The sequence below is a fragment of the Dyella nitratireducens genome (assembly GCF_014642835.1).
Lineage (GTDB): Bacteria > Pseudomonadota > Gammaproteobacteria > Xanthomonadales > Rhodanobacteraceae > Dyella_B > Dyella_B nitratireducens.
In genome coordinates this window covers 387,839-445,509 of the sequence record NZ_BMJA01000003.1, presented here as the reverse complement: position 1 = coordinate 445,509, position 57,671 = coordinate 387,839, and the positions used below count along the sequence as shown (strand labels likewise).

The following is a 57,671-nucleotide window of genomic DNA, read 5'->3' as shown; positions in this document are numbered from 1 at the left end:
GGTCAACAAGACCGATGGCCTCGACGTGCAGCATGCACTGGCCGAGTTTGCCGTGTTCGGTATCGCCCAGACGCTGCCGTTGTCCGCCGCGCATAATCGCGGCATGGAAGAGCTGGTTACCGCTGTGCTGCCGCTGCTTCCGGAAGATGCGCACGAAGAACTCGCACCAGAAGATGAAGGCAGCATCCGCGTCGCCATTGTAGGCCGTCCCAATGCCGGCAAATCCACGTTGATCAACCGTCTGCTCGGCGAAAACCGGCTGATCGTTTCCGATGTCGCCGGTACCACGCGCGATCCGATCCGTGTGCCGCTGGAACGTGATGGCAAGCGTTACACGCTGATCGACACGGCTGGTGTTCGACGCAAGTCGAAAGTCGACGAAGGCGTGGAGAAATTCAGCGTCATCAAGACGCTGCAATCGATGGCTGCGGCGCAAGTCGTCGTGGTGATGGTTGACGCCCGCGAAAATCTTGCCGATCAGGATCTGACCCTGATCGGCCATGCGATTGACGAGGGCAGGGCGCTGGTGATTGCCGTCAACAAGTGGGACGACATGGAGACCTATGCGCGTGAGCAATGCCAGCGCGCGCTTGAGCGCCGGCTCGTGTTTGCCGATTGGGCGAAGCAGGTCTTTATCTCGGCTCTACACGGTTCGGGTTTGCGCGAACTGATGCGTGCGATCGTGCGTGCTCACACATCCGCCACGCGCGAACTCACCTCATCGGATCTCACCCGTACGCTTGAACGCGCCTATCAGGGCTACCAGCCGCCGCTGGTGCGCGGGCACGCACCCAAGCTGCGCTTCGCGCATCCCGGCGGCAGCAATCCGCCAACTATCGTGATTCACGGCAGCCGCACCAAGCACATTGCGCCGGCCTATCGCCGTTACTTGGAAAACTTCTTCCGCCAGCGTTACAAGCTGGAGGGCACGCCGATTCGCATTGATTTTCGCGATGGCGAGAACCCTTTTGCGGGCAGGAAGAACGTGCTGACCGAGGGACAGCAGCGCAAGCGGCAGCGGATGATCCGCGAGATAAAGCGGCGCAAGAAGTAAGGCCAAAACTGCTGCGCTTGTAGGTTGGGGTGCAAACCCCAACGTCGCTGTTACGGGTGGCGTGATGTTGGGATTTGCACCCCAACCTACAGAGGGTGGCCGCCTGTGGCGAGCTAAACTAGCCGAATGAATACCCTCGACCGCGAATCCTGGCTCGCCGATCTACGCCAACGCGTACCCGAGCTTCTCCCTGCCGAAGCCCTGCGCAAGCAGGCCCAAGGTGCCTTGCTGATCGACGTGCGTGAGGACAACGAGCGCGCTACCGGTTCGCCCGTTGGTGCTTTGCCCTTGTCGCGTGGTTTTCTCGAACTACGTATAGAGAGCCAGGAACCCAACCGCGACCGGGAATTACTCACGCTGTGTGGCAGTGGTGTTCGCTCTTTGTTTGCCGCCGAAGCGCTACAGCGCATGGGTTATCGGAATGTTGCTTCCGTGGCCGGTGGCTTCGAGCGCTGGAAACGTGAAGGTCTGCCGATCAGCGCCATGCAGCTCGATATGGATTCCGCAGAACGGTATGCGCGTCAACTGCGTTTGCCACAGGTTGGCGAGGCCGGGCAGCACAAGCTAGGCCAGGCCAACGTCGTCTTGCTGGGGGCAGGTGGTCTCGGTGCGCCTGCCGCGCTCTATCTCGCTGCCGCAGGAGTCGGGCAGCTTACGTTGATCGACGACGATCGTGTCGAGCGCTCCAACCTGCATCGCCAGGTCATCCACGCCGATGCGCGTGTGGGCATGGCTAAGACCGAATCGGCGCGTATGACTTTGAATGCACTCAATCCGCGCGTGAAAGTCGAATTACGTAATGAGCGGCTGCGTGCCGACAACGTCGAGCAGTTGCTACGCGGCCATGATCTGGTGGTTGATGGCGCCGACAATTTCCCCGCGCGCTATCTGCTCGCCGCCGCGACACGGCGCATGAACATGCCCATGGTGTACGGCGCCGTCGAACGATTCACCGGACAGGTTGGTGTCTTTGATCCACGTCGCCATGATTCGCCGTGCTACCGCTGCCTGTTCCCCGAGCCGCCTGATGCAGCCGATGCACCCAATTGCGCCGAGGCCGGTGTGCTGGGCGTGCTGCCAGGCATCGTGGGGCTGCTGCAGGCCACCGAAGCGTTGAAGCTGATCCTTGGCATCGGTGAACCGCTGGTCGGGCGGCTGCTGTCCTTCGATGCCCTGGGCATGCGTTTTCGCGAAACGCGGTTGCCGCGCGATCCGGCTTGTCCGGGATGTGGATCGACAGCTCAGTTTCGCGGATACGAAGATATCGAGCGGTTCTGCTCAGCGGGCTGATGCCACGGCATGGGATAATGCGCGCTTTGCAAGCCAGGACCGACCATGAGCGCACGCATACTCGACGGCAAACGCATCGCGCAGGAACTGCTGGATCGCATCGCCAAGCGCGTTAGCGAACGCAAAGCACTGGGCAAAGTAGAGCCTGGCCTGGCCGTGGTGCTGGTCGGGACCGATGCGGCATCCTCCGTGTACGTGCGCAACAAGCGCAAAGCCTGCCACCAAGTGGGCTTCCGCTCCTTCGATTACGACCTGCCGGCCACCGCCACGCAGGACGAACTGTTTGCGCTGATCGACAAGCTCAACGCCGATCCGGCCATCCACGGCATCCTGGTGCAATCACCGTTGCCGGATCACATCGATGAAGACGCGCTGGTCGATCGCATCGATCCCAGCAAGGATGTCGATGGCTTTCAGGCCGTCAATGTCGGTCGCCTCGCTTTACGCCGTTTCGGCTTGCGCCCCTGTACGCCGCGAGGCGTGATGACCCTGCTTGGACACACCGATCGTCCAGTGCGCGGACAGCATGCGGTGGTCGTGGGCGTTTCCAATCATGTCGGTCGTCCATTGGCATTGGAGCTGTTGATCGCCGGTTGCACCACCACGTGCTGTCATCGTTTTACCCGTGATCTGGAAACCTACGTGCGCCAGGCCGACATCCTGGTGGTAGCAGTCGGCAAGCCGGGCCTGGTGAAAGGCGAATGGGTGAAGCCCGGTGCGGTGGTGGTTGACGTGGGCATCAATCGTCTGGATGACGGGCGTCTTGTCGGCGATGTGGAGTTCGGCCCTGCCACCGAACGCGCCAGTTGGATCACGCCGGTGCCCGGTGGCGTGGGGCCGATGACGGTGGCCACATTGATGGAAAACACTTTGGAAGCTGCTGAAGCGCGCGATGTGTAAGTGCTTTTCCCTCTTCCCGTAGAGGAGAGGGGGTGAAGAGCTAAAGCAAAACTCGCGCCGCGCCTGACTCCCGCGTATAATCCTCTCTTTGCAGCGGGACTTTTCCATGCGCATCCTCGCCGAGGCCCTTACTTACGACGACGTCTACCTCGTCCCGGCCCATTCCCAAGTCTTGCCGCGCGATGTGGATACCTCCACGCGACTCACGCGGAACCTCCGCCTGAACATTCCGATCGTGTCCGCTGCGATGGATACGGTTACCGAAGCCCGCCTCGCCATCACCATGGCTCAGAACGGCGGCATCGGCATCATCCACAAGAACATGACTGCCGAGCAGCAGGCCGCCGAAGTGCGTCTGGTGAAGAAGTTCGAAGCCGGCGTCATTCGCAGCCCGATTACCGTGACGCCGCACACCTCGATTCGCGATGTGCTCAAACTCACCAGTGCACACAACATTTCCGGTGTGCCGGTGGTGGAAGGGGAGCAACTGGTCGGCATCGTCACCAGCCGCGATCTGCGCTTCGAGCGCAAGCATGACGATCCGGTGCGCAACATCATGACGCGCCAGGACAAGCTGGTCACCGTGAAGGAAGGCGCAAGCCAGGACGAAGTACTGCAACTGCTGCACAAGAACCGCATCGAAAAAGTGCTGGTGGTGAACGACGCGTTCCAACTGCGCGGCCTGATCACCGTCAAGGACATCCAGAAAGCACGCGACAACCCCAACGCCGCCAAGGATGCGCATGAGCGCTTGCTCGTCGGTGCCGCTGTCGGTGTAGGTGGCGATACCGAGCAGCGCGTCGCAGCGCTGGTCGAAGCGGGCGTGGACGTGATCGTGGTGGATACCGCGCATGGCCATTCGCAAGGTGTGATCGAACGTGCTGCCTGGGTGAAGAAGAATTTCCCGCAAGTGCAGTTGATTGCCGGCAACATCGTCACCGGCGATGCCGCGCTGGCTCTGCGTGATGCCGGCGCCGATGCGGTGAAGGTTGGCGTAGGCCCGGGTTCGATTTGCACCACGCGCGTCGTCGCTGGCGTAGGTGTGCCGCAGATCACCGCCATCGACATGGTGGCTAGCGCGCTGAAGGACAGCATCCCGCTGATCGCCGACGGCGGCATTCGTTACTCGGGCGATATTCCGAAGGCCCTGGCGGCTGGCGCATCCACGGTGATGCTCGGCTCCATGTTTGCCGGCACCGAAGAATCGCCGGGTGAAGTGGAGCTGTTCCAGGGCCGCTCCTACAAGAGCTATCGCGGGATGGGCTCGCTCGGCGCGATGGCGCTGGGTTCCAAGGATCGCTACTTCCAGGAAGAAGCCGACGCCGACAAGCTGGTGCCGGAAGGCATCGAAGGCCGCGTGCCGTACCGTGGTCCGCTGCGCAACATCATTCACCAATTGATCGGTGGTCTGCGCGCGTCGATGGGTTATCTCGGTGCGGCGACGATCGAGGACGTGCGCAACAAAGCGCAGTTCGTCAAGGTCACCTCAGCTGGCGTTACCGAAGCACATCCGCACGATATCCAGATTACGAAGGAAGCGCCGAATTACCGGCTCAATTCGTGATCGACACGAGCGTTCTATCGCGCGTCATTCCGGCGAACGCCGGAATCCAGTTTGGTACGCGTGCGAAGCACCCAAAGTCGGTTTTGAGTGCTTCGCACGACGTGTTTCCACTGGGTTCCGGTCTGCGCCAGGATGACGGTGGGGCGTTTGCAACCTTCTTCCTTACACCTTAGATCTCGCTGCCATGACCAACATCCACAGCGACAAAATCCTCATTCTCGATTTCGGCGCGCAGTACACGCAGCTTATTGCGCGGCGTATTCGCGAAATCGGTGTCTACTGCGAAATCTGGGCATGGGACCATAACCCCGCTGAGATCGCCGCGTTCGGTGCCAAGGGCATCATTCTTTCCGGTGGTCCGGAATCGACCACCGTGCACGGTGCACCCAAAGCGCCGCAGGAAGTGTTCGATTCAGGTTTGCCGATTCTCGGCATCTGCTACGGCATGCAAACGCTCGCTGCACAGCTGGGCGGTGCTACCGAGGCCGCCGATGCACGTGAATTCGGTCATGCGTGCGTGAATGTGGTCTCGCCGGACAAGTTGCTAAGTGGAATTAGTGATCACGATTCCTTCCAGGCGCTGGACGTCTGGATGAGTCACGGCGATCACGTCGCCAAAGCGCCGCCTGGTTTCACCGTCACCGCTGTTACCGACCGCATTCCGGTTGCCGCGATGTCGAACGAAGCCAAGCGCTGGTATGGCGTGCAATTCCATCCGGAAGTGACGCACACCAAACAGGGCACTGCGCTCCTCAAGCGCTTCATCACCGACATCTGCGGCTGCCAGACGCTGTGGACCGCCGCGCACATCATCGAGGACCAGATCGCCCGCGTGCGTGAGCAGGTTGGCAAGGATCACGTGCTGCTCGGTCTTTCCGGTGGCGTGGACTCCTCGGTGGTTGCCGCGTTGCTGCATCGCGCGATCGGCGACCAGCTCACCTGCGTCTTCGTCGATACCGGCCTGCTGCGCTGGCAGGAAGGCGACCAGGTGATGGCCACCATGGCTGAGCACATGGGCGTCAAGGTGATCCGTGTCAACGCCGCAGAGCGCTACTTCAAGGCGCTGGAAGGCGTGGCTGATCCGGAAGCCAAGCGCAAGATCATCGGCCGCCTGTTCGTGGAGATCTTCGACGAGGAATCGGCCAAGGTCACCGCTGTGGGCAACGGTCAGGTGAAGTGGCTGGCCCAGGGCACCATCTATCCTGACGTGATCGAATCGGCCGGCAGCAAGACCGGCAAGGCTCATGTGATCAAGAGCCACCACAACGTCGGCGGCCTGCCGGACCACATGAAGCTCAAGCTGGTCGAACCACTGCGCGAGCTGTTCAAGGACGAGGTGCGACGCATCGGCGTCGAACTTGGCCTGCCCCGCGACATGGTCTACCGCCACCCGTTCCCCGGCCCGGGCCTTGGCGTACGCATCCTGGGCGAGGTAAAGCCCGAATATGCTGAGCTGCTGGCCCGCGCCGATGCCATCTTCATCGAGGAGCTGCGCAAGGCCGATCTCTACGACCAGGTCAGCCAGGCTTTTGCTGTGTTCCTCCCAGTAAAGTCGGTCGGCGTAGTAGGCGACGCTCGTGCTTACGAATGGGTGATCGCGCTGCGCGCCGTCGAAACCATCGATTTCATGACCGCGCACTGGGCCGAGTTGCCATACAGCTTCCTTGGCAACGTATCCAACCGGATCATCAACGAGATACGCGGTGTTTCTCGCGTGGTTTATGACATAAGCGGCAAGCCGCCGGCCACGATCGAGTGGGAGTGAGTTAAACAGTAAGGGCGCCGCAGGGCGCCCTTACTGCGTTTGCGAGACTTTGTGCCAGGGAGAGTATCGCAGCTCTATGGCTCGCGCGCCCGTGAGCTCAGGACAACAATCCCGCCACACTTGTCACTCCCATCCTTCGCGCGACCGCGAGCACTATCGTCTCCTGCACAGCACGCGGAGATGACCATGAGCACATCGTCGGAAAAGAAGGGGAACCTTGGCACCATGAAGACGCCACCGGTCGTCTCGCCTCAGGAGTGGGAGGCCGCGCGCCAAGCGATGCTGGTGAAGGAAAAGGCCTTCACTCACGCTCGCGACAAACTTGCGGCGGAGCGGCGGCGCATGCCGTGGACGGCCGTGGAGAAGACCTATTCCTTCGAAGGGCCTCACGGCAAAGTCAGCTTGCTCGATCTGTTCGAAGACCGTCGGCAGTTGATCGTCTATCGCGCTTTCTACGAGCCTGGCGTGCATGGCTGGCCTGATCAAGCCTGCCGTGGCTGCTCGTTGGGCGCTGATCAGGTTGCGCATCTCGCGCATTTGAACGCGCGCGACACCACGCTGGTTTATGCCTCCCGTGCGCCGCAGGCCGATATTGCCCGCTTAAAAGTGCGGATGGGCTGGGAGATGCCCTGGTACACGATCACCGACAGTTTCGATGCGGATTTCGGCGTGGACCAATGGCACGGCCACAACGTGTTCATTCGCGACGGCGACAAACTGTTTCGCACTTACTTCATCAACAACCGAGGCGACGAAGCGATGGGGACGACCTGGAGCTATCTCGATCTCACCCCGCTCGGCCGCCAGGAAACGTGGGAGGACTCACCCGAAGGCTACCCGCAGACCCCGCCCTACAAATGGTGGAATTGGCACGACAACTATGTCGCCAATGCGGAACCCGACAAGAAATGGGTCGAGGTTTCCGAGGCCGGCGAAGCCGCGTTCCGCAAACGCGACTGAATAGGGAACTATCCGATGAGACTTGTGAGGCTCAGTGCGCCAGCGGGCTTGGAAAATCTCAAGCTGGTCGAGGAAGACTCTCCCTCCAAGCCAAAGCGCGGGGAATTGCTGGTGAGGATCCGCGCGTGTTCGTTGAACTTCCACGACTACATGGTGGCACTAGGCAGAAAGCCCACCGCTGACGGACGTATCCCTTTGTCTGATGGTGCAGGAGAAGTCGTTGCGGTTGGCGACGATGTACATGAGTTCCATGTCGGCGACGCTGTCGTAAGCACTTACTGGCCCCATTGGCTGGGCGGCGAGCCGACACCTGCCACCAAGACAGGGGAATTGGGTGACGATATCGACGGCTATGCCCGCGAATACGCATGCATGCCATCGCACGCTTTCACCAAGGCACCAGCCGGATATACACATGTCGAGGCGGCGACCCTCACCTGCGCTGGCGTCACAGCTTGGCGAAGCCTGGTGGTATGCGGCCGGGTGAAGCCCGGTGACACAGTGCTTATCCTTGGAACAGGTGGCGTATCGCTGTTCGCACTGCAATTCGCTAAAGCGGCAGGTGCTCGAGTGATTGCTACGTCTTCCTCCGAGCAGAAGCTGGAAAAACTAAAACATCTCGGCGCGGACATGCTGATCAACTACAAGGCTGTGCCAGATTGGGGGCGGAAGGCCAAGGAACTCACCGACGGACGCGGTGTGGATCATGTGGTTGAGGTCGGTGGGCCTGGCACCTTGGCCCAGTCGATAGCCGCCTGCAGGATGGGTGGACATATCGCCCTGGTCGGTATCCTCACTGGCTTTGCTGGAGAGGTATCGATTCCAGCGCTATTTTCAAACCAGATCCGCATCAGCGGGATCTCCATCGGCAGCCGGACAGATCAAGAGGATATGGTTCGCGCATTGACGGCACATTCCTTGAAGCCTCTTGTCGACCGCAGCTTTCAGCTACCGGAAATCGCTGCTGCGTTTCAGCATTACAAATCGCAGAACCACTTTGGCAAGGTTTGCCTTGAGCTCTAAGTCGGTGCAGCGAACCTGTATCATTTGCCCATCTGCCGATTTTTAAGCATCACATAAACCACCGAAATGGCTGACGAATCTAGCCAAAACCAAGTCTTGCCTGAGTTCAGCGCGGAAGATGAAACCTACATGCGGCGTGCGCTGCAGCTCGCTGAGCATGCCCGTGATGCCGAGAACGAGGTGCCGGTAGGCGCCGTGCTGGTGCAGGATGGACAGATTGTAGGGCTGGGTTGGAACCGCAATATCACCTTGCACGATCCCACCGCCCACGCGGAGATCATGGCCTTGCGTGCAGCGGGGGAAAAACTGGCGAATTACCGCATCGTCGATGCCACTCTATACGTCACCTTGGAACCTTGCGCGATGTGTGCGATGGCGCTGGTGCATGCGCGGGTGGCGCGCGTGGTGTACGGCACGATGGATCCCAAGACCGGTGCAGCCGGCAGTGTGTTCGATACCTTGATTTCCGACCTGCACAACCACCGCATCGAGGTGCAGGGTGGTTTGTTCGCCAACGAATCGGCGGCACTGTTACGCGATTTCTTTCGTGCGCGCCGCTGAGCGTCCGTAGGTTGGGGTGTAAACCCCAACATTGGAATACATCTGGATGGTGATGTTGGGGTTTGCACCCCAACCTACAAAAAGGCCAAGGCCTCCGCGCAAGAGCGTTCCACTTTCAAGCTCAGCAGCGAATCGGCGCGTGTACGTCCCAGATTGATCGCGGCAATCGGCTTGCCGGCCTTGGCGGTAGCGTGCGCAAAACGGTAGCCGGAAAACACCATCAGTGAGGAACCCACCACCAGCATGGCATCGGCGGCCTCCAATGCCTGCATGGCCGTTGCCACGCGGTCGCGCGGCACGTTCTCGCCGAAGAACACCACATCCGGTTTGAGTAGGCCGCCGCAACGCGGGCAGGGCGCTATCGTGAAGTTGCTGAAATCATGGCCGTCGAGATCCGCGTCGCCATCCGGCGCGTCGGCGGCATCGAGCCTGGCCCAGGCCGGGTTGAGTTCCAGCAAGGTTTGTTGCAGCGCGTGGCGTGGCGACCGATGTTCGCAACCCATGCAGCGCACGGTATCCAATCGCCCGTGCAGGTCCACCACATTGCGGTTTCCCGCCTGCTGGTGCAGGCCATCCACGTTCTGCGTCAGCAGCAGTGCCAACTTGCCAAGCTGCTCCAGCCGAGCCAAGGCGTGATGCGTGGCGTTCGGCAAGGCCTTGCCGAAGCGCCGCCAGCCGACCAGGCTGCGCGCCCAATAGCGTTTGCGGGTGAGTTCTTCACCCATGAACGCCTGATAGGTCACTGGCTGGGAGCGTTTCCAGCCACCGTTGGTATCGCGGTAGTCCGGAATACCCGAATCCGTGCTGCAGCCGGCACCGGTCAGTACGAACAGGCGGCGATGCTTCTCGATGAAGCGCTGCAATTCGCCATCATTCACGGTTTGGGACACCGTTTCCGCCAGCGTCATGATTACCTCAGGGTGCAAAGATGGCTCAAAAATGGGGTGCGGGCAGTCTTAACACAAGCGAAAACTGCCAGGCACCGGTGACGCATGCTTCATGCTGTCCCATTGGCGGGGTGTAATATCCCAATCAAGTCGGGCCAGGTCGGCGATTTGCCAGTCGCAGCCATGGCCGACGCAGCCACGAATGAAAACAATGCGCTCGGTGGGGTTTCTTCCCAAAGGAGGCATCATGTTTTCGCATATCCTGGTTCCCACCGATGGCTCCGACCAAGCCATGCATGCTGCGGAAATCGGCATCGACCTGGCGCGTTCACTCGGTGCCCGTATCTACGCCTTTCATGTCCTGGCGCCGCTTGCTGCGGTGGCGTATTTCTCCGACGTCATCCGGCATCGGGAAGATTCGCATACGGAGCGTGCCGTGACACGCGCGCAGCAGCGGCTGGCCGAGATCGAAGCCATGGCGAACCAAGCCGGTGTGGCATGTCATGGCGGATATGCGTTCGATCATCGCCCCTACACGGCTATCGTTGGCGCAGCCAAAATGCAGCATTGCGACCTGATCGTGATGAGCATGCATGGTTATGCCACGCTCGATCGCATGCTGCTGGGTAGCGAAACGAACAGGGTATTGGGCTGCTGCGATATTCCTGTGCTGGTGTGCCACTGAGTGACATCAGGCATGAAGCTCGGCCTCCGACCAGCTTGCCGACTTCGACTTCAATTCCTGGCGTAGTGCCAGCACTTTGGCGGAATTTGGCAGCTGTTTGACGGCGTCCAGGAAAATCTGAAAGTCCTGGCGCCATCCGAGTTGGTCGGTCACCGCGGATAGGTGCTTGGCTTGCTCGCCATATTGCTGCGTGCGGTGTTTCTTCATGCCCGCCATGCGACGCGCCTTGCGCAGGAATTCGAGCTGATAGCGAAGCTTTCGCGCCCGCCGCCGCCAACGGTGCGAAGCGGCGGGCGTACGCAACGCAAGCGCTTTCCTGCGTGCTTTCTTCACGCGGCGCTTGCTGTGTTTCAACGTTTGTATGGCAAGGGAAGGGCGGATGTCATGCCATGACAGCGCATGGATAGCCGCGACGATACGTTGTGCCTCGACGCGCCGCTGGCGCCAATGCGGATCTTGTTTGAGTGCGTGATCGATCATCTGTTCACAGCGACGCTCGAGCGCCTGGAGCACCGGGCGAGTGATGGACGTTTCGTGCGCCGTGGCCAGCAGTTTCGCCGTGCGCACGGCCATATGCGCATCGCGCAGGGGAGCAAGACTGTGTGCCAGCTCCCGCAAGCCATGATCCACCGCATCAGTCGGTTGCTCGGGTGGCAGCAAGGGCAAGATGCTGCGCAGGCGGCGGCAGGATTTGCGTGCCTCGTGAATGCCTTCCTGCCGCTGCTTGCGCATGGCCAGCGCACGCAGCAAGCGGCGGCACTCGCGCGTTGCGAGCGTGCTCAAGGCTGAGCCTAAGCTTGGCAGGCTGTCGTGCTTGGTCTTATTGATCATCCCAGACAGTCTCCGGGAAAAGCCCGAGTTTTTCGCTCAGGTGACCATCATAACTGCCCGTTGACCTTTCCTGCAGATGTCGGCGGCGGCAGAGGGCTGCAGCCGGGATAGGTCGGATCAGGCCATACATCCCAGTTGGACTTGGTCACCGGTGCATCGCAGGTCAAACGATGCACGGCCAGGAAATCCTGGTGCACCGGCTCTTTCTTTTCCTTCGGGTTCCAGCGCTGGATGGCGAAAATATCCACCTGATACACAGGCTGTGTTGGGTTCGTATACGTGGTGAGGTATTGCACCACGATGCGATCGCCCAGCGTTGCAGCATTTTGCTTGTTCAACGGAACGTTTGGCGTTACCGGTGGCGCGACCTGTGTGCTGGGAGTGGCGGCTGGGATCGCGAGATAAACATAACCTCCCGGCACCTCTTCCCATCGCAGTTGTCGCGGCTGATAGTCGATGAATTGCTGCATCAGCACGCGCCGCGGCGCAATGCCTGGCTGGCGCGCGAGATCCAAGGCGATCTTCAGCGCAGATGTTTCATCAAGATCATGGATGCCCCAAGCCAGCAAGCTGCAACCGCCGGTATCGGCGTTGGCAGCACGCGATGCGAACAACGGCGGCAGCTCCGCTACGGGATGGCGCGCGGCCACTTCGGCAGGCATGTATGCGCGGATCGGCGTGCCGGCTGGCATGTAGTAGCCGAAGAAATCATTCGCAGCGAGTGCGCGGAAGTAGGGTGAGGCATGGCCGAAGCGATACGGGAGAATCGCCGGCACAAGCTGTCCTGCGCAGCCTGGCAATTGCGAAACGTACTGGGCCGAAGCACGCCAGTTTTCGCGTCGCGGCAATTCGCGCCCCGGCAACCGATGCAGATAACTGCCGACCAGCAGCATGCCAAGCACAGCGACCACCACGCTGCCACGTGTGTATCCGCGTGGCCCGGCGGCATCGTAGAGACGCCCCACCAGCACCCAGGCGAACGGTATGCAAGTAAGCAGATTGCGATCCGAAAACGATGGCGCAACGGCCAGTGACACACCGATACCGCAAGCGATCACGCCAACGAGTACGAAAGCAGCCAGGTTTGTAGCCCAGCGCGTACTCTGCTCGTCATGCACGAAATAGCCTTCGCCCGTCGTCTTTTGCCGGATGCCGAACAGGATCAGCAGCACGGTCACCACGATCACCTGCCGCTGCATCAGCCCGTAGAACGCATAGCGGATCTGTTGCTTGAAGAATCCGGTGCTGTTGTCGAACCACAGACCCTGCAGATCCTGCTGCGAGGAGTGGATCATCATCCGGTAATACGCAACGTTGAACGCGAGTATCGCCAGACCGGTGACAACCAGTGCGGCGCGAATACGCCAGGAAGGCAGGCTGAGCAACAGAAACAGCAGCACCATGCCGGTTGCCAGCAATAGATAAGCGTGGGTGAGGCTGGCAATCAGACCCAGCAGGCTCAGTGCCAGCCAATGCGCAAGCGGAAAGTCTGTGCGCACCTGCGCACGGCGGCGGAAGGCGATAGCCAAGGATAGAAGGCCGGCGGACAGCGCAAAGCACAAGGCATAGCTGCGCGCATTCTGCGATTGCTCAAACCAAAACTCGGAAACGCCAGCCACCGCGCATGCAAACGCGATTGCCGTGCGGCTCAACACGCGGCGCATTCCAAACGCGAAAATAAAAATCGACGCGACCGCAAACAACGCGCTAGGCAGGCGCAAGGCGATTTCCGAGAGGCCGGCCAAGCGCGTCCACGCATACAGCATGAAGTAATACAGCGGCGGATGCGTATCGGTCAGCGCGCGGTGAAATACCTCGCCGAGACCACCGTTGTGGTGAATCAGGTAAACCGTGAACAGCTCATCGATCCACAAACTGCTGGCGGAAAGCCCTGCAAAGGCTCCGGCGCAAGCGATCAGTGCGATCAATCCATAGACGACGGCCTGCCAGCGGGCTGGCGCCCGCAATCCATCATTCACGCACGCGCTCCCGCATGGATGCCTAGGTAGTAGCGGGATTCCGCCAACAGCAAGCCTGCCAAAACAGCGATAGCCCATGGGCAATGAGCCAGGCACAGCGCGATGGCGAAACCTGCGTTCAAAGGTATGTCACTCCAGCGGCTCAGGCAGAACATCAGCCATCGTTGATGCAGCTCATACGCATGGGAAGGGCGGCGCGATCGGGGCGTCATCAGCAGGTTCACGCCGAAACGGCCGGCAAGGCCAAGGCCCACCGATAGCAATACCGCCAGCCACAACGGCATGGCAAGTTTCAGCAACACGCCGAGTGTGAGCCACTGCACGCAGAGTGCGCTCAGCGCCGCCATGCCGCCCATCAGTGCGGACGCGGTGAAGCGCCCTTGTGTGCGTTTTTCGATCAGCAGCGCGATCAAGTCGATGACCACACGTGTATCCAACTTCGATTCGCCGCCCGCGCGGGCACGCAACAACGTGGGAACCTGCGCGGTATGCGGTTTTCTTGCGCCGGAGGCGACCACGTCGATCAGGATCTTGAAGCCCAGGCCGGACAAGTTGCGCCGAACTTGCGTATACCAGTCGCGGCTCATTGCAAAGCAGCCGCTCAGCGGATCGGCTAGCGGCACGCCCAGCGTGACATCGGTAAGCCAGGTGCCGGCGCGGCTAAGCCGATGCCGCAACCCATGCAGGCCGGAACGGGAGTCGTCCAGATAGCGGCTGGCTACGGCGACGTCGACGTTCGGATTGGCGAGCTTTTCGACCAGCGCCCTGATCAGTGCAGGATCATGCTGGCCATCGCCATCCATGATCGCCAGGATACGGCCCTGGGCGACATCCCAGCCCTTGATGGCTGCCGACGACAACCCGCTAGCCATATAGCGGCGCACCAGCCGCACTTCCGGGTGTTCAGCGGCATAGGTATCCACCACGTCGGCGGTACGGTTGTCGGCTGAGTCGTCCACCACGATGATTTCGTGGCTGATACCTTTCAAATGGTCATCGAGCTCGCGCAGCACGCCGCCAATGGCTTCATGCTCGTCCAAGGTACAGATGACGAGGGAAAGGGTAGGCACATCCTGTGGAACGATCTCTCCTGAGTAGTTGCGGGTTTCAGGCGTTGGTGCCGCCGTGACCGCTTGAACGAGCAATGTTTCCACGCACTAGGCCGCCATGACAGTAGCTGACGAAAAGTAAACGTACAGATCGACGCCTTGTTGACCGAGGCGTCGCAACGTGTGTCCTGTACGGATCCCCCCGTTCGGCGGCGCGGTATGGCTATCGCACGCCGATTGTGAAGCAGGATTCTGGCAGAAAAGCCTTGATTGGGCCTTTCTTCACAATTAATCCTCAGTGTTCTTGGCGTGGAATGCGATGGAGATCGCAGGTTCCTGAGGTATCGGGTCTTGGCGGAAACATGATCGTCGCCCCGGCATTGACCGGGGCGAGAGGTGACTGGCCGGAAGAGGGCGCAAGCCGTGTGCTTTCGAACCTCAGCGCGCTTGCCCCATGTCAAACAACTGAAACTCCCGAATTCGCGCGGTGCAAGCACTCGAAAGAATATTCAGCCGCACCTTCGACGCCGTTGTCGGCGTAAAGCGGTCGATCTTCATGTGACCAATGGCCTCGGCTTTTGCGATCGGCGTCCAACTGCCTTGCAGCCACGCTTCAATCGCATATTTCTGTACGCATTGCCCGTCGTTCAGCCATTCCATCGTCAACGCATGATCGAAGGTGACCGGTTGGGCAAAATCCACTTCGAGCGTGGCGTGACGGGAGCCTTCCGGGGCCGACCAGAACGTATCGGGATCGCCATCCAAGGCCGCGCCGGCATTCTGATCACCGGGCAGCGTGGCGAGATGACGCCGTGCCAGGTTCTTGTCCGCACCGTAGCGCGCCTGCAGTGCGTCGCCGAATTCTTTCAGCCGTTTTATATCGGCATCCGGCAGCAAGCCGTGACGATTCGGTGCCAGGCCGAGCATCAACTGGCCACCGCGGCCCACGCTGTTTTCCCAGATATCCATCAGCTCATCGACGCTCTTGAGTGTCTTGTCGCTATCCGGGTGCCAGAACCATTCCAGCTTGTGCAGGGGTGTATCTACTTCGACCGGACGCCAGCGCAGGTCGCCGTGGCGATCGATCACATTCCAGTTTTCGCCGCGAATATGGCCATCTTCCTGGCCTACCCAGCGAATATCGCCGTAGCCAAATAACGCGACGTCGGCAAACACCATGGTGTTTGGCTGATAGGTGCGCAGCTCTTCCATGTACTTCTTGAAATCGTAGACGTGCCCTGCGCTGCCGGCACCATCCAGCCACCACTCCACCAGCGGGCCGTAGCTTTGTACGAGCTCGTCCATCTCTGCCATGTAGAACTTGTCGTAGGCGGCCGGATCTTTGTAACGCGGTTCGTGGCGATCCCAAGGCGACAGATAGACGCCAAACTCCATGCCCTCCTTGCGCACGGCATCCTCCGTCATCTTCACCAGATCACCTTTGCCATCCAGCCACGGGCTGTTTTTCACCGAATAGTCGGTTTGTGCCGTGGGCCATAGCGCAAAACCATCATGGTGCTTGGCGACCAGCAGCAGGTATTTCGCACCGGCCGATTTGGCGGCACGCGCCCATTGATCCGGATCCACATGATCCGGATGGAAGACTTTCGGATCCGCCGTGCCATCACCCCATTCGCGATCGAGGAAGGTGTTGGTGCCGAAGTGCACGATCACGCCGAATTCCAGATCCTGCCAATGCGTCTGCTGCGGCGAAGGTTTGACGTCGGCAAAGTTCTGCGCCGCAGCGCTACCGGTGAACAGGATGGCGGCCATCGCGGCAGCCAGCAAAACGCTTCGGCGTATCAGCATGGTTTCAATACTCGTTTTCAGGTAGTGCGAGGGGAGCCGAACTGCAACGCTTCGGAAATCTCGCCGGTGGCGCGGAGCAGGGCCGCGATCACATCGTCCATGCTCTGCGAGGCGTTCTGCTGTTCGATATAGGGAATGGTCAGCGCGCACACGGCACTGCCGTGATGCAGCACTGGCGCAGAAAGGTCGGTGACGGCATCCACGATGTGGCTTCGTTCGCAGGCATAGCCGCGCGTGTGCAACTGGTTCACTAGGCGCATCAGCTTCTTGCGATCCAGTGCGGGCTCGAAGCGCTGGATCAGATCCAGCCAACGCTCACGCGTCTGTTCTTCCTGAAAGGCCAGCAGCACATGGCCGGAGGTGGATTGCGACATCGGGCGGCGATGTCCCACGCGCACGACCAGGGCCACTTCGCCGGGAGGATCCACGCGCGCCACCACCACGATCTGCTCGCCGGACGGCACCACCAGATGGCAGGCCTGGCCGCAGGCATCTGCCAGGTGATGCATCACCGGCATGGCCGTTTCGATAGCGCTTTTTACCGGTGGCTGCTCCATGCCTAAGCGAAACAGTCGCGGCGTGACCGAGTAGCCGACGTCGCCTTCGCCGCGTGCGATGTAGTCGCGTTCTTCCAACACCTGCAGCATGCGGAAGATTTCCCCACGGGAACGCCCCACACCTTCCGAGATTTCTGCAATGCTCAGCGGGCGGCTTGAGGCAGCCAGCAGTTCAAGGATATCCAGCCCCTTGTCGAGCGCCGGGGCGCGATATTTGGGCGTTTGAGTGGCCATGACTCTCCCCTTGTTCGATTTATTCACATCGCGCCATCTTGCCCAAAATCCACCCCATGTTGCAGCGCGACTTGTGCTATCTATGAATAACCATTTCATATTTGCACAAATGGGCAGGGTCGTCACCCCGGGGACCTGCCGCAATAGGTAGGAGAACCAGGTGGAAGCGCGAACCGTGACAGAAGACACCTCCATGCCGGCCGCCGATACGATGCATGCAGGCACAGGCCGCATCTGGCTGCCGCTGGTGCTGATCGTCAGCCTGTTCTTCCTGTGGGGCGGCGCCAACAATCTCAACGACGTGCTGATCGCGCAATTCAAGAAAGCCTTCGTGCTCAGCGATTTCGAGGCCGGGCTGGTCCAGAGCGCGTTCTACCTCGGCTATTTCCTGATCGCCATGCCGGCCGGCATGTATATGCGCCGCTTCGGCTACAAGAGCGCGGTGGTCTTCGGCCTCATGCTCTATGGCATCGGTGCGTTGTTGTTCTGGCCGGCGGCCGAAAAGGCCACCTACGGCATGTTCCTGTTCGCGCTGTTCGTGATCGCCAGCGGCCTGGCTTTTCTGGAAACCTCGGCCAATCCGTTCGTGACCTTGCTTGGTCCGCCGGAAACCGCCACGCGCCGGCTCAATCTGGCGCAGGCATTCAATCCGCTTGGCTCGATCGCGGGCATCCTGATCGGCCAGCACTTCATCTTTTCCGGCGTCGAACACACGCCGGAACAGCTGGCGGCGATGAGCGATGCGCAGCGTGTGGCGTACTACGTCAGCGAAACCAAGGCCGTGCAGTGGCCGTATCTGGTGATTGGCCTGGTGGTGTTGGGCTGGGCGGCGCTGATTCTTGCCACACGTTTTCCCAAAGCCGCTGCGCCGCGTGCCACTGCAACGCCGACTGCAGGCTCGGGCGTGATGGGCCGACTGCTGCGCGACAAGTTTTTCATCGGTGCCATGCTGGCGCAGTTCTTCTATGTTGGTGCGCAGGTGGGCGTATGGAGCTACACCATCCGCTACGTGCAGGCGACCATGCATGGCACGCCGGCCAAGTTGGCCGCGAATTTCCTCACCGCGGAGTTGGTGTGTTTCATGGTCGGCCGGTTCGCCGGCGCCGCCTTGATGAAATACGTGGCGCCGGTGCGTCTGCTGTTTGCGTTTGCGGCCATCAACGTCGTCCTTACCTTGTACGCGGTCGTGCATCCCGGCATTAGCGGTGCTTACGCGCTGGCAGCGTGCAGTTTCTTTATGTCGGTGATGTATCCGACCATCTTCGCTTTGGGTGTGGAGGGCCGCAGCGATGACGAACGCAAACTCGGCTCCGGTCTGCTGGTGATGACCATCATCGGTGGCGCGGTGCTCACGGCAATCATGGGCGCGGTCTCCGATCGTTCCAGCATGTCCGACGCGATGGTGGTGCCGGCTTGCAGCTTCGCCATCATCGCCTTGTTTGCCTGGCGCCGCCGCACCGTACGGAGTGCGATCTGATGCAGCGCTATTACTACGCCCTGGATCTCAGGGACGATGCCGCTGCCATCGCCGAGTACGAACGTTGGCATCGCCCAGGTGTGATCTGGCCGGAAATCGTGACGTCCATCCGCGCAGCAGGTATCGAGGAGATGGAAATCTTCCGCACCGGGAATCGTCTGGTGATGGCGGTCAAGATAGCGGATGACCACATGCCCTCCGCCAGGAGCGAATCTGACGCCGACGCCGACGCGAGGACGAAGGAGTGGGAGCAATTGATGGATCAATATCAGCAACGCTTGCCGTGGGCCGAGCCGGGGCAGAAATGGGTGATGATGGGGCGCATCTTTTCGCTGAAAGAAGCGCTAAAGGCGTTGTAAACCAATCAGTGCCTCGCAGGTCAAGTAACTCGCTGTTCCCAAAGCATTTTCTATTGACTCAATACCGCACCCCCTATAGGTTGGTTGCGTCAATCAGCGCGGCACACGCTTATGAATTCGCAGCACTGGCTCCGGCTTGCCGTCACACACCTCAATGTGCCGGTGGGAAACCTCCTCACGACGGACCAGCTAGCACTGGCCTTGCGTCAAGGTACGGTGGCTTCGCTGTCGAATAACCCCGATGCCGCGGCTTTGATCAGCAGTCTGTTCACCGAGCTATCGCCGCAGTTGATTCTTCATGCAGCAGCGGAAGCCAAGGCGGATCTCTTGCACGTCGAACAGCTTTATCAGGAGTCGCTGAGTGCCTCGATGCCTCGGGTGGCTGATTGGGAACACGCTGTCGAGCACATGCTGTGAGCCAGGTTTCCATCGAGGATATCGCCAGGTTTCGCGCCCAAGGCTCCTGGCGCGTGCTTGAGAGCATCGCCAAACGCATTGCAAAGGATGTTACGCAAAAAACTGGTCGGGATTTTCAGCCGCTTCTTGGTGGCGATACCAGGCTCATGCTCAGCTTGAACCATCGCATAAGCCATGACATCGATTTGTTTTTCACCGACGCACAGTGGATTGGCTACCTCACGCCACGCTTGAATGATTATGTTGAAGCGCTAGCCGGCGATTACGATGAAGCTGCCGATTATCTGAAGCTGCGCTTCCCCGAAGGGGAAATTGATTTCATTGTTCGGACACGGCTGTTGAATCTGCCGCCTGAATTCGAGCCAGACACGACATTCTCGCTTGACCCTATATCTGAAGTGCTGGCAAAGAAGTTGTTCTTTCGCGGGGCAACCTTGACGTCGCGTGATCTGTTCGACTGGTGGGCCATCGAAACCATGCGGCCAGGGTTGGTACCTGCCGTGGAAATGGGGAAGTTGCTGCGAACTCGCGCAGACGGTATCCACCTTGCGCTCGATAGCATCGAGAAGTCGTCGCGGTCGATGAAAGCTTGGAGCGCCATCCTTTCACCTTCCATTCCCGACTTCGGTAGCTCGATCAAATGGGCCAAAACACAACTGGACATCTATCTGGCAGCATCTCGGTGAATGCGTGTAGCTGTGCTCGTGTACTCTTTGGTCATGACCATCAAGCTCGCCATTTTCGATTTTGACGGCACGCTGGCCGACAGCTATGCCGTGTTTGCCGATTCCGTCAACGTGCTGGCAGGCCGGCATGGTTTTCGGCAGGTGCAGTGGGACGAACAGCACAAGCTGCGCGGGATGAGCGCCAGCGAATTGCTGCGCGAGCTGCGTTTGCCGCCGTGGAAAGTCCCGGCGGTGATGGCGGATTTTCGCAACATCCTGCAGCGGCACATTCACGACATTCATCCTTTTCCCGGTGTGGTTGATGCCTTGCATGCGCTGCTGGACAAGCACATGCCGTTGGCGCTGGCTACGTCCAATACGCTGCAAAACGTCACGACCGTTCTGGGCGATGCGCTGATCGGCCGTTTCGTCATGGTCGAGTGCGGTACCAGCTTGTTCGGCAAATCGCACCGCTTGCGTCGCATTCTTAAGCACACGCGCGTGGCCAACACGGAAGCGATCTATGTGGGCGATGAAATTCGCGATGCCGAAGCGGCCAACGACGCAGGCATGATGTTCGGTGCCGTGGCTTGGGGCTACACCACGATGGAAGCCTTGTTGCGTACCAGGCCTGGGCGGCTATTTCGGATGCCGGCGGATATGCTTGAGCTTGGCTAACCAGGTCGGGGTGCAAGCCCCAACATCCCGCTCTATGCAGGCATGGCAATGTTGGGGTTTGCACCCCAACCTACGTACGGCACGGAACGCCGGTATCCTCGATGTTGACGATATTGAGCAAACCATCCCCAGGCTTGCGCCAGATGATGTCTGGCGTAATACGCCGCACATCGGTCTGCCCGGTCAGCGCCATGCTCACGCTCAACTCTTTACGAATCAGCTCGATGGTCTTGCTTACGCCAGCTTCGCCCATCGCACCCAGGCCATAAAGAAACGCCTTGCCGATCAATCCGGCATGCGCGCCGTAAGCAAGCGCCTTGAGCAAATCCTGCCCGCTCTGGATACCGCTGTCGAACAGCACCTGCATGCGATCGCCCACGGCCTGTACGATGGACGGCAGCACATCGATCGTTGCGGGGGCACCGTCCAGCTGGCGTCCGCCGTGATTGGACACGACGATGGCATCAACACCGAGCGATGCCGCCACACGCGCATCACGCGGATCGAGAATGCCTTTGATGATCAGCTTGCCGGGCCAGATCTCGCGAATCCATTCCAGGTCTTTCCACTCGAGCGTAGGGTCGAATTGGTTGGCGATCCATTGCGCCAACGTCGTGAGGCTGTCGGTGTTCTGGATACGGCCTTGCAGGTTGCCGAAGGAGCGGCTCGGTGCACGCAGCATGCTCCATGCCCAACGTGGCTTGCTGGCCATGTCGAAGATGTTGCGCAAGGTGATCCTGGGCGGTACCGACAGGCCGTTCTTGATTTCGCGATGACGCTGGCCCTGCACGGTGAGATCGGCGGTGAGCATCAGCGCGGAACATCCCGCGTCCTTGGCGCGCTGGATCAGGTCACGGGTGAAGCCGCGGTCGCGCATCACGTAGACCTGGAACCAGAACGGCTTTTCCACCGCAGCACGCACCTGCTCGATCGAGCAGATCGACATGGTGCTCAGGCAGAAGGGGATGCCGGCTTTCTCGGCCGCACGCGCACCGAGGATTTCACCGCCACCGTGTTGCAGCCCGGTGAGTCCGGTGGGAGCGATCGCCAGTGGCATCGATACCGGCTGGCCGATGATGTCAGTGGCCAGCGAACGGTTATCGACATTGCTCATCACCCGTTGCCGAAAGGCGATACGTTCGAACGCAGCACGGTTGGTGCGCAGCGTGACTTCATCGTATGAGCCGCGATCGGCGTATTCGAAGAAGGCACGCGGCACGCGGCGCCTAGCGAGTTCGCGCAGATCGGCAACGTTGGTGATCGGTGTTGTCATGGGGCAGTCGCAGCGTCCAGCGATTCACACCAGACAGGGCCATCCGGAAAACGATACTGCGCCAGTGTCTCGGTATGCATCTGCGCGGAAAAGCCCGGTGCGGAAGGCGCTATATAACACCCGTTGCGGATCATGACCGGGTCAACGAAATGCTGGTGCAGATGATCGACGAATTCGATGGCGCGATCCTCCTTCTTGCCGGTGATCGCCACGAAATCGGCCATCGCCAGGTGCTGCACCAGCTCGCACAGGCCGACACCGCCGGCATGCGGATACACGCGTACGCCGAACTTGGCCGCCAGCAGCAGAATCGCCAGGTTTTCGTTCACGCCGCCCACGCGCGCCGCATCGATCTGCACCAGATCCACCGCACCAGCCTGGAACAACTGCTTGAAGATCACACGATTCTGCGTGTGCTCGCCGGTCGAAATCGGCACGGGCGCCACGGCGCGGCGGATGGTGGCGTGACCGAGCACGTCGTCCGGACTGGTGGGTTCTTCCACCCACTCCAGGCCCACATCCGACAGCCGGCGCAGCCAGGCGATGGCATCGGGCACGTTCCAACGCTGGTTCGCGTCGACGGCAATAGCGATATCCGGCCCCACCGTAGCGCGCGCGAGATGGCAGCGGCGCACGTCGTCTTCCACGTTCATGCCCACCTTGAGCTTGATGGTGCGAAAGCCCGCGGCAACAGCTTCGCGCGCCAGGCGCTGCATTTTTTCGTCGGAATAGCCGAGCCATCCGGGCGAGGTGGTGTAGGCGGGGTAGCCTTCCGCCAGCAATTGCTCGATGCGTTTGGTTTTGCCGGGCGCGGCGGCGTACAGCATGGTGAGTGCTTCTTCCGGCGTCAGTGCGTCGGTGAGATAGCGAAAATCGATGGTCGCGACGAGTTGCTCCGGCGTCATGTCGGCGATGAAGCGCCACAGCGGCTTGCCTGCCACGCGCGCGGCAAGATCCCACGCCGCATTGACCACGGCACCGATCGCCATGTGCATCACGCCTTTTTCAGGGCCTAGCCAGCGTAGTTGCGAGTCGCCAACCATGCGCATCGAAAAGCCGCCGAGGTCGTTGATAACGTCGTGCAGGTCAAGACCGACGACATGATCAGCCAGCGCATCGATCGCCGCCTTCTGCACGTCGTTGCCGCGGCCGATGGTGAAAGCCAGGCCATAGCCAGCCAGGCCGGGCTGATCCGTGCGCATGACGACGTACGCCGCGGAATAGTCCGGATCGGGGTTCATGGCATCCGAGCCGTCCAGTTCGCGCGAAGTAGGAAAGCGAACGTCGTAAGTATCCAGCGCCGTGATCTTGGTCATCGAGTGGCTGTCCTTGCATCCAGTAAGTGTGGGTTGGGTGCGGTCACGCAATGTCATCGGTCATTCGGATGCGCGTGGACGCGCTGGCGTTGCGTGCCGAGTCCGTCGATGCCCAGTTCGATCACGTCGCCGGGGCGCAGGTATACCGGCGGCTTCAGGCCCAGGCCAACACCCGAAGGGGTACCTGTGCTGATCACGTCACCGGGCAGCAGCGTCATGTAACGGCTGATGTAGCTCACCAATTGCGCCACGCCGAAAATCATCGTGCGCGTGTTGCCGTTCTGGTAGCGATGCCCGTTCACCTCCAGCCAAAGGTCGAGGTTTTGTGGATCGGGCACGTCGTCGGTGGTGACCAGCCACGGGCCGATCGGGCCGAAGGTGTCGCAGCTTTTGCCTTTCACCCACTGGCCACCGTGTTCGAGCTGGAACTCGCGCTCGGAAAGATCGTTCACCACCACGTAGCCGGCCACGTGCGCCAATGCGTTCTCCACGCTGACGCTGCGTGCGGTCTCGCCGATCACCACGCCCAGTTCAACCTCCCAGTCGGTTTTCACCGAGCGGTGCGGAATGATCACGTCGTCGTTGGGACCGTTGAGGGCGCTGGTGGCCTTCATGAAGAGAATCGGCTGTTCCGGAATCGGCGCGCCGGTTTCCGCCGCGTGCTCGCTGTAATTCAAACCCACGCAGATGAACTTGCTCACATGCGACACCGGCGCGCCGTAGCGCTGTTCACCGGCGACCAGCGGCAAGCTTTGCGGATCGATCGCGGCAAGGCGTGCGCGGCCTTCGCGGCCGAGCACTTGCGCATCGATGTCAGTGACAACGGCAGACAGATCGCGCAGCGCGCCGTCTTTGTCGATAAGGCCGGGCTTTTCCTTACCGGCCGTGCCATAGCGTACGAGTTTCATGGCGTTTCTCTTGAATCAGTTGGACCAGCCGCCGTCCACGATGTGCACGGTGCCGGTAGTGAAAGACGATTCGTCGGAGGCGAGATACAACGCCAACGCGGCGATTTCTTCGGGTTCGCCGAGGCGGCCCATCGGCTGGCGCTGAACGAAGCTGCGCCAGTTGGTATCTTCATCGCCAGCCAGTGCGCGTACGCGATCGCCCAGCGATGGCGTTTTCACCGTGCCGGGGCAGATCGCATTGCAGCGCACCCCGCGCGTGACGTAATCCGCGGCAATCGAGCGGGTAAGGCCGATCACGGCTGCTTTCGTGGCGGTGTACGCGAAGCGATTCGGCACGCCCTTGATGCTGGAAGCCACCGAAGACATGTTGATGATGCTGCCCTTGCTGCGCTCAAGCATGCTGGGCAGCACGGCTTTGCACAGGTGGAACATGCTGTCGACGTTGATCGCAAACGAGCGGCGCCAGCTCGCATCGTCGGTGTCCAGGATGGTGCCCGCGTGCACGTAGCCGGCGCAATTGAACAGTACGTCGAAGGGTGCGCTGTCGCCGACCAGCTTCTGGATTTGTTCCGGTTGCGTCACGTCGAGTGTGCGGGTGGTGATCGACGAATGCTCGGCGGCAAGGCTGGCCAGTGCATCGGCGTTGATGTCGGTCGCCAGCACCTTTGCACCTTCCTTGGCGAAGGCGAGGGCGGTGGCGTGGCCGATGCCGGCGCCTGCGGCGGTGATCAATGCGTATTTGCCTGAGAGGCGGCCGCTCATGAGTTTTTCTCCTTGTTTTGATTCGCGAGCAAAGTCGCTGGGTCCCGGCTTTCGCCGGGACGACGATTCAAGGTTTTTTCGTGAGATGTAAGATCGATATCCAGCGCATAAAAACGCACGGCATTCGCGGCGAAGACCTCCGCCTGCGATCCGCTGGCGTAGCGCTCGGCCAAGATCATGGCGACGTGCAACCAATGCGCGTAATCGGCGCGCGTGGTCAACACCGGCCAGTCGCTGCCCCACATCAGGCGTTCGCGACCGAAGTGCGAGAACAGGTCGGCAACATAGGGCTCGATGGCATCTTCATGCACCGGCTCGCCAAGCAGCGTAAGCAGGCCGGAAAGCTTGCAATGCAACTGCGGATGCTGGGACAACTCATCGATCCAGCACGTCCATTGATCGAAGCGCCCATCACCGATCGCCGGCTTGCCGGCATGATCGAGCACGACGTTCAACTGCGGGTGTCGTTGCAGCCTGCGCAACAGGGCAGGGAGGTGGCGCATGTCGACCAGTGCATCGAAGCTGAGGCCCGCATCCTGGATGCAGTCGAAGGCGCGATCGAGCGAGGGTCTGGCCAGCCAGTCCGGATCGGCGAGGTCCTGCGCCATCGGGCGCAATCCGCGCAAGAGACCTTTGCCGTCGTGAATCAGCGCATCGATATGCGCGCCCACGTCGTTCGCTTCCATATCGACCCAGCCGACCACGCCCACGATGCCAGGATCTTGGTGCGCGAGATCGAACAGATAGCGCGTTTCTTCTTCGGTAGGCGCCGCCTGGATCAATACGCTGAATTGCACGCCCGCCGCGGCACGCTGTGCACAAAGATCGCGCGGCAGAAATGCCCGTTGCAGCATCGCCGGTGCCTGCCCGAGCCAGCCGTAATCGCCGCGGGCAGGCTGCCAGTAATGCTGATGGGCGTCGACGATGATCATGGCGTCGGCACGCTCTCCTGCAACAGGCCGGCGTCGCGCAACGTGCGCCATGCCTCGGCTGGAATGGAAGCTTGCATGCGTGCAGCAGCCTGGTCGACTTCTTCGATCGAGCGCAATCCGCATACCACGCTCGCTACGGCTGGATGTGCCAGCGGAAACTGCAAGGCCGCGGCGCCCACGTCGGTATGCGTGCGCGCGAGCACATCGTAGAAACGTTGCGCGCGCGCCACGACCACATCATCGGCAAGCGCATAGTTGTAGAACTTGCCCGGGCCTTGCGCGCCGCCAAGCAGGCCGGAGTTGTAGGGCCCTGCTGCCAGTACCGCCACGCCGCGTGCTTGCGCTTGCGCCATCACGTTCTGGCTGTCTTGCTGCTCGAACAAGGTGTAGCGCCCGGCCAGCATGATCACGTCGAGCGGAAAGCGCGGCATCACCTCCAGGCACACCGCTTCTTCGTTCACGCCGATGCCGATCGCACTGCATGCGCCTTGCGTGCGCAATTCCGCCATCGCCGGCAATGCTTCTTCCAGCGCCTGGCGCAGGATGGCAGCGTGGTGTTCGCCATGCGTGAGTGCACCGACGTCATGCAGCAGCAGCACGTCGATGTGATCCGTGCCCAGACGTTGCAGGCTTGCTTCGAAAGAACGCAGCACGCCGTCGCGGCTGTAATCGAAGCGTGCGCGGTGGCCATCGACGATAAAACCATCGGTATGGCTGGTCTGTTGTGCATCGTCTTCGATCAGGCGTCCCACCTTGGTCGACAAGGTGAAGCTTTCGCGTGGCACGCCGCGCAATGCCGCGCCTAGCCTGCTTTCGCTCAGGCCGTAGCCGTAGTAGGGCGCGGTATCGAAGTGCCGGATACCGCGTTGCCAGGCATGCGTGATGGTGGCGGCGGCAGAAGCATCGTCCACCGATGCGTACAGATTGCCGACCGGTGCGCCGCCAAACGACAGCTGTGAAGCCAGCCATGCAGGTTTCCGAGTGCTGGCTTGATCCAGATCCGGCTTGGTCGTTGATGCCGCCATTCGTCCTCACGATGACTTGCTGGACCACCCCACGGCGAGGCGATTTTCCTGCCTGGCCGTGCCCTTATCCGCCCATCATCGCGCATCTCTTTTGCTGTGTATATATAAACAATGGATTCATATGTGCCGAACTTGTCCTGGTGAGCCAATCGAAAAAAGTTGTTGCAATTGGATTTCGCTCGATCTAAAACATATATGAAATTCCATTTTGCTAATGAACATGCAACGGGTGAGGGGTCGCCAGGCGTGTTCAAGCGGGAAGCGGGAGAAGGGCCGTCCTATGCGATTTCCGAGAGAAAGGCGGGGTAAAAGCGCCGTCCTGGCACGTGGCTGCGAGGGTTGATCAAGATGGCCGCGACCGCGCTATTGCCGGCTTCACCGACCAACGAGCAGGTGGTTTTGCGCCGTGCGGCATCCGCAAATAACTGCGATGGCAGTTTTCTAGCCGCCGATATCGGCGGTACTCACGCCCGGCTCGCCTTGATGACGCGAGCCCCCGGCCAATTGCCGCACATGGCCGCATACCGCAGCTATTCCTGTGCGGATCACCCGCATCTGGAAGACATCATCCGTTGCTTCTGTTTCGAGCTCGACGTGCAACCGCGCGAGCTGGTGCTCGCTTGCGCCGGCTACGTGCATGCCGGTTCGGTGATCAACAAGAACCTCGCCTGGCCGGTGCTGTTGCAGCGGATGAAGGAGCAACTGCGCTTCGATCACGTCTGGTTTCTCAACGATCTGCAGGCGCTTGCTTATGCCGTCGGCCATGGCGCTGCGAATGATGCCGCCGTGCTGAAAGCGCCGACGGCGCACAACGCTCATGCCGGTCCGGTGGTCGTTGTGGGGCCAGGTACTGGCCTGGGTGCAGCCGTATGGCTGCCGGGAAAGCCTTCGCGTGTCATCGCCACCGAAGCAGGCCATACGCAACTGGCTGTGCGCATCGGCTGGGAGCAACGCGTATTGGCGCATCTTGCACAGCCGGATGCGCATGTCTCGTACGAGATGGTGCTGTCAGGCCCAGGCCTGCATCGCATCTACACCGCCCTGTGCGCCATCCATGATCGCTATCCCTCGTTGCATCAGCCATCTGCGGTAACCGCCGCCGCCATCGCCGGTGGCGACGAGATGGCGCACGAAGCGCTCACTTTGTTCTGTGGCTGGCTTGGTTCGTTCGCGGCGGACCTTGCCATGCTCTACGGCGCCACCGGCGGTATTTATCTCGCCGGTGGTTTTCTTTTTCAGATGACCGAATTTCTGCGCAGCAGCCCCTTGCTCGAGCGCTTTCTCGACAAGGGCGTGATGCGTCCGTTTTTGCAAAACATTCCGATTCGCGTGATGCACCACAGTCATCACGGCGTGATGGGCGCAGCCGGTTGGCACGTCGACACGCATAGCGATGCTCGTACGGGAGACGAGCGCGCAGCCTGCATCGATCGTAACGGTGCAGTTTTCACACCAGGCCGCTGAGAGCATTTCGGGGGCACTCGAACGCCTGGATCAACAAGCAGAAGTACTTAAGCTCGGGGAGAGTAAAGGTATGGCATTTCGCAGGTCGGTTTTGACCTTAAGCATTCTTTGTGGGTTGAGTGTTGGACTTCATGCGCAGGATGCGGCCCAGAACACCCATGACAATACGTCGTCGCAGCAGCAGGGCCAGAAAAGAGACACCAAGACGCTGCAGACGGTAACCGTCACCAGTTATCGCGGGAGCCTGGACAAGGCGCTGAACATCAAGCGTGAAGCGGGCGCCATCGTGGACGCCATCAGTGCGGTGGATATCGGCAAGTTTCCCGATACCAATGCCGCCGAATCGCTGGCGCACTTGCCGGGCATCACGGTGGACCGCCAGTTCGGCGAAGGCGAAAAAGTAAGCATCAACGGCACCGATCCGGCGCTGAACCGCGTACTGCTCAACGGGCAGACCATCGCTTCCGGCGACTGGGGCGGCAATCCGACCGACACCAGCGGACGCACCTTCAACTACACACTGCTGTCGCCGGAAATCATCGACACGATGGAGGTGTACAAGTCGCCGGAAGCGCGCATCGACGAAGGCAGCATTGGCGGCACGGTGATCATCAAGACCCGCAAGCCGCTGGACTTGCCGGCCAACACGCTACGCGGCTCGGCGGGCTACAACTACAACGACCGTTCGGGGCAGGGCAATCCACGTGGGTCGGTGCTGTATAGCTGGAAAAACAGCAGCGATACCTTCGGGGCGTTGGTCTCGGTCACGCATGACAAGGAAAACCTCTCGCGCGCCGGTATCGAGTTCTTCGGCTACACCACCGGCAGTGGTATTCCCAGCACGGCTGCCGTCACCGGCAGCGGCAACGTGGCGACGGCCAAGTTGCCGGTGGGCATCAATAGCTCGTACTTCCAGCAGACGCGCGAGCGCAATGGCCTGCAGACAGCGTTGGAGTGGCGGCCGAACGACAAGAACGAATTCAACCTCACCGGCCTTTACATCAAGGGCACGTACAACAACTACAGCGAGTCGGAATACGTATGCCCCGGCTGTGGCGATCTCAACAAGATCACGGCGCTCAACGTGAACAATGGCTACATCACGTCGGCAACCGTTTCCCCCAACACCGGCAACGGCCAGCCGTACGCTGAGCTGGACGCGAACTATCGCGTCACCCATGTCGATACCAAGAGCCTAAATCTCAAGCACGACTACTACGGCGACAAGTGGACCTTCGAAAGCCAGCTGGGCTACACCAGCGCCAGCGGCGGCAAGGATCCCGAGTACCTGATGAAGTATTTGCTGCAATCAGGCGGCTACGACTTTGCCTATAACGGCGTGAACACGGCCGTCAATTACGACAATGCGAGTGCCAGCAATTGGGGCCTGAAGTCCGGACAGCAGGCCGGCGGCATTTACTACGAGAAAACGGGCGATCGCGAAAAGTATGCGCAGTTCGATGCCACACGCGACCTGGATTGGGGTCCGATCAACGAGGTGCTGCTGGGCGCCAAGTATCTTGATCACGACAACAACACGAACGCCTACGGCAACTCGATCTACGCCACCAGCGACATTCTGCTGACCCAATTCAATCCAGGCGGCACGCCCAACGGCCTGTTCGAGGGTCTTGGCGCCAGCGGCAATCTCACTAACTGGTATACCGCCGATCTCGGCGACGTACAGAGCTATCTGAAGTCACTGCCGCAAGGCGCGTATCACATCGATTACGGTTCATCGTTCAACGTGAAGGAAGTGACCAAGGATCTGTATGCGCAGCTCAACTTCAAGAGCGACATCGGACTGCGCGGCAACTTCGGCGTGCGCTACATCGACACCAGGGATACCTCGTACTACTGGAACAGCATCAATGGCGGCAGCACTTATTCGCCTGCCACCACCGCTTCCTCGTTCAAGCGGCCGTTGCCCAGCTTCAACCTGATCTATGATCTGGATAGTGACAAGATCTTGCGCTTCTCCGCATCCAAGGTCATCGCACGTCCGCGTTATTCCGATCTGGCCGGCGCCTACAGCATCGACGACAGCCAGCACACGGCAAGCGGTGGCAATCCGAACTTGCGGCCTTACCAGTCGACCAACTTCGATTTCTCCGCTGAATGGTATTTCGCGCCGACCAGCCTGCTCTCGAGCGAGTTTTTCTATCGCCACATCGGCACCTACATCATCACCAAAACCGCCGACCAGCAGTTGTATGACGTGACCACCGGCCAGACGGCGACTTACAGCGTGAGCACGCCGATCAACGCAGCCAATGCGGATGTTCGCGGCATCTCGCTGCTGTACCAGCAAGAGCTCGGCCTGGGCTTCGGCGTGCAGACCAACTTTACCTATGCGCATGCCAACACCACCAACGGCTACAACATGCCGTATCTGTCGCGAGACACGATCAACGTCATCCCGTACTACGAGCATGGTCCGTGGTCGGCGCGCCTCAACTACAGCCGCCGCTCGGCCTACTTCACCCAGATCGGTCGTCTGGATTCGGAAGTATTTGCCGATGCGTACAAGGAACTTGATTTCACGCTTGGCTACCAGGTCAACAACTGGATGGGTGTGACGGCCAGCGCCACCAACCTGCTGGATTCCACCTACTACTGGTACAACGGCGTGAAGTACGCGCCGATCGGCATGTACAAGAACGGTCGCACGTTCTCGCTGGGGGTGAACTTCAAGCTTTAAGTTTTCGCAGTACCGATCGCGGACAGCTATCTTCCCCTTACTGCCGCGATCGGTTTTTTTTATTCCAGCTCCCTGTCCCTTCCGGGACATGGATGCTTTAAAGGAACTTGTCATCATGTGTGTTGCTGGCATGATGAGCCGTTCAAACCACATCGGGAGAGGGTGCAGCATGAAACGGTCTTTGTTCCATCTTGGCATTGCGTTGGCCTGCATGGCAGGCATCGCCACGGCGCAGCAGTCGCCAACGGCACCGACGGCCAAGACCCTTTCTCCCGCGCAAGCCGACTTGGCCTGGCAGAAGGCCACCGCCCAATTCGAGCCGCAACGCAAGGCCATACTTGCTCGCGTCGCACAGCATATGAACGACGGGCCGTTTCGTGCTGACTGGGTTTCGCTGCAGCAGTACAGCGCACCGCAGTGGTATGACGATGCCAAGTTCGGCATTTTTATTCACTGGGGCGTGTATTCGGTGCCGGCTTTCGGCAGCGAGTGGTACTCGCGCAACATGTATCAGCAGAACATGCCCGATTATGCGCACCACGTAGCTACGTATGGTCCGCAGTCGAAGTTCGGCTACAAGGATTTCATTCCCATGTTCAAGGCGGAGCATTTCGATCCGCAGGCATGGGCCAAATTGTTCAAGGAAGCCGGCGCGCGTTACGTCATCCCGGTGGCAGAGCATCACGACGGTTTCGCCATGTACAACTCGCAGCTGTCGGAATGGACGGCGGTAAAGATGGGGCCGCATCGCGACGTGATCGGCGAGCTGGAGAAAGCCGTTCGCGCGGAAGGCATGCATTTCGGCGTGTCATCGCATCGCGCCGAACATGACTGGTTCTTCGATGGCGGCCGCAAGTTCGATTCCGACGTCAACGATCCGCGCTATGCGGGCCTTTATGGTCCCGCCGAAGCACATCTGGCCAAGAAGGACGAGGACCTCTACAACGACTGGACCTATGTCTCGCAGGCCTGGCTGGATGACTGGCTGGCGCGTACGGCCGAACTGATCGATGACTACCACCCGGATGTCCTGTATTTCGATTGGTGGATCGGGCATCCCACCTTCCGCAACACGTTGCCGAAGATGCTGTCGTATTACTACAACGAAGGTGCGAAGCGCGGCGGGGTGGTGGTCAATTACAAACAAGGCGATTTCGCCGAAAACGCCGGCACGTTGGATATCGAGCGCGGACAGCTGACCGGCATCCAGCAGGCGCATTGGCAAACCGATACCTCCATCAGCAATACCTCCTGGGGCTACATCAAGGGCGATACCTACAAGTCGCCGCAAGAGTTGATCCACCTGCTGGTGGATGTGGTCAGCAAGAATGGCAATCTGCTGCTCAATATCGGGCCGCGTGCGGACGGCACCATCCCTGAAGATGCACAGAAAATCCTGCTTGCCATGGGCGGCTGGCTGAAGGCCAATGGCGACGCCATTTATGGCACCACGCCATGGCGCACCTTCGGTGAAGGTCCCACCGAAGTCGTTGGCGGCACGTTCCAGGACACCAAGACCAAGCCGTATACCGCTGAGGATTTCCGCTTTACCACCAAGGACGGCATGCTCTACGCCACCGAGTTGGGCTGGCCGCAAGATGGCACGGCGGTGATCCATTCGATCAAGCCCGACGACCATGTGCGCGCGGTAAGCCTGCTCGCCAATGGTAAGAGCATCGCCTGGCAGCAGCAGGCGGATGGTCTGCATCTGACGCTGCCGGCACAACCGGCAGGCGACTACGCCTACGTCTATCGTATTGAACTGGCCAAGTAATATGAAAAAGCTTGTCTGCTTTCTCGCTGCGGCACTGGCATGCAGCGTGGCTTATGCAAAACAGCCGACAGCGTTGTTCTATTTGATGAGCACGCAGAAGTCGACCAACTCCTTCACCGCGCATATCGACAAGATCGGCTTGCTGGTGCCCACCTGGTACCAGGTGGACGCAGAGGGCTTGGTGAACGGCGGTCCGGACAACTACGTGCTTGATCTGGCCAAGCAGCATCGTTTGCCGGTGACACCGATCATGTCCATGTCGGCTGGACGCAAGGGCTTCCACGATCTGCTGCATGACGAGACCGCCAAGCAACACCTGATCGAGTCGATGCTGCAACAGGCGGCCGAGCATGGTTATGCCGGCTACCAGTTCGACTTTGAAAGCATCTCCTGGACGGATCGCGATGCCTACACCTTGTTGGTGAAGCAGACGGCGGAGGCCTTGCACAAGCACGGCCTGACGCTGTCCATCGCCGTGGTACCCAATGGGCCTGGGCATGCGGGTGAAGGTCCGTTCTCCAAATGGATGTGGCAGTACTGGCGTGGCGCTTATGACCTGGCTGCGCTTGGCAAATACGCCGATCTCATCTGCCTGATGACTTACGATCAGCATACCCGTTGGACCACGCCAGGTCCCGTCGATGCCATGCCGTGGATGCTCGATCAGCTGAAGTACGCGTTGACCTTGGTGCCGAAGCAGAAGCTTTCGCTCGGCATCGCGCTGTATGGCTATCGCTGGTACACCGGCAATCCGGTGCGTGAGGACGGCAGCGAAGCGTCCAATATCTCGGCCACCTACATCGATGCAGACGAATCGATTCCATTGGCGCAGGAACAAAAAGCCGTCGTGCAATGGGATCCGGTGGAGCACGAGTCCTGGTACTACTTCTATCGCGACGATATGCGCGAGTGGGTGTTCATGCCCGACGCGCACAGTTTTCGCGACCGCTATGCGCTGGTGAAGCAATACGATCTGGAAGGGTTCTGCTCCTGGGTATTGGGCGCGGAGGATCCCAAGGTGTGGGATGAGTTGCCGGTGGTTGAGCGTTGAATTCACTCGTAGGTTGGGGTGTAAACCCCAACATCGCCATCTCGATTCATACGATCATGTTGGGGTTTACACCCCAACCTACGATTGGCCTTCATTGACATGAAGGTGTAGAGGACAACGGAGCAGGCTTTCAACCATGCATATAAAGCTGCCGCGTCTTGCCGCAATGGTCGGCCTTCTGCTCACGGCAGCGAGCGCCGTTGCTCAGAACACGAGTGTTGACTCCAAAGCGGTCACACTCGTCGCCAAGATGACGCTGCCCGAAAAAGTCGCTCAAGTACAAAGCGGCGCCCCAGCCATCCCGCGCCTTCATATTGCCGCCTACGACTGGTGGAGCGAAGGTCTCCACGGTATCGCGCGTAACGGTTACGCGACCGTTTTCCCGCAAGCCATCGGCCTCGCCGCCAGTTGGGATACGCAACTGCTACAACAGGTCGGTACCACCGTCTCCACCGAGGCGCGCGCCAAGTTCAACGCCATCGGTGCCGGCCGCGATCATGCGCGCTACGACGGGCTCACTATCTGGTCGCCCAACATCAATATCTTCCGCGACCCACGCTGGGGCAGGGGACAGGAAACCTATGGCGAGGATCCTTTCCTCACTGGCCAGCTCGCCGTCCATTTCATTCATGGCATCCAGGGCGACGATCCCGACCATCCGCGCGCCATCGCCACGCCCAAGCACTTTGTCGTGCACAGCGGGCCGGAAGCGGGCAGGCATGGTTTCGATGTGGATGTATCGCCGCATGATCTGGAAGCCACGTACCTGCCGGCGTTTCGCGCTGCCGTCACGGAAGGCCACGCTGATTCGGTGATGTGCGCCTATAACGCGCTCCATGGCACGCCGGTATGCGCGGATAACGATCTGCTGGCGACACGGCTGCGTCGCGACTGGGGTTTCAAAGGCTTTGTCGTGTCCGACTGCGATGCGGTCGACGACATGACCAAGTTCCATTATTTCAAGCCGGACAACGCGCAATCGTCTGCGGCATCGATCCAGGCCGGTACGGATCTGGATTGCGGCAATGCGTATGCCGACCTGCTCGAAGCCGTGAACAAGGGCTACCTGCAGGAATCGGTCATCGATACGGCACTTACGCGGTTGTTTACCGCGCGTTATCGCCTAGGCGAATGGGGTGACGACAAGAGTCCGTACGATGGCATCGGCATGGATCAGGTCGATAGCTCCAAGCATCGGCAGCTGGCCCTGCTGGCGGCACTGGAATCCATCGTGCTGTTGAAGAATGAAAACAACACGCTGCCGTTGCAATCCGGTACACGCCTTGCCGTGATCGGTCCCAATGCCGATACGCTGGAGACGCTGGAAGCCAATTATCACGGCACTGCACGTGCGCCGGTAACACCGCTTGCTGGTCTGCGCGAGCGCTTCGGCGCCGATCACATTCGCTATGCGCAAGGCGCACCCATTGCGGAAGGCGTGCCGATCACGATTCCCGAAACCGCGCTGCATACGGCAAGCGGAAGCACCGGCCTCACCGGCGAATATTTCGATCATGCCGATTTCAACGGCAAGCCCGCCTTGACGCGAACGGATCGCGTGGTCGACTTCGATTGGGATCAGGTAACGCCGATCGATGGTCAGCATGATGGTCGTTATGCCGTGCGATGGACTGGCGAATGGTTGCCGCCTGGCGCAGGCGATTACACCTTGGCGTTGCATGTGGACCGTTGTTTCGACTGCAACAAGCAGCACGATCCGGTGCACCTGTATGTCGATGGCCGCGAGGTGCTCGACGATAACGGTGACGACTCATCTATGCAGACCGTGCTGCATGTTGCCGATACGCGTTCGCATACGATCCGTCTTGAGTACGTGCATAGCGGCCAGGACCAGGGCATACGCTTGCAGTGGCTGGCGCCAGAACAGGCTCAGTTGGCCAAAGCGGAAGCAGCCGTGCGTGATGCCGATGCCACTGTTGCCTTCATCGGTCTGTCGCCGGACGTGGAAGGCGAGGAGCTGAAGGTCGACGTGCCCGGCTTCAACGGCGGTGATCGCACCGATATCGGTTTGCCGCCATCGCAGCAAGCCATGCTTGAACGCGCAGCTGCCGGTGGCAAGCCACTGATCGTCGTGCTGATGTCGGGCAGTGCCGTCGCGTTGAACTGGGCGAAAGAGCACGCCAGCGCCGTCGTGGCAGCGTGGTATCCGGGTGAAGAGGGTGGTCGTGCCGTGGCGCGGGTATTGGCTGGCGATTACAACCCAGGTGGGCGCCTGCCAGTGACTTTCTATCGTTCCACGCGCGACTTGCCGCCGTTTGTGAGCTATGCGATGAAGGAGCGCACTTATCGCTACTTCACGGGCACCCCGCTTTATCCGTTCGGTTACGGCTTGAGCTATACGCACTTCGCCTATGCACAGCCGCAACTCTCGACCACCAAGCTCGATGCCGGCAAGACGCTCACTGTGAGCGCCCTGGTGCGTAACGATGGCGATCGCGATGGTGACGAAGTGGTGCAGGTGTATCTCGATGCGCCGGATGATGCGCTGGCGCCGCGTCATGCGCTGGTTGGCTTTCAGCGCGTGCATTTGCGTGCGAAAGAAAGCCGGCGTGTGACGTTTGAACTGGCACCGCGGCCATTAAGCCATGTCGATGCCCTGGGGCAGCGTGCGGTGATGGCAGGACATTACCGTCTGTTTGTCGGTGGTGGCCAGCCTGGTTACAGCGAAGGGGTAACGGCACAGTTTGTCATCGACGGACGCGAGGCATTGCCACGATGAAAGCGAACGCATGGTTTGCAGCATGCTTGCTTGGCGCCACCTTTCTACTGAGCACGCCACTCCAGGCGAAAACGCCCATCACCATCGAAGGCAGCCATTTCATTCGTGCCGGCAAGCCGCACCAGATCATCTCCGGCTCGATGGATTTCCAACGCATCCCACGTGCCTACTGGCAGGACCACCTGCAAAAAGCACGCGCGATGGGCTTGAATGCCATCACTACGTACGTGTACTGGAATCTGGTCGAGCCCAAACCAGGACAGTTCGATTTCAGCGGCGACAATGACGTCGCCGCATTCGTGCGCATGGCACAGGCCCAAGGGCTCGACGTGATCCTGCGCCCGGGCCCTTATGTATGCGCCGAATGGGAAGCGGGCGGCTTTCCTGCCTGGCTGTTCGCCGATCCACATCTGCATGTGCGCACGCAGGACCCGACATATCTCAAAGCTGTAGATCGTTATTTTCAGCGTTTGGGCCGGGAGTTGTCGCCGCTGATGGCGGCGCACGGCGGTCCGATCGTCGCCGTGCAGGTGGAGAACGAGTACGGCTCATACGGCGATGACCGCGTGTACATGGAAGACATTCACCAGGCGCTGGTTCGCGCCGGTCTGGGCACCGATATCCTGTTTACCTCCGACGGCGCCGATGAACTGCGCAACGACACGCTGCCCGGCGTGCTTGCCGTGGTGAATTTCAACACTGGCGAAGCGAAGAGCGCATTCAAAACGCTTGAGGCATTTCGTCCCGATCAACCACGAATGGCTGGCGAATACTGGGCCGGCTGGTTCGATCACTGGGGTGAACCGCACGCGCACACGGATGCGACCGTGCAAGCCAAGGAACTGGCGTGGATGTTGAGCCAGGGCTATTCGCTCAACGTTTTCGTGTTCGAAGGCGGCACCACCTTCGGCTTCATGAATGGCGCCAATTTCCAGGGCAATCCCAGCGATCATTACGCGCCGCAAACCACCAGTTACGACTATGACGCGCCGCTGGACGAAGCCGGCCGGCCAAAACCGAAATTCGCGACGTTTCGTGCCGTGATCGCCAAAGCCACCGGTATCACGCCGCCACCGTTGCCCGCACCTACGCCGTTCATGGACGTACCCGCGGTTACGCTGAGCGAATCGGCATCGCTGTGGGACAACCTGCCGGAACCGATCACCGTAGACCAGCCACAATCCATGGAGCAGTTCGGCCAGGCCTACGGCTACATCCTTTATCGCACGCAAGTCAGCGGGGCCATTCAAGGGCAGCTTTATCTGGGTGACGTGCGCGACTACGCATCGATCTACGTTGACCACAAACTGGTGGGCACGGTGGATCGGCGGCTCAAGCAGGTGAGCTTGCCTGTCACCATCGATGCGGGTGAGCACACGCTGGACGTGTTGGTGGAGAACACCGGGCGTATCAACTACGGACCGCATCTTGCGGATGGCCGCGCAGGACTCGTTGATCCAGTGATGCTCGACGGCAAGGCACTGCATGGTTGGCAGGTGTACCCATTGCCGATGACCTCAGCGGATGCCATTCGTGGTTGGACCACGCAAGCTGTAGAAGGGCCTGCGTTTCATCGCGGTCACTTCACCTTGGCGGCGTTGGCCGATACGTTTCTGGACGTAACTGCGTTCGGCAAAGGCTTTGTGTGGGTCAACAGCCACAACCTCGGGCGTATCTGGGATATCGGCCCGCAGCGTTCGCTCTATTTACCGGCGCCATGGTTGCAGCAGGGCGACAACACCGTGGTGGTGTTTGATTTGAAGACGCCGAAGCAGGCGGTGGTGCGTGGTGTAAGGCAGTCGATCTGGTCGATGCCGGACGTAAAGACGTCTGAGTGAATGACGATGAGGCACGATGAGGGCATTGAGTGATGTTTCGATATTTGTTTTCTCCAAAGCAAACAGCCCGTCATTTGCCACAAGCATGCCGTGTACTTATTTTGTTGCTCGGTGTGCCGACCCTAGCCATGGCAGACAACAACCCCATCGTGCTACGCGAATTCATCGCCACGACACCGCCCACCAAACAAAGCCACGCCTCCACTATCGTCGAAACACCTGCCGGCCTCGTCACCGCCTGGTTCGGCGGCAAACAAGAGCGCGACCCCAGTGTCGGCATCTGGTTATCGCGGCAAATACATGGTCACTGGACCACGCCAGTCGAAGTGGCCAACGGTGTACAACCGGATGGGCACCGCGAACCCACCTGGAACCCGGTGCTGTTTCTTCCGCACCAAGGACCCCTGATGCTGTTCTACAAAGTCGGGCCAGATCCACAGCACTGGCACGGCTTGCTCAAGACGTCTACCGACAACGGCGCGCATTGGTCCCAAGCGCATGCTCTGCCGGATGGTTTGCTTGGCCCGATCAAAGACAAGCCGGTGCAACTCACCGACGGCAGCATCGTCGCCCCATCGAGCACGGAGTTGGGGCGCTGGACGATTCATTTCGAGCTTTCCAGCGACGGCGGAGCGACCTGGCAACAGAGCCAGCCCGTCCCCAATCCCCATGCGATCGAGGCTATCCAACCTAGCCTGTTGCCATGGCGCAACGGCAAGCTGCAGGCGATCGGACGTACCAAGCAAAATCACCTGTTCACCACCTGGTCCGCCGATGGCGGGCATACCTGGTCCGAGCTGAAGCTGCTGGACCTGCCCAACCCCAACTCTGGCATCGATGCGGTGATGCTCGCCGACGGCCGCGCCTGTCTGGTCTACAACCCGACCGTGCACGGCAAGGATTGGTGGAATGGCCGCGGCACGCTCGCCGTGGCCGTCTCACCCGATGGAGAGCATTGGAAACAGGTACTTACGCTGGAACAGAGCTCCGGCGCCGAGTTCTCCTACCCGGCCGTGATCCAGGCAGGAGATGGCCGGATACACATTACTTATACGTGGAAGCGGCTGCGCATTGCCCACGTGGTGCTCGATCCGGGGCAGCTCTGAGGCCTGCCTGATCATTCAAGGGTACGTAAATTGTTACGAATGTTTGCATTCTGTTGCGTCGCGACTTGCCACGATCTAAACAGGGCGTATAAGCTCACTATCAGATATATATGAACTGGACGTTCGTATATGAATGACCCGAAAGGGTAGGTGCCGGGGGAGATATGAGGGTTGCAGTTCAACTGCATAAATTCATCACGACTCGACCGATTTTCGGCGCGGGGTGGCATCGTGCGTGACGATGGCAATTATAAGAGCTACAGCGCTGCGCACAGTAGTTCCTCGGAAGCATTCCTTGCTGACGCTGCTTCACACAGCGAAACCGTATCGTCGGCACTCGTGAACTCATCGCCTGGCAACCAAGAAGTTTTCCTCGCCGCCGACGTCGGCGGTACGCATGCACGCATCGGCCTGATTGCTTTTCAACCAGGGCAGGGCGTTCCCGCCACGCTCGCGTATCGCGTGTACAAGTGTGCGGATTTTTCCAGCTTCGATGCGATCGTGCGCGCTTTTTGCGATGCATTCTCGGTAGAGCCGCAGCGCCTTGCGCTGGCGTGCGCAGGGTTCCTGCACGAAGGCGAAGTGGTCAACAACAATTTGCGTTGGCCCATCGTTCCGGCTGATCTGGAAAAGACGCTGGCGTTGAGCGAAGTGAAAGTGCTCAACGATTTCGAAGCGCTCGCTTACGGCACCGCTTATCTGGATCCTGCCAGTGCGGTCACGCTGCACGATCCCCGCCGCAACAAGCAAGCCGAGGAAGGTCCGGTGGTCGTCGTCGGACCCGGCACGGGCCTGGGTGTAGCGGTGCGGTTGCCCGGCTCACCTCCGCAGGTGCTGGCTACGGAAGCCGGCCATATTCAACTGGCGGCACGCGTTGGGCGGGAGCAAACTGTGCTCGGCGAACTGGTGGCGCCTGATACGCATATTCCTTACGACTCGGTATTGTCAGGTCCTGGTTTGCTGCGTTTGTATCAAGCAGTGTGCCGCCTGGATGGCGTGCCGTGTGAATGTCACGAACCTGCCGCCATCACCGCCGCAGCATGCGACGGTACGAATGCGCAAGCGGTGGAAACCTTGCAACTGTTCTGTGGATGGCTGGGTTCCTTTGCAGGCGACCTGGCCATGCTTTACGGTGCCACGGGGGGCATCTACGTTGCGGGTGGCTTCCTGTCGCGCATGACCGGTTTCATGGCGAAGAGCAGCTTCGTCAGCCGTTTTCTGGACAAGGGAGTGATGCGTCCGTTCCAGCAGACCGTACCTGTGCATGTGGTGGATCACGCGCAATTGGGCGTGATCGGCGCGGCGAGCTGGCTGATGAATCACGCCCCACAACAAGCTGTGCAGGAGTGACGGGAACGCCTGCTTGCAGGCATCCCTTTTTGGTGCATCGACGGGAAGGCGATGTTCTGACAACCAGACCGGAGGAACGTACCTATCTTCCACATACCCGATGCCGTTTGACCCATGAAGCTTCGGCTCGACCGGAGCACGTATAAACAGACCCACACATGCCAGCTTCGACTTGATTTTGTAGTCAGGGGAGTCGAGGCGGCCAGCAACAGCGCTTTTTACCGGGAGGGGACAATATGAGCACCATTCACGTACGCCGCGGCGTACTGGCTAGTTCTTTGGCGTTGGCGCTTTTTGCGCCGTATGCCGTCGCGCAGACGTCGACGACGTCGAGCAGCAATCAGCAGCAGAACACGTCTTCCACGAATCAGCAGCAAAGCACGTCTTCCAGCAACCAGCAGCAGAACGGCCCGAATGCGAAAGAGCTGAAAGCGGTCATCGTTACCGGCTCGATGATTCCGCGTGTGGAGGTCGAAGGGCCTGCTCCGGTGTTCTCCGTCACCGGCCAGCAGATCAAGGACCAGGGCTTCACCACGTTGTGGGAGTACCTGGATTCGTTGCCGCAGGTGGGCCAGCAGACATCGGACCCGGCCTCCTGGGGTTCCAGCTCGGTCAATGCGCGTTCGGTCAATCTGCGCGGCATCGGCCCTGGCTTCAGCCTGCTGATGATCGACGGCCATCGCGTCGTGGATTACCCGCAGCCGTTGAACAAGCAGAGCAACTTCCAGAACTACAACAACATCCCCACCGGCATGATCGACCATATCGAAGTGCTGGCGACCGGCGCCTCGTCGATCTACGGTTCGGACGCGGTGGCGGGTGTTATCAACGTGATCCTGAAGAAGAACTACCAGGGTGACGATTTGCAGATCACGGGCGGCGGCGCTACCCGCGGTGGCCGCGCCTATGGCGACATCAACTTCTTTGGTGGCAAGTCCGGTGAAAACTGGCACGTCCTCTATAATCTGGAGAAGTCCAACCGTACCGCGCTGTGGGGCATGGATCGTCCGTATCAGGATTCGGTGGCTGATGCAGGCTACGGCTCCTGGAGCCCGGCATCCCGCATGTTTGGTTACCAGTACGATGCGAACAGCGCCGTTGCGTTATCTGCGCAGAACGCTTCGGGCCAGTACATCACGCCGCCGGCGGGCACTTGCGGAAAGTTCACGAACTCGCAGTTGAGCCACTCCTACAGCGTCACCACCAACGGCACCCAGATCGCAGGCGTGACCGACAATGGCTACTACTGCTCGCAGCCCGCTCTGTTCCAGAACTGGGTGCTGACGCCCGGCAGCCGCAGTAACAACGGTTACGTAGCCGGCGAGTACGACTTCAGCAACGGCATCCAGGTCTATGGTTCGGCGGCCTTGTATGACACGGTGGGCATTTCCAACACGCAGTTGAACGCCTACGGCACCGGCGAGTTCTATGACCAGAGCACGGGGCAGGTCATCAACCAGGCGATCCGCCAGCTGACTGCATCGGAAATCGGCCCGTCGAATACTCATGACCGCGAGCAGAACTGGAACATCCAGGCCGGTGTGCGCGGCACCATGTTCGACAGCATGTTCAACTGGGACCTGAACCTCAATTCCCAGCAGTACATCGTGCGCGAGGACTACACGGGCTACGACTCAAACGCCATGAACAACTTCTTCCTCGGGAAGCAGTTGGGCACCACCAAAGATAGCAACGGCAACACCATTCCCATTTACGCCATGAACTGGCAGCAATGGTGGAACCCGATCACGCCACAGCAATACAACCAGTTCGCGGTCTTTGGCACGAACACCTCGTCGTCGTGGTTGGACCAGGTGCAGTTCCGCGTCAACGGCGACCTGTACAAGCTCCCGTGGGTGAGCAGCGACTCCATAGGTTGGGCGGCAGTGTTGGAAGCCGCGCACAACGGCTTCCTGCTATCGCCCGATCCGCAATCTGCCTTTTACAACTCGGCTAACTTCCAGAATCCGTTCGGTGCATATCTCACTGGCGGTGGTACCCGCCAGCGCTATTCGTTCGGCAACGAATTCCGCGTGCCGCTGCTGGATCAGGTGACCTGGACCATCTCCGGTCGCCTGGACAAGTACCACGACGCCAGCCGCGCCGATGTGGCCCGCACCTGGGCCACGGGCCTCGAATACCGTCCGTATGACGGGTTGCTGCTACGCGGCAGCTACGGCACCAACTTCAAGGCGCCGGACATGCAGGCTATCTACCTGACCGGCTCCTCTTCGCCGGTGGGTGATTACGTCGATCCCCTGCAGTGCATCAACGCCATCAAGAATGGCCAAGCCAACAGCACGTGGTGCAACCTGACGCAGCGTCCCACCTCGCAGTACTACACCTTGTATACGAATGGCAGCCGCTTGTTGCAGCCGCAGACCGGCCACTCCTGGACCTATGGTTTCGTGTGGCAGGTTCCGGGCGTGCAGGGCCTGTCGTTCTCGGCCGACTACTGGCACCTGGGCGTGGACAACTCCATCGAATACCTCGACGCCGCCACCGTGCTGACCGACGAGGCCGGTTGCCTTACCGGTTACCAGGTAAACGGTTCGTCTTCTCTGTCGACATATACGGCGCATGTGCCGGGTTCGGCGTATTGCAAGATGGTGACCCAGATGGTTACGCGCAACGCGGCCGGTCAGATCGTCACGGAGAACTCCGGCCCGATCAACGAGGCTTCGCTGTACGTGAGCGGTATCGATTCCACGCTGGACTACAAGCTGCACACCGATGATTACGGTGACTTCCGCGCCAGCATCAACTACACCGACAACCTCGAGTACAAGCAGCGTGTGCTCGCTTCCGACGAGTTGCAAAACACCCGCTATAACAATGTGGCGAGCAGGATCACGTGGATCGGCGACTGGCACAAGGGTGATTGGGACGTGTCGATCTCCGGGGTACGCGATGGTGGCATGCGCGCTCCGAACTACGGTGACTGCAATACGCTGCCCAATGGCGTCCAGCCGAGCATGATTAACGTGCAAAATGGCACGGAGTCGGTGGCTACCGGCATTTGCCAGGTAAAGGTCAATGGCGTCAATGTCACCATTCCCGATACCGAGTACCAGGGCCATACGCCGGTGTGGATCACCTGGAACGGATCGGTTGGTTGGCAGATCAACCACATGACCAAGCTGAAGCTCACCGTGAACAATATCTTCAACAGAGTTTCTACGATCCCGTACTACGCCGGTGGCTTCGAGTTCGTCACCACGGGGCAGACCGGTAGTGAATACAACGGTCGCGAGTGGTTCCTCACGTTTGACTACAAGCTCGATTGACGCAACAAAGCGAGCCCGGCCTAAAGCCGGGCTCGCTGCTTTCTGATGTATTGATCGTGTTGTTATGAAAGTTGCCTTGCCTCATGGCCGTCATTCCCGGCGAAAGCGGGAATCCATTTTCAGGAATGCATCAGAGCAAGATGGATTCCCGCTTTCGCGGGAATGATGGTCTCCTGGTGGCTTTCATCAAGGCGGGTGTCATGACGCTGCATGACTGTTAGGGAGTCCATCTGATGTTCAAACCTCTCCTGGCCTGGTGCTTTGGCCTTTCCATCATCATCGCGAGCACATCGACGGTTGCGGCAATCACCATCATTCCGAAGCCGCAGCAGATGGATGTAGGGGAGGGTAGTTACCGCCTGGATGCGCATACCGGCATCGATGCGCCGAAATCTGCGCGCGTGCAGAAAATCGTTACCTTCCTGCGCGATTCAATCCACGAACAGACCGGCATCGAACTTTCGCACAGTTTGCACGCGCACGGCATCGTGCTGGCGTTCGATCCCACCGTGAAAGGGGATGAGGCTTATCGCTTAATGGTCACGCCGCGTGGCGTGGTGATCCAGGCTTCCAGCGACAAGGGCTTGTTCTGGGGCGTGCAGACGCTGCGCCAATTGCTGCCGCTCGATCATGCGTCATCCATCGATATTCCTGCTGTGAACATCAAGGATGCCCCGGCCTTCGCCTACCGCGGCTTCATGCTTGATGTAGGGCGTCATTTCTTTCCGGTTTCCTTCATCAAGAAACAGCTCGACCTGTTGAGTTATTACAAGATCAACACCTTCCACTGGCATCTCACGGAAGATCAAGGATGGCGCATCCAGATTCGCCGCTATCCCAAGCTAACCGACGTGGGCGCGTGGCGCACAGAGGAAGACGGCAGCCACTATGGCGGCTTCTACACGCAAAACGACATTCGCGATGTGATCGACTATGCGCGAGAGCGCAACATCATGGTCGTTCCCGAGATCGAAATGCCGGGACACAGTACCGCTGCGCTGGCCGCGTATCCGGAATATTCCTGCACCAAGCAGCCGCTGACCGTGGCGCATACCTGGGGTGTGTTCAAAGATATTTATTGTGTCGGCAATCCGCAGACCTTCACCTTTTTGCAGCACGTGCTGGATGAGGTGATCGCGTTGTTCCCTTCGCCGTATGTGCACATCGGCGGCGACGAAGCGCCCAAGGATCGTTGGAAAGCCTGTGAGACCTGCCAGGCATTGATGCACGAGCAGGGACTGAAAGACGAAGAGGGACTGCAGAGCTACTTCGTCAAGCACTTCCAGAGTTATCTGGAGAGCAAGGGCAAGACCATGATCGGCTGGGATGAGATTCTGGAGGGTGGCGCGGACAAGAACGCGATCGTGGAAGTCTGGCGCATGTGGCTGGGCAATGGCGTGATGCGCAAGGCACTGCTCAACGGCAATCGCATCATCATGGCCGGGCCGTTCTATCTCGATTCGCCGCTGGATGTGCTGACGGTAAAAAGCATCTACCAGACTGACATCACCAAACCCGCCTCGCCAAGCACGCAAGACGACGACGAACTTTTTGCCGAGCACCACGCGCAAATCCTGGGTGGCGAAGCGCCGCTGTGGAGCGAACGCGCCAACCCCTTCAATGCCGAGTCCAAGATCTATCCACGCATGCTTGCATTCGCGGAAAATCTCTGGACAGGCAAGCATGATGATGCCGCTTACGCTGACTTCGAGCAGCGCTTGCAAGCGCAATACCCTTGGCTGGATACGCAAAAAGTAGCCTATGGCCCGGAGAAAAAGCCCGTTGTGGCTTACGCCATCGACTACGACGCGCAGCATGGCGATTGGCAGCTCCATGCAAAGCGCGGCTTCGACGATCTGCAGAATCACTACACGGAAGACAGCGTGGATCCGTCTGCGCAATCGCCATCGTTCGATGACGAGGTGGATATTCACCAGGCAGGCGCACTCAAAATCGTGCCTTACCGCAACGGTCTGCGCTACGACAATGCCACCCGATTCACCCTGGTGCATAACCTGGCATCAGGGCACACCATCACCCTTGCGCAGCCACCCGATACTTCCTATGCACCGGCCAGTGCCTTGGTGGATGGCGTGTTAGGAACTTCGGAGATTCATGACGGCCGCTGGGTGGCCTGGCACGACAGCAACCTCGACGCCACCATCGATCTGCAGAAGGACACCGCCATACACGCCATCGATGTCGGCTTCCTGCAGGCTATCGAGTCGCGCGTTCTGTTGCCTGAGAACGTGACATTTCTCGCCTCATCGGATGGGCAGCATTGGACCACGCTGTATACCCATGCGCCCGCTTTCGATCCGACACTGCGCGACGGCATGCAGCGATTCCGTTTCCAGCCGCAGCAACCTGTAACAGCACGCTATATTCGGATCGAGGCTGATCAACGCAAAACGGTGCCTGCGTCGTTCTCGGACGGCGCCAAGGATATCTGGCTATTCACCGACGAGATGGTCGTTCAATAGGGGTGTTGGGGTTCGCGTTCCGCTAACCCCGGCCCACCGTCGCATCAATAATCGTACGTCGCGGTCAACCGCACATACCGAGGCTGCTGCCGCACCACTGCCGATCCATACAGCGGATCAGGCGTCCCCGGCGAAATCTGGTAATACGGATACGCGTTCAAGATCGTCTGCGAGTTGAAAAGATTGAACACGTTCAACGAGAGCGCAAGCTTGCCGACCGGCACCGTGGGTAGATACGTCACACCCACGTCCACCTGCTTGTACCACGGCAAGCGATAGGTGCCGGGCGGGGAAGGCTGGCCGCCGCACCAGTGGTAGTAGCTGCCGTAGCCATCCGGATCGGTCTGGTTCGGGCCGTAGTAGCCAAGGCAGTTGCGCGGGTTGCCGGAAGCCAGCTGCACGGTGCCCGATACCAGCCACTGTGGCGCGATCTGGTAATAACCGAACAGTTTGAACTGGTGGGTGTGATCGTTGCTTTGCGCGCCGTTGCTGGACGACATCAGTTCGGGAAAATCCCAATCGATACTGGTCGACGCTGCAGTCTGCTGGATATCCGAGCGCAACTGTCCTTCGGTATCGCCATAGCTGCGCGAGAATACGTAATCCACCTTGCCATACCACTTGCCGTCAAACGGATGCTCAAGGAAGGTTTCCAACGCATAGTACTTGCGTTTCATCTGCGGGAAATCCATCTCCGCATCGGTCAATGGCACGCTGCGGTAACTGCCGCTTGCGTCGATCACGGTGAAGATATTTTCCTTGCCGGGATTGATCAGATAGCAGCTATTGGTGGCATTCACCGTATAACCAAGCGCCGCTGCCTTGTTTTCGATGGCTTGCACGTCGCAGTAATCGTCGATGACGTTGCGAAGAATCCGGCGCGTCAGCTTGGCGCCGTAGACCCATTGGTTGTCGATGGCTTTGGTAAAGCCGAGGATGAATTCGTCCTGATATTCCGATTTCAGGTTCGATGCCGTCACCGTTCGGGGATCAGGCAGGATGCCGTAGGTATTGTTGGACGATACCGCGTTGGAGAACGCGGTGGTGCTCGTTGGCGTGCCATCCGCCGCAATGCCTCCATACGTGTAGTACTGCTGTGTGGCCACATAGGCACCTGCCGCATTCAAGGCTGGATTGAGCGGCATGCCCAGGTAATAACGGCCGACATTGCCATAGACCTTCAGGCTGGCATCGCCTAATACGTCCCAGCTGAAGCCAAGCCGTGGCGCCCATTGCGGCTTGTTCTGGCGGATATAGGGTTGCCCATCAGCGTTGTAGTCGACGAACTGGTCATTGCGCAGGCCGAGCGAAAGCAGCCAGCGATCAGTCACCTGCCACTTGTCTTCAACATATTGCGCGCGTTGGGCGGAGCGCACGCTGGCGATCGAGCTGTTGACGTACTTGATGGCGTAGTAGCCCGATGCGCCATTCGGATAGCTGGCCGGCGCTCCGACGCCAAGATTGGGAATCAGCGCAACGGCAGGTGTCGTGGTGTAGGCGTATTGCCAGTAATAGCCCGGGCCGGAAGTTTGGCTGCCCTGGTCGATCGCACGCGCGTTCTGGTTGTCGATACCTGCCGAAATCGTGTGCTGACCAAGTTGATAGGTCAGATCGATGCGCAGGTTGTTGCTCTCATTGTGGCGGTTGGGATTGTAGAGCGATTTCACCACCTGGCTGTTGCCGATCGGTGCGCCGCCGTTCAAGGCCGGATTCTGGTTCTGGATATCGGCCAGGTAAGTCAGGCTGCCGTCATAACCACCGGGCACATCATAGTTGTCCAACCGCATCTTGCCGTACGTGGCGCTCAAGGTGAGGTCGTCAGTGATGTAGCTGGTGAACTTGGCGGTGTACAGGTCCCCGCCGGTTTTAATGCGATCGGCATCGTTGATGAAACGGCCCGGCTGCAGCGTGCTGTAGTCGTAGCTGTAGATCGTGCCTTGGGTTTGCTCGCGGTTTGATGCGCCGGTGATTTCCAGGATGTTGCTATCGGTGATGTTCCAGTCCAGTTTGCCGTACCACTTGGGCAACGTGTCGTTGTAACGAACGTAGGGCTGCGCGTTCGAAACACTGTTGACGGTCGTGCCGTCCTGCGTGGATGTCTCGGCAGCCAGGAACAGAAACAGCTTGTCCTTGATCAGCGGTCCACCGATATAGGCATCGTAAGTGCGGGTCCATTGCCGGTTCTTGCTGCTCGGATCGTAGAGATTGCCCGCAACCGGCGAAGTCGGCAGACCGTTGGTGTAATAAGTGTTGGTTCCGTCGGCGCGCGCAAATGCCGGTTCCCACAATACTTGCGCGCCGGCATGCCATTCGTTGCTGCCGCGCTTGCCCACCATGTTGATCACGCCGCCGTCCGAGCGGCCGTACTGGGCGCTGTAGCCACCGGTATAGATTTCTTCCTGCTCGATGGCGCCATAGGGCAGGGTAAGGCCGCCAAGGCCGCGCTGCGTTTCGGTGACGTTGAAGCCGTTGATGTAATACGCGTTCTCGCTGGCCGCCGAGCCTCCGAAACTTACCAGCGATTGTCCGGTCGGCCCGGTATAGCCGCCGCTGTTGTTCACGACGCCCGGCGCGAGCTGGGCGATCGCCTCGGCGGAGCGCAGCAGCGGCAATTGCGCGAGTTGCTTGGAAGTAATCACCGTGCGCGAATCGACACTGGTGACATCGATAGGTGGCGCCGAGTTGGCGGTTACCTTCACGGCACCAAGATTCTTGGCCGCCGTTTCGTCGAAAGACACTTCCGTGCCGGTGCCAACGCGCAAGTTCACGTTGTCATGCGAATCAACCACGGCACCATCGTGCAGCAGCGATACGGTGTACACACCCAGCGGCAGCTCCGTGGCGACGTAACGCCCGCGGCTATCTACCGCGACCGTGCGGGAAATGCCGGTATTACTTTTGATTTGCACGGTTGCCCCGCTTGCGGCGGGAACCTGCCCGAAAATGCTGCCTGTGGTCGATTGCGCCAGCGATACCGTGCTTGCCAGCGTCAGGCTTGCAGTGATGGTGATAGCCAGTGTTCGGTGCGAAGAAGCAAATGGTTTTTTCAAGATAAAGGCTCTCGATGTCGCTCGCAGAGCAACGCGCTGTCCTGCGCGCAGGCCGGGGATCCTGTGCACGGTTGCTCTGGATGAAGTGAGTCGGTTTGCTTTCACGCCCCCTGATGCGTCATCGCACCGGCGGAAAGCTGCCTATATAGATACTTTGCTGCATCGCAGAAAGATACGTCTTGAAGATGAGGGTTCTGACTGTGGGTATGACGAGGAGTGATAAAGCGGAATTCGCGTAAATGCGGTTTCAGAGCGAATCGTCATCCCGGCGAAGGCCGGACGGAGCGCGAAGCGCGGAGAACGTCCGAAGGACGGCCCCGAAGGGGTGAGCGAAGCGAATCATCCATCGCAAGTACGAAGCATGGATTCCGGCCTCCGCCGGAATGACGTTGAGGAAGGACTAAGATTTCGCAGCAAACCATAGTTTTCGCCGCAAAACGGCGATTTTTTTTGTTGTTTTTATCGTAACGTTACGATAAATTCGGGCCGCCAAATACCAAGGAGTTGCGCCATGGTCGACCCTAAAGATCCGGGGACGATTGCCATGCCGTTTCGGTTGCGCCGCGGGCGCCCGCCATCCGGCAAGGCGAAGTCCGCCGCTGAGCGCATGCGTGCCTACCGCGCACGCCACGTGACGGTGAAATGCGATGTGCTTCGTTCAGTGATTGCGCAATGCCAGGAGATCCAGCAGTTGCTGGAAAGCAATCAGGCGTTGCGTAGTGAGCTGGATGCGGCTTATGCCGAAATCGCGCGGCTTCGCTCAGGTCAATAGGAACGTGCTGTTATCGCAGCGTGCAAGTGAAACGCTTGCGGTCAAAGCGGCAGGCCGTGTGGCCATCAGCCAATGCGATGAGCCATCGCGGCGAACCATGGGCGGTACAATCGTCGAGGAAGGGGAACCTGACCAGTACTCATCAGAGTTTGTGTGATGCCGGCCAAGTTCCCCAGATTGCGTCAACTACGTTTTCTGATGACGCCAAGCTTGTTATGCATGATGTATGGCAGTTCATTCTTGTCCTTCATGAACTCTTTGTAAGCCTGATCGGCACCGTCCCAGCACTCATGGGACGCATCGCAATCATCGACCACGATCATTCCGCCTGGAGCAAGTATGGCGTACAGCTCGCCAAGGCTCTTCTTGATAGGCCGATACAGGTCGACATCCAGCAGGCAGAATGAAAGTTTCTTGAGCGACGTCAAGTCAAACTCGTTAACGTCGGCCTGGATGGACCTGACTCGCGTAATGTTGTTCTGTGCCATCGTTCCATCGAACCATTTCTTCTTGTTGGATTGAAAGCCCGCGAACATGCTTTTGGTTTTTCCACGGCTGTCTACTTCGACTCGCACATCTTCGGCAACGAACCCGGAGAATGTGTCGATCGCAAAGTAATCTTTGTCGATTCCTTTGGCGTCCATATATTTATTGAGAAATACCGTTGCGGAACCATCAAAGCATCCAACTTCAGCAATGACTCCATCGGCATGTCTTGTTTCTTCGATGCATTGGCAGAGAAAAACAAGCTGCGGCGGCGTGAAGTTATATGCGTAGCGCGGAAAGAAATATCTCCGCAATGGAGAGTGGAATTGTGTTTCCTTCACAAACTTCGCGATCCTTGGATTCATGATTTTCTGGTTCATGACGTCTCCTTTCGCTGTGAAAAAACTGGCGTTGTTTTGACAGCCGGCGATTTCGTGCGGTTAAGCACGCTTAATTAACGCAAACGGAACGTCAATGAACTGAAAAAAACGTGCACAGGCGCCTATCTAAATATTTGATCCGTTCTTAACAACTGCGGCGGCGATTTTCTCCGAAAAAAAAGGGCGCTGCTTCCGCAGCGCCCAAGGCAAAGATAAACATGGCCCGTTTATCAAAGTCCTCCATTGGTGTTGCCGTGCGCCAAGGCGGCGCTGCTTACCAAGCTGCCCAGCGGTACTAGCTGGCTAAGAAAGCGGCCCCATTGGGTGATGGCCGACGCGCCTACCCAGACCACATCGCCCGCTTGAACGTGGAAGTTATCCGCCAGCGCAAACGCGGCAGGGGAGCGGGCGTTGAGTTGGTAAACGGTTGCCGGTGCATGCGCCAGGTCTTTCACCCCGCGGATCACATAAACCGATTTGCTGCTGGATGTTGTCGGATCCAGGCCGCCGACACGGCCCAATGCCTGGGTGAGCGTCAGATCGTCCGTCCTGAACGAGAGTGCTTGCGGACGCAGCACTTCTCCCATGACGTAAATCTCTTTGTTGTCGTTATATGCCAAATACAGGCGATCGCCCGGTTTGAGATAAATACGCTGCTCGGCGGCATGGTTCAACGTGTTCAAGTCGAGATGAAAGTCGCGGCCATCACGTGTCAGCACCAGATCCGAGAGATCCGCATGATTGAGATCGATGCCGGCCGTGCCGATCGCTTGCGAAAGTGTCAAGGGAACGGTGGTGGCCTGCTGCGGATCGCTCTTGATGAATGCGCCCTCAAGCGTTATGAGCTGACTGCCGTAACTGGTAACGGCCACGTCGACCTGCGGGTTAGGCACGTACTTGGTGAGCTTGCTGGTAAGTTCCTGGCGCAACTCATCGATGGTCATGCCGGCGGCCTTGACGCTGCCGGCGTAGGGATAGAACAACGTGCCGTCCGAACGCACCAGGCGGCTATTGGCACTGGTTTGTTGCTGGGCGCCGGCCGGGGCCGTCAGCTCGGGATGATCCCATACGGTGATGTAGAGCATATCGCCTGGGCCGATGCGATACGACTCGGGCTGGTAATTGAACAATTCTTGCGGAACGGTTTGCGTGGAAGCGGGTGGCTGGCTTGCTAGCCAATCCGGTGTGATCTGAACCATTTGTATCTGCCCATCTTCCTTTCCTGTCATCGACATATGCTGTCCGGGAATGGCGGCACATCCAGATAGCGCCATAACTGCCGTCACAGCTATTAAAACAAACGATGCTTTCATATTCACTCCCATGTTCAGTGTGTTGCCAATGGGTGTTGATTGCGTGCAATGGATCAGGGACGAACTACGCAATGAACGTCGATGGCCGGGAATTGGTGTGTTTATTAAGCTTGTGAAGTCGTCGCGGCTGCGTCAACGATGCGTTGACGGGGGTATGGTTTTTTCGTCACGTGTGTGCAGGAAATGTTTTCGTTCGAGTTTCGTTGGGGAAAATCCATGCAAATTTGACGCGTGCAGGTTTATATGTTGGCTTCATCAAGTTCACCCGTTATCGACACGACATCATGATGATTGAGGAGACCGCATACCTGTGCGGGGTTTCGGTGTGAAGATGAAGATCCATGAATAGCGCACGTGAACATGTTGTTATGAAATTGAAGATCCATGGGTTTGCCAAAAGGTTTGCTGATCTGTGTCGAATCTCGGCAGGCGTCCCTTCGTTACATCGGCTTTCGTTGGGATGACGGAACCCGAGCATCCACACGGTTGAGGTTTGGCACTCATGAAAACGGGTCTTGGTGTTCAACCATGCAGGGAGAGTGTCGTTATACGTGTTCAAGCACATTTTGATTATCTGTGTGGGAAATATCTGCCGAAGTCCGTCGGCGGAATTTCTGTTCCGCGACAAGCTTCGGCATCGCAATATCCAGATCCGCAGTGCGGGTCTGAAAGCCATGGTGGGCTATCCGATGGATGACAACGCCATGCGGGTCTTGCAAGAACATGGCATTGACGCTGCTGCACATCGCGCGAGACAGCTCGATGCCGCCATGTTGCGTGAGGCCGATCTGGTGCTTGCGATGGAGCGTGACCATCTGTCCGCCGCGTCGCGGTTGGCGCCGGAGGCCAGCGGCAAATTTTTTCTGCTCGACAAATGGGGTGGCGCGACCGACATCCCTGATCCATATCGCCGGTCGCCACAAGTGTTCGAACACGTCCACGCCATGATCGAGCGTGGTGTCGAGAGTTGGCTGAGCTATTTATGAATAGAACGTCCGCGTTTCTTATCCGGCATCCCCTTGTCAGACATTCCCTTGTTAGGAGTGGCCCATGACCACCAAACAGACCTTTGCAACACGTGACGAAGACATCGATCTGCGGGCGTTGCTGGGCACGCTGTCCGACAACAAGTGGCTGATCGCCGCAGTCACCGTGGTGTTTCTGCTGATCAGCGTGCTCTATGCGATGCTGGCGACGCCGACCTATCAGGCCAGTGCCTCCGTGCAAGTCGAACAGAAAGCACCGACCTTGCCGGGCATGAGCGATCTATCCGAGACGCTTGGCATTTCCACCTCGCAGGCGGTGACGGAAATTCAACTGCTTACTTCGCGCAAGGTGATCGGGCAGGCGGTCGAGGACCTCAAGCTGGATATCGAGGCTAGTCCGAAGCGTTTCCCGATTTTCGGTTCGTACCTTGCGCGGAAGTTCATCGCCGACCATCCCGGCGAACTGGCTTCGCCGGTATTTGGATTGAGCCGTTACGACTGGGGCGGCTCGCAACTGAATATTCAACAGCTCGATGTGCCGGCCAGCCTGCTGGATGAAAAGCTGCTGCTGATCGTCGGTAGCGAAGGCGCTTACACGCTGCAGGACTCAGACGGCAACGTGCTGGTCAACGGTCATGTCGGGCAGACGGTCAGTACCAACAATGTCACCATGCAGGTGCAGACCCTGCGGGCCAATCCGGGAACGCGCTTCCGTGTCGTGCGGCGCTCGCACATGGACACGGTTGCCCAGCTTCAGAAAGCCGTCGAAGCAAATGAAGAGGGCAAGGATTCGGGCATCATCCAGGTCACGTACAACAACGCCGACCCGATGCTGGCCACCAATCTGCTCGACCAGGTCACCACGCTTTACGTACGCCAGAACGTCGACCGCAGCGCTGCCGAGGCGGCAAACAGTCTGCAGTTCGTACGCGAAGAGCTCCCGAAAGTGAAACAAGAGCTGGAACGCGCCAGCCAGGCATTGAACGCGTTCCAGCTCAAGGAGCATTCGGTTGACCTCAATATGCAGACGCAGTCGCTGCTCAACCAGAACGTGTCCATCGACACGTCGTTGGATCAGTTGCGCATGCAGATGGCCGAAGTGCAGCGGCACTACACGCCTGAGCACCCTGAATACCGCGCGGTGGAAAAGCAGATCAACGAGCTGGAAGGCGAGAAGAGCGCGCTGGAACACAAGGTCGGCATGCTGCCCAATACGCAGCAGGAATTGCTGAAGCTCAATCGCGATGTGCAAGTGAGCAGCCAGACTTATACCAATCTGCTCAATCAGGCTCAGCAACTGGATATCGCACGCGCCGGCACCGTGGGCAACGTGCGCGTTATCGATCAGCCGGCAGTGAATCTGGCCAAGCCGTGGTGGCCGCGGCCGCTGTGGGTGATCCCCGGCGGTTTGGTGCTTGGCCTTATCGTGGCGCTGGCATACATCTTCATCCGTCAGCTGCTTGCCCGTGGCGTGGAAGACCCGGTGGAGATCGAACGGCTCGGCTTGCCGGTGTATGTGTCCATTCCCTTGAGCGACACGCAGCACAAGGTTTTCACGCGCCAGCAGCATCACCGCGCCAGTGGCAGGCATGTATTGGCTTTGAGCGCGCCGGCTGATCTGGCCACCGAAGCGTTGCGTGGCCTGCGTACCAGCCTGCATTTCGCGCGGCTGGAAGCGAAGAACAATGTGCTGATGATTTCAAGCCCAAGCCCGGGTGCTGGCAAGAGCTTCGTCGCGTCCAATCTGGCCGTGGTGATGGCACAAGCCGGGCAGCGCGTGCTGTTGATCGACGCGGATATGCGCAAGGGTCTTCTGCATCGCATGATCGGCGGGCGACCGGATAACGGCTTGTCCGAGTTGATTGCAGGGCAAGCGCAGATCAGCGATGTGATTCGCCCGGTCGAAGGTGTCGGCCAGTTGATGTTCATTCCGCGCGGCAAGATTCCGCCCAATCCATCGGAATTGCTGATGCACGCCAATTTCAACACGCTGCTCGATACGTTGCGGCCGCGCTATGACCTGATCATCGTTGATACGCCGCCTGTGCTGGCGGTGACCGATGCGGCGGTGATCGGACACCATGCCGGTACCAGTCTGCTGGTGGTGCGCTTTGGGGTTAACCAGGTACGCGAAATTGCCTTGACCAAGCAGCGCCTTGAGCAGAACGGTGTGATGATCAAGGGCGCCATCTTCAATCTGGTGGAGAAGCGCGCGGCCGGTTACTACGCCTATGCTTATTACGCGTACCCGTCGGCAAAGGTATAAGGGTTTCCATGCGCTCTCTCTTCAGGATTTGTACGCATCAAGAGAGTTTCCAGCAGGCCCAGCCGCTCATCCCAGCCCTCTCCTCGATGAGGAGAGGGTTGACGCGTGGCCTCTCCCTTGAGGGGAGAGAAGATGGAGTTGCCGCACCGTGAACTCCTCAGCCTCCGACATCCCATTCTTGAACCGACTGCCGCGGGAATGGCGCCGCGCGCTTGGCGCCATCTCCTTGCTGTGGATCGCCACCGGGCTGGGCGCTGGCCTGGCCTTCGCCACGCAGGCGTTAATGGCGCGCGAATTGGGGCCGTCTGAATACGGTCTGTTCGCCTCGTCGCTGGCCACCATCACCATCGCTGCGCCACTGGCCGGCTTCGGCCTGCCGCAATATTGGCTGCAGGCATACGGTGTAGAAGGGTGGCTGGCCAATCGTTGGTTGGGACCTTCGCTGCGTTTCATCTCTGCCAGCACCGTGATGACTTTGCTGTTGGTGGTGCTGTGGTCGTTCATCGGCGCGCCATCGGATGCACGGCCGATGCTGCTGCTGATGTTGCCGGTGGTGTTGGGCTTGCTGGCCGTCAATCTGATCAGCAGTCAACTTCGATTGGAGGAGCGCCATGCTTTGTTGGCCTGGTGGCAGTTGATCACGCCGGGTGGCCGCGCACTGGTGGCAGCTTTGCTGTGGCTGATGCCCGGTCTGGACGGACGCGTGGCGGCGGTGGGATTCAGCGCCACCTCCTTGCTCATGGCCATGCTCGCGTGGCCGAGATTGCGGGAGATGATGCGCGGTGGCATCCAGCTGCATGGCCACGGTCCACCGCCGGAGCAACAGGTTGTTGCCGACGCTCCCATACCCAGTGTGGCGAGGCTGTTGTCGCAGTCCTGGGCCTATGGCCTGGAGACATCGCTGTATCCGATCTTCTTTTCGATCAGCACGGTGCTGCTGAAATACCTGGTCGGCAACGTGCAGGCAGGCATCTTCGGTATTGCGCTGGGCGTGATGATGGCGATCTATCTGATCCCCAGCACGCTCTATCAGAAATTCCTGCTATCCAAACTGCACCGGTGGGCAGTGCATGATCGCGACAAATTCTGGAAGGTCTATCGCCACGGCAGCGTCGCCATGCTCGCATCCGGTGTGCTGGTGGGGGCGGTGCTGGCCGTCGCGGCGCCATGGCTGGTGCCGATTGTTTTCGGCGAGAAATATCAGCCGGTGGTGCACGTGTTGATGATACTGGCGGTGTGCGTGCCGGTGCGTTTTCTTACCACGGGCTTGACTTCGGCGTTGCTCAACGAGGTTCACATGCGTTACCGCGTGCTGGCAATGGGTTTGAGCGCCGTCGTCGTGATCGCCGCCAACGCGATGTTGATTCCCCGGTATCACGCGACGGGTGCCGCTATTGCTGTCGTGCTCGGCGAAATATCGCTGATGATGGCGATGTACGTGGGAGTGCGGCGGTTTCATCCGCATGGCGCGGCAGGTTGATGAAAGCCGAACGACGCTTGTCTAAGCGCGCGTTTTGACCATGCCTGCCATGCTGCACCCCTCCCCTGCAAGACAGGGGAGGGGTGAGTGCAACGAGTGCTCAAGGCATCCTTAGCCCACGAAAGCTATTAGATCGGCCCCATCGATGGCGGCCGCACTTCCGTGATGGTGTTGTTGTACTGCG

Annotated in this window: 43 protein-coding genes and 1 pseudogene (2 of these 44 running past the window's edge); 28 read left to right on the top strand and 16 right to left on the bottom strand. The window is 59.4% G+C overall.

Annotated elements, in window-relative coordinates:
* From der to tadA, 8 genes are all read left to right on the top strand, one after another.
* On the top strand, window positions 1-1,054 hold the 3' portion of the coding sequence (gene der / locus IEX75_RS17795; RefSeq protein ID WP_188796235.1) for a ribosome biogenesis GTPase Der. The gene continues 347 nt to the left of window position 1, outside the view; only the last 1,054 of its 1,401 coding nucleotides appear in the window; its start codon lies off the left edge, out of view; its stop codon occupies window positions 1,052-1,054.
* A gap of 126 nt (window positions 1,055-1,180) precedes the next feature.
* On the top strand, window positions 1,181-2,344 hold the full coding sequence (gene moeB, locus IEX75_RS17790; RefSeq protein WP_188796233.1) for a molybdopterin-synthase adenylyltransferase MoeB: 1,164 nt from the start codon (window positions 1,181-1,183) through the stop codon (window positions 2,342-2,344).
* Window positions 2,345-2,389: 45 nt separating this feature from the next.
* A complete protein-coding gene (gene folD, locus IEX75_RS17785) occupies window positions 2,390-3,244 on the top strand; it encodes a bifunctional methylenetetrahydrofolate dehydrogenase/methenyltetrahydrofolate cyclohydrolase FolD (protein WP_188796231.1) in 855 nt (284 codons plus the stop codon).
* A gap of 106 nt (window positions 3,245-3,350) precedes the next feature.
* Complete coding sequence (guaB, locus tag IEX75_RS17780) at window positions 3,351-4,808, top strand: IMP dehydrogenase (RefSeq protein WP_188796228.1); 1,458 nt, start codon at window positions 3,351-3,353, stop codon at window positions 4,806-4,808.
* 184 nt (window positions 4,809-4,992) lie between these two features.
* The gene (guaA, locus tag IEX75_RS17775; RefSeq protein ID WP_188796226.1) at window positions 4,993-6,573 is read left to right on the top strand and encodes a glutamine-hydrolyzing GMP synthase; all 1,581 of its coding nucleotides are present in this window, start codon (window positions 4,993-4,995) and stop codon (window positions 6,571-6,573) included.
* A gap of 186 nt (window positions 6,574-6,759) precedes the next feature.
* The gene (locus IEX75_RS17770) at window positions 6,760-7,533 is read left to right on the top strand and encodes a DUF899 domain-containing protein (RefSeq protein ID WP_229720935.1); all 774 of its coding nucleotides are present in this window, start codon (window positions 6,760-6,762) and stop codon (window positions 7,531-7,533) included.
* A 15-nt stretch (window positions 7,534-7,548) separates the two neighbouring features.
* Window positions 7,549-8,556 carry a zinc-dependent alcohol dehydrogenase family protein gene (locus tag IEX75_RS17765; protein ID WP_188796222.1) on the top strand — a complete coding sequence of 336 codons (1,008 nt, stop codon included), beginning with the start codon at window positions 7,549-7,551 and terminating at the stop codon, window positions 8,554-8,556.
* A gap of 66 nt (window positions 8,557-8,622) precedes the next feature.
* Window positions 8,623-9,117: a tRNA adenosine(34) deaminase TadA gene (tadA, locus tag IEX75_RS17760; RefSeq protein ID WP_188796220.1), complete on the top strand. Its 495-nt coding sequence runs from the start codon at window positions 8,623-8,625 to the stop codon at window positions 9,115-9,117.
* A 74-nt stretch (window positions 9,118-9,191) separates the two neighbouring features.
* Here tadA and IEX75_RS17755 read toward each other — a convergent pair whose 3' ends face one another.
* Complete coding sequence (locus IEX75_RS17755; protein ID WP_188796218.1) at window positions 9,192-10,025, bottom strand: NAD-dependent protein deacetylase; 834 nt, start codon at window positions 10,023-10,025, stop codon at window positions 9,192-9,194.
* A 226-nt stretch (window positions 10,026-10,251) separates the two neighbouring features.
* Here IEX75_RS17755 and IEX75_RS17750 point away from each other — a divergent pair, with 226 nt between their 5' ends.
* A complete protein-coding gene (locus IEX75_RS17750; protein WP_188796216.1) occupies window positions 10,252-10,689 on the top strand; it encodes a universal stress protein in 438 nt (145 codons plus the stop codon).
* 6 nt (window positions 10,690-10,695) lie between these two features.
* On the opposite strand, the gene IEX75_RS17745 is transcribed toward IEX75_RS17750, so the two are convergent.
* From IEX75_RS17745 to IEX75_RS17725, 5 genes are all read right to left on the bottom strand, one after another.
* Window positions 10,696-11,472 carry a CHAD domain-containing protein gene (locus tag IEX75_RS17745; RefSeq protein WP_229720934.1) on the bottom strand — a complete coding sequence of 259 codons (777 nt, stop codon included), beginning with the start codon at window positions 11,470-11,472 and terminating at the stop codon, window positions 10,696-10,698.
* A 95-nt stretch (window positions 11,473-11,567) separates the two neighbouring features.
* On the bottom strand, window positions 11,568-13,499 hold the full coding sequence (locus IEX75_RS17740) for a glycosyltransferase family 39 protein (RefSeq protein WP_188796211.1): 1,932 nt from the start codon (window positions 13,497-13,499) through the stop codon (window positions 11,568-11,570).
* Window positions 13,496-14,653: a glycosyltransferase gene (locus tag IEX75_RS17735; RefSeq protein WP_188796209.1), complete on the bottom strand. Its 1,158-nt coding sequence runs from the start codon at window positions 14,651-14,653 to the stop codon at window positions 13,496-13,498. The genes IEX75_RS17740 and IEX75_RS17735 overlap by 4 nt, the downstream gene beginning before the upstream one ends.
* A gap of 333 nt (window positions 14,654-14,986) precedes the next feature.
* Complete coding sequence (locus IEX75_RS17730) at window positions 14,987-16,357, bottom strand: alpha-L-fucosidase (protein WP_188796207.1); 1,371 nt, start codon at window positions 16,355-16,357, stop codon at window positions 14,987-14,989.
* 17 nt (window positions 16,358-16,374) lie between these two features.
* Complete coding sequence (locus IEX75_RS17725; RefSeq protein ID WP_188796205.1) at window positions 16,375-17,148, bottom strand: IclR family transcriptional regulator; 774 nt, start codon at window positions 17,146-17,148, stop codon at window positions 16,375-16,377.
* A 193-nt stretch (window positions 17,149-17,341) separates the two neighbouring features.
* On the opposite strand from IEX75_RS17725, the gene fucP reads away from it, so the two are divergent.
* The 5 genes from fucP (at window position 17,342) to IEX75_RS17700 (ending at window position 20,744) form a co-directional block, all read left to right on the top strand.
* Complete coding sequence (fucP, locus tag IEX75_RS17720; protein ID WP_188796586.1) at window positions 17,342-18,625, top strand: L-fucose:H+ symporter permease; 1,284 nt, start codon at window positions 17,342-17,344, stop codon at window positions 18,623-18,625.
* Window positions 18,625-18,984, top strand: a complete 360-nt coding sequence (locus IEX75_RS17715; protein ID WP_188796202.1) for an L-rhamnose mutarotase — start codon at window positions 18,625-18,627, stop codon at window positions 18,982-18,984. The genes fucP and IEX75_RS17715 overlap by 1 nt, the downstream gene beginning before the upstream one ends.
* 111 nt (window positions 18,985-19,095) lie before the next feature.
* Window positions 19,096-19,401, top strand: a complete 306-nt coding sequence (locus IEX75_RS17710) for a hypothetical protein (protein WP_188796200.1) — start codon at window positions 19,096-19,098, stop codon at window positions 19,399-19,401.
* Complete coding sequence (locus IEX75_RS17705) at window positions 19,398-20,087, top strand: nucleotidyl transferase AbiEii/AbiGii toxin family protein (protein WP_188796198.1); 690 nt, start codon at window positions 19,398-19,400, stop codon at window positions 20,085-20,087. The genes IEX75_RS17710 and IEX75_RS17705 overlap by 4 nt, the downstream gene beginning before the upstream one ends.
* A gap of 33 nt (window positions 20,088-20,120) precedes the next feature.
* Window positions 20,121-20,744 carry an HAD hydrolase-like protein gene (locus IEX75_RS17700; protein WP_188796196.1) on the top strand — a complete coding sequence of 208 codons (624 nt, stop codon included), beginning with the start codon at window positions 20,121-20,123 and terminating at the stop codon, window positions 20,742-20,744.
* 70 nt (window positions 20,745-20,814) lie between these two features.
* Here the strand turns inward: IEX75_RS17700 and IEX75_RS17695 are convergent, their stop codons facing one another.
* From IEX75_RS17695 to IEX75_RS17670, 6 genes and pseudogenes are all read right to left on the bottom strand, one after another.
* Window positions 20,815-22,017, bottom strand: a complete 1,203-nt coding sequence (locus tag IEX75_RS17695) for an alpha-hydroxy acid oxidase (protein ID WP_188796194.1) — start codon at window positions 22,015-22,017, stop codon at window positions 20,815-20,817.
* Entirely contained in the window at window positions 22,014-23,333 is a 1,320-nt protein-coding gene (locus IEX75_RS17690; protein WP_188796192.1) for an L-fuconate dehydratase, read from the bottom strand. Before IEX75_RS17690 ends, IEX75_RS17695 begins: the two co-directional genes overlap by 4 nt.
* 53 nt (window positions 23,334-23,386) lie before the next feature.
* Window positions 23,387-24,241: a fumarylacetoacetate hydrolase family protein gene (locus tag IEX75_RS17685; protein ID WP_188796190.1), complete on the bottom strand. Its 855-nt coding sequence runs from the start codon at window positions 24,239-24,241 to the stop codon at window positions 23,387-23,389.
* A 15-nt stretch (window positions 24,242-24,256) separates the two neighbouring features.
* Entirely contained in the window at window positions 24,257-25,003 is a 747-nt protein-coding gene (locus IEX75_RS17680) for an SDR family oxidoreductase (RefSeq protein ID WP_188796187.1), read from the bottom strand.
* 101 nt (window positions 25,004-25,104) lie between these two features.
* Window positions 25,105-25,935 (bottom strand): annotated as a pseudogene (locus tag IEX75_RS17675) (amidohydrolase family protein); the annotation flags it as partial.
* Window positions 25,932-26,960: an aldo/keto reductase gene (locus IEX75_RS17670; protein WP_188796183.1), complete on the bottom strand. Its 1,029-nt coding sequence runs from the start codon at window positions 26,958-26,960 to the stop codon at window positions 25,932-25,934. The gene IEX75_RS17670 and the pseudogene IEX75_RS17675, both read right to left, overlap by 4 nt.
* Before the next feature lie 348 nt (window positions 26,961-27,308).
* On the opposite strand from IEX75_RS17670, the gene IEX75_RS17665 reads away from it, so the two are divergent.
* The 10 genes from IEX75_RS17665 (at window position 27,309) to IEX75_RS17620 (ending at window position 46,754) form a co-directional block, all read left to right on the top strand.
* Window positions 27,309-28,424 carry a glucokinase gene (locus IEX75_RS17665; RefSeq protein ID WP_188796182.1) on the top strand — a complete coding sequence of 372 codons (1,116 nt, stop codon included), beginning with the start codon at window positions 27,309-27,311 and terminating at the stop codon, window positions 28,422-28,424.
* A gap of 70 nt (window positions 28,425-28,494) precedes the next feature.
* Entirely contained in the window at window positions 28,495-31,125 is a 2,631-nt protein-coding gene (locus IEX75_RS17660) for a TonB-dependent receptor (protein ID WP_188796181.1), read from the top strand.
* 169 nt (window positions 31,126-31,294) lie between these two features.
* Window positions 31,295-32,899: an alpha-L-fucosidase gene (locus IEX75_RS17655; RefSeq protein WP_423373168.1), complete on the top strand. Its 1,605-nt coding sequence runs from the start codon at window positions 31,295-31,297 to the stop codon at window positions 32,897-32,899.
* 1 nt (window position 32,900) lies between these two features.
* A complete protein-coding gene (locus IEX75_RS17650; RefSeq protein WP_188796179.1) occupies window positions 32,901-33,950 on the top strand; it encodes a glycosyl hydrolase family 18 protein in 1,050 nt (349 codons plus the stop codon).
* Window positions 33,951-34,086: 136 nt separating this feature from the next.
* A complete protein-coding gene (locus IEX75_RS17645) occupies window positions 34,087-36,690 on the top strand; it encodes a glycoside hydrolase family 3 protein (RefSeq protein ID WP_188796178.1) in 2,604 nt (867 codons plus the stop codon).
* Window positions 36,687-38,528: a glycoside hydrolase family 35 protein gene (locus tag IEX75_RS17640; RefSeq protein ID WP_188796177.1), complete on the top strand. Its 1,842-nt coding sequence runs from the start codon at window positions 36,687-36,689 to the stop codon at window positions 38,526-38,528. Before IEX75_RS17645 ends, IEX75_RS17640 begins: the two co-directional genes overlap by 4 nt.
* A 128-nt stretch (window positions 38,529-38,656) precedes the next feature.
* Window positions 38,657-39,634, top strand: coding sequence for a sialidase family protein (locus IEX75_RS17635; RefSeq protein WP_188796176.1), 978 nt, complete (start codon window positions 38,657-38,659; stop codon window positions 39,632-39,634).
* Window positions 39,635-39,973: 339 nt separating this feature from the next.
* A complete protein-coding gene (locus tag IEX75_RS17630; RefSeq protein WP_188796175.1) occupies window positions 39,974-40,984 on the top strand; it encodes a glucokinase in 1,011 nt (336 codons plus the stop codon).
* Between the two features lie 236 nt (window positions 40,985-41,220).
* Entirely contained in the window at window positions 41,221-44,271 is a 3,051-nt protein-coding gene (locus IEX75_RS17625) for a TonB-dependent receptor domain-containing protein (protein WP_188796173.1), read from the top strand.
* A 233-nt stretch (window positions 44,272-44,504) separates the two neighbouring features.
* A complete protein-coding gene (locus IEX75_RS17620; RefSeq protein ID WP_188796171.1) occupies window positions 44,505-46,754 on the top strand; it encodes a glycoside hydrolase family 20 protein in 2,250 nt (749 codons plus the stop codon).
* A gap of 44 nt (window positions 46,755-46,798) precedes the next feature.
* Here IEX75_RS17620 and IEX75_RS17615 read toward each other — a convergent pair whose 3' ends face one another.
* Complete coding sequence (locus IEX75_RS17615; RefSeq protein WP_229720933.1) at window positions 46,799-49,804, bottom strand: TonB-dependent receptor; 3,006 nt, start codon at window positions 49,802-49,804, stop codon at window positions 46,799-46,801.
* A 511-nt stretch (window positions 49,805-50,315) separates the two neighbouring features.
* Between IEX75_RS17615 and IEX75_RS17610 the strand changes: the two genes are divergently transcribed.
* Entirely contained in the window at window positions 50,316-50,576 is a 261-nt protein-coding gene (locus tag IEX75_RS17610; protein ID WP_188796169.1) for a hypothetical protein, read from the top strand.
* Window positions 50,577-50,758: 182 nt separating this feature from the next.
* On the opposite strand, the gene IEX75_RS17605 is transcribed toward IEX75_RS17610, so the two are convergent.
* Both IEX75_RS17605 and IEX75_RS17600 read right to left on the bottom strand, forming a co-directional pair.
* A complete protein-coding gene (locus IEX75_RS17605; RefSeq protein WP_188796167.1) occupies window positions 50,759-51,442 on the bottom strand; it encodes a TylF/MycF/NovP-related O-methyltransferase in 684 nt (227 codons plus the stop codon).
* A gap of 230 nt (window positions 51,443-51,672) precedes the next feature.
* Window positions 51,673-52,641, bottom strand: coding sequence for a polysaccharide biosynthesis/export family protein (locus tag IEX75_RS17600; protein WP_229720932.1), 969 nt, complete (start codon window positions 52,639-52,641; stop codon window positions 51,673-51,675).
* Between the two features lie 665 nt (window positions 52,642-53,306).
* Here IEX75_RS17600 and IEX75_RS17595 point away from each other — a divergent pair.
* The 3 genes from IEX75_RS17595 to IEX75_RS17585 all read left to right on the top strand — a co-directional run bounded on the left by IEX75_RS17595 (window position 53,307) and on the right by IEX75_RS17585 (window position 57,487).
* On the top strand, window positions 53,307-53,741 hold the full coding sequence (locus IEX75_RS17595) for a low molecular weight protein-tyrosine-phosphatase (protein WP_188796163.1): 435 nt from the start codon (window positions 53,307-53,309) through the stop codon (window positions 53,739-53,741).
* 64 nt (window positions 53,742-53,805) lie between these two features.
* Window positions 53,806-56,007, top strand: a complete 2,202-nt coding sequence (locus IEX75_RS17590; protein ID WP_188796160.1) for a polysaccharide biosynthesis tyrosine autokinase — start codon at window positions 53,806-53,808, stop codon at window positions 56,005-56,007.
* A gap of 148 nt (window positions 56,008-56,155) precedes the next feature.
* Window positions 56,156-57,487: an oligosaccharide flippase family protein gene (locus tag IEX75_RS17585; RefSeq protein ID WP_188796158.1), complete on the top strand. Its 1,332-nt coding sequence runs from the start codon at window positions 56,156-56,158 to the stop codon at window positions 57,485-57,487.
* 128 nt (window positions 57,488-57,615) lie between these two features.
* Here the strand turns inward: IEX75_RS17585 and IEX75_RS17580 are convergent, their stop codons facing one another.
* Window positions 57,616-57,671, bottom strand: the 3' portion of a protein-coding gene (locus IEX75_RS17580) for a right-handed parallel beta-helix repeat-containing protein (RefSeq protein ID WP_188796157.1). The gene runs 1,162 nt beyond the window's last position; 56 of the gene's 1,218 nt are visible here — the last part of the coding sequence; its start codon lies off the right edge, out of view; its stop codon occupies window positions 57,616-57,618.

What these genes read in the sequence shown, in the direction of transcription:
- moeB (WP_188796233.1), top strand. Translation starts at nt 1,181, where the DNA reads ATGAATACCCTCGACCGCGAATCCTGGCTCGCCGATCTACGCCAACGC.
- folD (WP_188796231.1), top strand. Translation starts at nt 2,390, where the DNA reads ATGAGCGCACGCATACTCGACGGCAAACGCATCGCGCAGGAACTGCTG.
- guaB (WP_188796228.1), top strand. Translation starts at nt 3,351, where the DNA reads ATGCGCATCCTCGCCGAGGCCCTTACTTACGACGACGTCTACCTCGTC.
- guaA (WP_188796226.1), top strand. Translation starts at nt 4,993, where the DNA reads ATGACCAACATCCACAGCGACAAAATCCTCATTCTCGATTTCGGCGCG.
- IEX75_RS17770 (WP_229720935.1), top strand. Translation starts at nt 6,760, where the DNA reads ATGAGCACATCGTCGGAAAAGAAGGGGAACCTTGGCACCATGAAGACG.
- IEX75_RS17765 (WP_188796222.1), top strand. Translation starts at nt 7,549, where the DNA reads ATGAGACTTGTGAGGCTCAGTGCGCCAGCGGGCTTGGAAAATCTCAAG.
- tadA (WP_188796220.1), top strand. Translation starts at nt 8,623, where the DNA reads ATGGCTGACGAATCTAGCCAAAACCAAGTCTTGCCTGAGTTCAGCGCG.
- IEX75_RS17755 (WP_188796218.1), bottom strand. Translation starts at nt 10,025, where the DNA reads ATGACGCTGGCGGAAACGGTGTCCCAAACCGTGAATGATGGCGAATTG.
- IEX75_RS17750 (WP_188796216.1), top strand. Translation starts at nt 10,252, where the DNA reads ATGTTTTCGCATATCCTGGTTCCCACCGATGGCTCCGACCAAGCCATG.
- IEX75_RS17730 (WP_188796207.1), bottom strand. Translation starts at nt 16,357, where the DNA reads ATGCTGATACGCCGAAGCGTTTTGCTGGCTGCCGCGATGGCCGCCATC.
- IEX75_RS17725 (WP_188796205.1), bottom strand. Translation starts at nt 17,148, where the DNA reads ATGGCCACTCAAACGCCCAAATATCGCGCCCCGGCGCTCGACAAGGGG.
- fucP (WP_188796586.1), top strand. Translation starts at nt 17,342, where the DNA reads ATGCCGGCCGCCGATACGATGCATGCAGGCACAGGCCGCATCTGGCTG.
- IEX75_RS17715 (WP_188796202.1), top strand. Translation starts at nt 18,625, where the DNA reads ATGCAGCGCTATTACTACGCCCTGGATCTCAGGGACGATGCCGCTGCC.
- IEX75_RS17710 (WP_188796200.1), top strand. Translation starts at nt 19,096, where the DNA reads ATGAATTCGCAGCACTGGCTCCGGCTTGCCGTCACACACCTCAATGTG.
- IEX75_RS17700 (WP_188796196.1), top strand. Translation starts at nt 20,121, where the DNA reads ATGACCATCAAGCTCGCCATTTTCGATTTTGACGGCACGCTGGCCGAC.
- IEX75_RS17695 (WP_188796194.1), bottom strand. Translation starts at nt 22,017, where the DNA reads ATGACAACACCGATCACCAACGTTGCCGATCTGCGCGAACTCGCTAGG.
- IEX75_RS17690 (WP_188796192.1), bottom strand. Translation starts at nt 23,333, where the DNA reads ATGACCAAGATCACGGCGCTGGATACTTACGACGTTCGCTTTCCTACT.
- IEX75_RS17685 (WP_188796190.1), bottom strand. Translation starts at nt 24,241, where the DNA reads ATGAAACTCGTACGCTATGGCACGGCCGGTAAGGAAAAGCCCGGCCTT.
- IEX75_RS17680 (WP_188796187.1), bottom strand. Translation starts at nt 25,003, where the DNA reads ATGAGCGGCCGCCTCTCAGGCAAATACGCATTGATCACCGCCGCAGGC.
- IEX75_RS17670 (WP_188796183.1), bottom strand. Translation starts at nt 26,960, where the DNA reads ATGGCGGCATCAACGACCAAGCCGGATCTGGATCAAGCCAGCACTCGG.
- IEX75_RS17665 (WP_188796182.1), top strand. Translation starts at nt 27,309, where the DNA reads ATGGCCGCGACCGCGCTATTGCCGGCTTCACCGACCAACGAGCAGGTG.
- IEX75_RS17660 (WP_188796181.1), top strand. Translation starts at nt 28,495, where the DNA reads ATGGCATTTCGCAGGTCGGTTTTGACCTTAAGCATTCTTTGTGGGTTG.
- IEX75_RS17655 (WP_423373168.1), top strand. Translation starts at nt 31,295, where the DNA reads ATGAAACGGTCTTTGTTCCATCTTGGCATTGCGTTGGCCTGCATGGCA.
- IEX75_RS17650 (WP_188796179.1), top strand. Translation starts at nt 32,901, where the DNA reads ATGAAAAAGCTTGTCTGCTTTCTCGCTGCGGCACTGGCATGCAGCGTG.
- IEX75_RS17645 (WP_188796178.1), top strand. Translation starts at nt 34,087, where the DNA reads ATGCATATAAAGCTGCCGCGTCTTGCCGCAATGGTCGGCCTTCTGCTC.
- IEX75_RS17640 (WP_188796177.1), top strand. Translation starts at nt 36,687, where the DNA reads ATGAAAGCGAACGCATGGTTTGCAGCATGCTTGCTTGGCGCCACCTTT.
- IEX75_RS17635 (WP_188796176.1), top strand. Translation starts at nt 38,657, where the DNA reads ATGGCAGACAACAACCCCATCGTGCTACGCGAATTCATCGCCACGACA.
- IEX75_RS17625 (WP_188796173.1), top strand. Translation starts at nt 41,221, where the DNA reads ATGAGCACCATTCACGTACGCCGCGGCGTACTGGCTAGTTCTTTGGCG.
- IEX75_RS17620 (WP_188796171.1), top strand. Translation starts at nt 44,505, where the DNA reads ATGTTCAAACCTCTCCTGGCCTGGTGCTTTGGCCTTTCCATCATCATC.
- IEX75_RS17610 (WP_188796169.1), top strand. Translation starts at nt 50,316, where the DNA reads ATGGTCGACCCTAAAGATCCGGGGACGATTGCCATGCCGTTTCGGTTG.
- IEX75_RS17605 (WP_188796167.1), bottom strand. Translation starts at nt 51,442, where the DNA reads ATGAACCAGAAAATCATGAATCCAAGGATCGCGAAGTTTGTGAAGGAA.
- IEX75_RS17600 (WP_229720932.1), bottom strand. Translation starts at nt 52,641, where the DNA reads ATGGTTCAGATCACACCGGATTGGCTAGCAAGCCAGCCACCCGCTTCC.
- IEX75_RS17590 (WP_188796160.1), top strand. Translation starts at nt 53,806, where the DNA reads ATGACCACCAAACAGACCTTTGCAACACGTGACGAAGACATCGATCTG.